Source organism: Martinezella sp. CNPSo 3890, from assembly GCF_057784455.1.
On record NZ_JBXSOR010000020.1, the window covers coordinates 1 to 55,816 of the forward strand.

At 59.6% G+C, this 55,816-nt stretch carries 56 protein-coding genes and 1 pseudogene (1 of these 57 cut by a window edge); 34 read left to right on the forward strand and 23 right to left on the reverse strand.

The genetic code is table 11. The features are described 5' to 3' along the window. Positions 1–249: pseudogene (locus AC13RC_RS29610) on the forward strand (transcriptional regulator); the annotation flags it as partial. Between the two features lie 57 nt (positions 250–306). On the opposite strand, the gene AC13RC_RS29615 reads toward AC13RC_RS29610, so the two are convergent. The 4 genes from AC13RC_RS29615 to iolG form a co-directional block, all read right to left on the reverse strand. Continuing rightward, on the reverse strand, positions 307–930 hold the full coding sequence (locus AC13RC_RS29615; RefSeq protein ID WP_488559415.1) for an ATP-dependent Clp protease proteolytic subunit: 624 nt from the start codon (positions 928–930) through the stop codon (positions 307–309). Positions 931–975: 45 nt separating this feature from the next. After that, positions 976–1,335: an SRPBCC family protein gene (locus AC13RC_RS29620; protein ID WP_113351776.1), complete on the reverse strand. Its 360-nt coding sequence runs from the start codon at positions 1,333–1,335 to the stop codon at positions 976–978. Further along, a complete protein-coding gene (locus AC13RC_RS29625; protein ID WP_113395413.1) occupies positions 1,332–1,646 on the reverse strand; it encodes a metalloregulator ArsR/SmtB family transcription factor in 315 nt (104 codons plus the stop codon). The genes AC13RC_RS29620 and AC13RC_RS29625 overlap by 4 nt, the downstream gene beginning before the upstream one ends. A 152-nt stretch (positions 1,647–1,798) precedes the next feature. Continuing rightward, a complete protein-coding gene (gene iolG / locus AC13RC_RS29630) occupies positions 1,799–2,791 on the reverse strand; it encodes an inositol 2-dehydrogenase (RefSeq protein ID WP_488559416.1) in 993 nt (330 codons plus the stop codon). Between the two features lie 231 nt (positions 2,792–3,022). Here iolG and AC13RC_RS29635 point away from each other — a divergent pair, with 231 nt between their 5' ends. After that, positions 3,023–3,283, forward strand: coding sequence for a hypothetical protein (locus AC13RC_RS29635; RefSeq protein ID WP_113389009.1), 261 nt, complete (start codon positions 3,023–3,025; stop codon positions 3,281–3,283). Here AC13RC_RS29635 and AC13RC_RS29640 read toward each other — a convergent pair whose 3' ends face one another. Together AC13RC_RS29640 and AC13RC_RS29645 are read right to left on the reverse strand one after the other, a co-directional pair. Beyond that, positions 3,284–3,757: a hypothetical protein gene (locus AC13RC_RS29640; RefSeq protein WP_113351777.1), complete on the reverse strand. Its 474-nt coding sequence runs from the start codon at positions 3,755–3,757 to the stop codon at positions 3,284–3,286. A 61-nt stretch (positions 3,758–3,818) separates the two neighbouring features. Further along, positions 3,819–4,826 carry a LysR family transcriptional regulator gene (locus tag AC13RC_RS29645; protein WP_113332147.1) on the reverse strand — a complete coding sequence of 336 codons (1,008 nt, stop codon included), beginning with the start codon at positions 4,824–4,826 and terminating at the stop codon, positions 3,819–3,821. A gap of 274 nt (positions 4,827–5,100) precedes the next feature. Between AC13RC_RS29645 and chvE the strand changes: the two genes are divergently transcribed. From chvE to AC13RC_RS29685, 8 genes are all read left to right on the forward strand, one after another. Then, positions 5,101–6,165 (forward strand): multiple monosaccharide ABC transporter substrate-binding protein, encoded by a 1,065-nt coding sequence (gene chvE, locus AC13RC_RS29650; protein ID WP_069612777.1) that lies wholly within the window; start codon positions 5,101–5,103, stop codon positions 6,163–6,165. A gap of 105 nt (positions 6,166–6,270) precedes the next feature. Beyond that, positions 6,271–7,809 carry a multiple monosaccharide ABC transporter ATP-binding protein gene (gene mmsA, locus AC13RC_RS29655; protein WP_113332148.1) on the forward strand — a complete coding sequence of 513 codons (1,539 nt, stop codon included), beginning with the start codon at positions 6,271–6,273 and terminating at the stop codon, positions 7,807–7,809. Continuing rightward, a complete protein-coding gene (mmsB, locus tag AC13RC_RS29660; protein ID WP_113332149.1) occupies positions 7,806–9,014 on the forward strand; it encodes a multiple monosaccharide ABC transporter permease in 1,209 nt (402 codons plus the stop codon). The genes mmsA and mmsB overlap by 4 nt, the downstream gene beginning before the upstream one ends. Positions 9,015–9,131: 117 nt before the next feature. Next, on the forward strand, positions 9,132–10,130 hold the full coding sequence (araD1, locus tag AC13RC_RS29665) for an AraD1 family protein (RefSeq protein ID WP_488559454.1): 999 nt from the start codon (positions 9,132–9,134) through the stop codon (positions 10,128–10,130). Between the two features lie 66 nt (positions 10,131–10,196). Further along, on the forward strand, positions 10,197–11,630 hold the full coding sequence (locus AC13RC_RS29670) for an aldehyde dehydrogenase family protein (RefSeq protein WP_183813830.1): 1,434 nt from the start codon (positions 10,197–10,199) through the stop codon (positions 11,628–11,630). Positions 11,631–11,692: 62 nt separating this feature from the next. Further along, a complete protein-coding gene (araD, locus tag AC13RC_RS29675; protein ID WP_113351781.1) occupies positions 11,693–13,438 on the forward strand; it encodes an L-arabinonate dehydratase in 1,746 nt (581 codons plus the stop codon). Positions 13,439–13,575: 137 nt separating this feature from the next. Next, positions 13,576–13,821: a type II toxin-antitoxin system Phd/YefM family antitoxin gene (locus AC13RC_RS29680; RefSeq protein WP_113332151.1), complete on the forward strand. Its 246-nt coding sequence runs from the start codon at positions 13,576–13,578 to the stop codon at positions 13,819–13,821. Next, positions 13,818–14,228, forward strand: a complete 411-nt coding sequence (locus AC13RC_RS29685; RefSeq protein WP_269244980.1) for a type II toxin-antitoxin system VapC family toxin — start codon at positions 13,818–13,820, stop codon at positions 14,226–14,228. Before AC13RC_RS29680 ends, AC13RC_RS29685 begins: the two co-directional genes overlap by 4 nt. Positions 14,229–14,237: 9 nt before the next feature. On the opposite strand, the gene AC13RC_RS29690 is transcribed toward AC13RC_RS29685, so the two are convergent. Genes AC13RC_RS29690 through AC13RC_RS29700 form a run of 3 tightly spaced genes read right to left on the reverse strand, consistent with a single transcriptional unit; the run spans position 14,238 to position 17,432 of the window. Further along, a complete protein-coding gene (locus tag AC13RC_RS29690; RefSeq protein ID WP_113332152.1) occupies positions 14,238–15,062 on the reverse strand; it encodes a transglutaminase-like domain-containing protein in 825 nt (274 codons plus the stop codon). A gap of 12 nt (positions 15,063–15,074) precedes the next feature. Next, entirely contained in the window at positions 15,075–16,016 is a 942-nt protein-coding gene (locus AC13RC_RS29695; RefSeq protein WP_113332153.1) for an alpha-E domain-containing protein, read from the reverse strand. 6 nt (positions 16,017–16,022) lie between these two features. Beyond that, the gene (locus AC13RC_RS29700) at positions 16,023–17,432 is read right to left on the reverse strand and encodes a circularly permuted type 2 ATP-grasp protein (RefSeq protein WP_113332154.1); all 1,410 of its coding nucleotides are present in this window, start codon (positions 17,430–17,432) and stop codon (positions 16,023–16,025) included. A gap of 397 nt (positions 17,433–17,829) precedes the next feature. On the opposite strand from AC13RC_RS29700, the gene AC13RC_RS29705 reads away from it, so the two are divergent. Beyond that, complete coding sequence (locus AC13RC_RS29705; RefSeq protein ID WP_113351784.1) at positions 17,830–18,723, forward strand: DMT family transporter; 894 nt, start codon at positions 17,830–17,832, stop codon at positions 18,721–18,723. A 3-nt stretch (positions 18,724–18,726) separates the two neighbouring features. Here AC13RC_RS29705 and AC13RC_RS29710 read toward each other — a convergent pair whose 3' ends face one another. After that, positions 18,727–19,635: a DMT family transporter gene (locus AC13RC_RS29710; RefSeq protein WP_488559455.1), complete on the reverse strand. Its 909-nt coding sequence runs from the start codon at positions 19,633–19,635 to the stop codon at positions 18,727–18,729. A 209-nt stretch (positions 19,636–19,844) separates the two neighbouring features. Here AC13RC_RS29710 and AC13RC_RS29715 point away from each other — a divergent pair, with 209 nt between their 5' ends. After that, positions 19,845–20,387, forward strand: coding sequence for a GNAT family N-acetyltransferase (locus AC13RC_RS29715; RefSeq protein ID WP_488559417.1), 543 nt, complete (start codon positions 19,845–19,847; stop codon positions 20,385–20,387). A 37-nt stretch (positions 20,388–20,424) separates the two neighbouring features. Here the strand turns inward: AC13RC_RS29715 and AC13RC_RS29720 are convergent, their stop codons facing one another. The 3 genes from AC13RC_RS29720 to AC13RC_RS29730 form a co-directional block, all read right to left on the reverse strand. Next, positions 20,425–22,086 carry a DEAD/DEAH box helicase gene (locus tag AC13RC_RS29720; RefSeq protein ID WP_488559418.1) on the reverse strand — a complete coding sequence of 554 codons (1,662 nt, stop codon included), beginning with the start codon at positions 22,084–22,086 and terminating at the stop codon, positions 20,425–20,427. Positions 22,087–22,461: 375 nt separating this feature from the next. Beyond that, on the reverse strand, positions 22,462–22,776 hold the full coding sequence (locus AC13RC_RS29725) for a hypothetical protein (protein ID WP_488559419.1): 315 nt from the start codon (positions 22,774–22,776) through the stop codon (positions 22,462–22,464). A gap of 147 nt (positions 22,777–22,923) precedes the next feature. Further along, the gene (locus AC13RC_RS29730) at positions 22,924–24,510 is read right to left on the reverse strand and encodes a trimethylamine methyltransferase family protein (protein WP_488559420.1); all 1,587 of its coding nucleotides are present in this window, start codon (positions 24,508–24,510) and stop codon (positions 22,924–22,926) included. A gap of 216 nt (positions 24,511–24,726) precedes the next feature. On the opposite strand from AC13RC_RS29730, the gene AC13RC_RS29735 reads away from it, so the two are divergent. After that, positions 24,727–27,540: a response regulator gene (locus tag AC13RC_RS29735; RefSeq protein WP_488559421.1), complete on the forward strand. Its 2,814-nt coding sequence runs from the start codon at positions 24,727–24,729 to the stop codon at positions 27,538–27,540. A gap of 66 nt (positions 27,541–27,606) precedes the next feature. Here the strand turns inward: AC13RC_RS29735 and AC13RC_RS29740 are convergent, their stop codons facing one another. Beyond that, the gene (locus AC13RC_RS29740; protein ID WP_488559422.1) at positions 27,607–28,434 is read right to left on the reverse strand and encodes an oxidoreductase; all 828 of its coding nucleotides are present in this window, start codon (positions 28,432–28,434) and stop codon (positions 27,607–27,609) included. An 83-nt stretch (positions 28,435–28,517) separates the two neighbouring features. On the opposite strand from AC13RC_RS29740, the gene AC13RC_RS29745 reads away from it, so the two are divergent. Continuing rightward, a complete protein-coding gene (locus AC13RC_RS29745) occupies positions 28,518–29,447 on the forward strand; it encodes an AraC family transcriptional regulator (RefSeq protein WP_488559456.1) in 930 nt (309 codons plus the stop codon). Between the two features lie 43 nt (positions 29,448–29,490). Here AC13RC_RS29745 and mnmC2 read toward each other — a convergent pair whose 3' ends face one another. Beyond that, positions 29,491–30,225, reverse strand: coding sequence for a tRNA (5-methylaminomethyl-2-thiouridine)(34)-methyltransferase MnmC2 (gene mnmC2 / locus AC13RC_RS29750; RefSeq protein WP_488559423.1), 735 nt, complete (start codon positions 30,223–30,225; stop codon positions 29,491–29,493). On the opposite strand from mnmC2, the gene AC13RC_RS29755 reads away from it, so the two are divergent. The 8 genes from AC13RC_RS29755 (at position 30,224) to AC13RC_RS29790 (ending at position 35,952) form a co-directional block, all read left to right on the forward strand. After that, positions 30,224–31,408, forward strand: a complete 1,185-nt coding sequence (locus AC13RC_RS29755; RefSeq protein WP_488559424.1) for an NAD(P)/FAD-dependent oxidoreductase — start codon at positions 30,224–30,226, stop codon at positions 31,406–31,408. The two genes, mnmC2 and AC13RC_RS29755, sit on opposite strands and share 2 nt — an antisense overlap. Before the next feature lie 103 nt (positions 31,409–31,511). Next, a complete protein-coding gene (locus AC13RC_RS29760; RefSeq protein ID WP_112334229.1) occupies positions 31,512–32,219 on the forward strand; it encodes a DUF1045 domain-containing protein in 708 nt (235 codons plus the stop codon). Between the two features lie 115 nt (positions 32,220–32,334). Continuing rightward, on the forward strand, positions 32,335–33,258 hold the full coding sequence (puuE, locus tag AC13RC_RS29765) for an allantoinase PuuE (protein WP_488559425.1): 924 nt from the start codon (positions 32,335–32,337) through the stop codon (positions 33,256–33,258). 1 nt (position 33,259) lies between these two features. Next, positions 33,260–33,757: a 2-oxo-4-hydroxy-4-carboxy-5-ureidoimidazoline decarboxylase gene (gene uraD / locus AC13RC_RS29770; protein WP_183813857.1), complete on the forward strand. Its 498-nt coding sequence runs from the start codon at positions 33,260–33,262 to the stop codon at positions 33,755–33,757. 264 nt (positions 33,758–34,021) lie between these two features. Continuing rightward, positions 34,022–34,348: a HepT-like ribonuclease domain-containing protein gene (locus AC13RC_RS29775; RefSeq protein WP_233789746.1), complete on the forward strand. Its 327-nt coding sequence runs from the start codon at positions 34,022–34,024 to the stop codon at positions 34,346–34,348. Positions 34,349–34,355: 7 nt separating this feature from the next. Next, complete coding sequence (locus tag AC13RC_RS29780) at positions 34,356–34,856, forward strand: ureidoglycolate lyase (RefSeq protein ID WP_113332168.1); 501 nt, start codon at positions 34,356–34,358, stop codon at positions 34,854–34,856. Continuing rightward, positions 34,853–35,209, forward strand: a complete 357-nt coding sequence (gene uraH / locus AC13RC_RS29785) for a hydroxyisourate hydrolase (RefSeq protein ID WP_113332169.1) — start codon at positions 34,853–34,855, stop codon at positions 35,207–35,209. The genes AC13RC_RS29780 and uraH overlap by 4 nt, the downstream gene beginning before the upstream one ends. 2 nt (positions 35,210–35,211) lie before the next feature. Next, complete coding sequence (locus AC13RC_RS29790) at positions 35,212–35,952, forward strand: metallophosphoesterase family protein (RefSeq protein WP_488559426.1); 741 nt, start codon at positions 35,212–35,214, stop codon at positions 35,950–35,952. A 50-nt stretch (positions 35,953–36,002) separates the two neighbouring features. Here the strand turns inward: AC13RC_RS29790 and AC13RC_RS29795 are convergent, their stop codons facing one another. Genes AC13RC_RS29795 through AC13RC_RS29805 form a run of 3 tightly spaced genes read right to left on the reverse strand, consistent with a single transcriptional unit; the run spans position 36,003 to position 39,732 of the window. Continuing rightward, positions 36,003–37,142, reverse strand: coding sequence for an alpha-hydroxy acid oxidase (locus tag AC13RC_RS29795; RefSeq protein WP_488559427.1), 1,140 nt, complete (start codon positions 37,140–37,142; stop codon positions 36,003–36,005). A 47-nt stretch (positions 37,143–37,189) separates the two neighbouring features. Beyond that, complete coding sequence (gene guaD, locus AC13RC_RS29800; protein ID WP_488559428.1) at positions 37,190–38,497, reverse strand: guanine deaminase; 1,308 nt, start codon at positions 38,495–38,497, stop codon at positions 37,190–37,192. Continuing rightward, on the reverse strand, positions 38,494–39,732 hold the full coding sequence (locus AC13RC_RS29805) for a urate hydroxylase PuuD (protein ID WP_488559429.1): 1,239 nt from the start codon (positions 39,730–39,732) through the stop codon (positions 38,494–38,496). Before AC13RC_RS29805 ends, guaD begins: the two co-directional genes overlap by 4 nt. A 215-nt stretch (positions 39,733–39,947) precedes the next feature. Here AC13RC_RS29805 and AC13RC_RS29810 point away from each other — a divergent pair, with 215 nt between their 5' ends. Continuing rightward, positions 39,948–40,283 carry a hypothetical protein gene (locus AC13RC_RS29810; RefSeq protein ID WP_113332307.1) on the forward strand — a complete coding sequence of 112 codons (336 nt, stop codon included), beginning with the start codon at positions 39,948–39,950 and terminating at the stop codon, positions 40,281–40,283. Between the two features lie 3 nt (positions 40,284–40,286). Here the strand turns inward: AC13RC_RS29810 and AC13RC_RS29815 are convergent, their stop codons facing one another. Further along, positions 40,287–41,183 (reverse strand): LysR substrate-binding domain-containing protein, encoded by an 897-nt coding sequence (locus AC13RC_RS29815; protein WP_488559430.1) that lies wholly within the window; start codon positions 41,181–41,183, stop codon positions 40,287–40,289. A 102-nt stretch (positions 41,184–41,285) separates the two neighbouring features. On the opposite strand from AC13RC_RS29815, the gene AC13RC_RS29820 reads away from it, so the two are divergent. Next, positions 41,286–41,489, forward strand: coding sequence for a hypothetical protein (locus AC13RC_RS29820; protein WP_069612746.1), 204 nt, complete (start codon positions 41,286–41,288; stop codon positions 41,487–41,489). 286 nt (positions 41,490–41,775) lie between these two features. On the opposite strand, the gene xdhB is transcribed toward AC13RC_RS29820, so the two are convergent. The 3 genes from xdhB to AC13RC_RS29835 all read right to left on the reverse strand — a co-directional run bounded on the left by xdhB (position 41,776) and on the right by AC13RC_RS29835 (position 46,554). Further along, a complete protein-coding gene (gene xdhB, locus AC13RC_RS29825) occupies positions 41,776–44,115 on the reverse strand; it encodes a xanthine dehydrogenase molybdopterin binding subunit (protein ID WP_488559431.1) in 2,340 nt (779 codons plus the stop codon). 126 nt (positions 44,116–44,241) lie between these two features. Further along, positions 44,242–45,708, reverse strand: coding sequence for a xanthine dehydrogenase small subunit (gene xdhA, locus AC13RC_RS29830; RefSeq protein ID WP_488559432.1), 1,467 nt, complete (start codon positions 45,706–45,708; stop codon positions 44,242–44,244). 69 nt (positions 45,709–45,777) lie between these two features. Next, positions 45,778–46,554 (reverse strand): 3-hydroxybutyrate dehydrogenase, encoded by a 777-nt coding sequence (locus AC13RC_RS29835; protein ID WP_113351804.1) that lies wholly within the window; start codon positions 46,552–46,554, stop codon positions 45,778–45,780. Positions 46,555–46,776: 222 nt separating this feature from the next. On the opposite strand from AC13RC_RS29835, the gene glpK reads away from it, so the two are divergent. The 9 genes from glpK to map all read left to right on the forward strand — a co-directional run bounded on the left by glpK (position 46,777) and on the right by map (position 54,466). Beyond that, positions 46,777–48,279 carry a glycerol kinase GlpK gene (glpK, locus tag AC13RC_RS29840; RefSeq protein ID WP_488559433.1) on the forward strand — a complete coding sequence of 501 codons (1,503 nt, stop codon included), beginning with the start codon at positions 46,777–46,779 and terminating at the stop codon, positions 48,277–48,279. Positions 48,280–48,457: 178 nt separating this feature from the next. Then, positions 48,458–49,261 (forward strand): membrane-anchored protein, encoded by an 804-nt coding sequence (locus AC13RC_RS29845; RefSeq protein WP_488559434.1) that lies wholly within the window; start codon positions 48,458–48,460, stop codon positions 49,259–49,261. A 99-nt stretch (positions 49,262–49,360) separates the two neighbouring features. Beyond that, positions 49,361–50,275 (forward strand): S66 peptidase family protein, encoded by a 915-nt coding sequence (locus tag AC13RC_RS29850; protein ID WP_488559435.1) that lies wholly within the window; start codon positions 49,361–49,363, stop codon positions 50,273–50,275. A gap of 79 nt (positions 50,276–50,354) precedes the next feature. Continuing rightward, complete coding sequence (locus AC13RC_RS29855; RefSeq protein ID WP_113351807.1) at positions 50,355–50,729, forward strand: YciI family protein; 375 nt, start codon at positions 50,355–50,357, stop codon at positions 50,727–50,729. Beyond that, complete coding sequence (locus AC13RC_RS29860) at positions 50,726–51,982, forward strand: RNA polymerase sigma factor (RefSeq protein ID WP_113351808.1); 1,257 nt, start codon at positions 50,726–50,728, stop codon at positions 51,980–51,982. Before AC13RC_RS29855 ends, AC13RC_RS29860 begins: the two co-directional genes overlap by 4 nt. A gap of 99 nt (positions 51,983–52,081) precedes the next feature. Continuing rightward, positions 52,082–52,552 carry an SRPBCC family protein gene (locus tag AC13RC_RS29865; RefSeq protein WP_113352031.1) on the forward strand — a complete coding sequence of 157 codons (471 nt, stop codon included), beginning with the start codon at positions 52,082–52,084 and terminating at the stop codon, positions 52,550–52,552. 30 nt (positions 52,553–52,582) lie between these two features. Next, entirely contained in the window at positions 52,583–53,011 is a 429-nt protein-coding gene (locus tag AC13RC_RS29870) for a DoxX family protein (protein ID WP_113332180.1), read from the forward strand. 51 nt (positions 53,012–53,062) lie between these two features. Beyond that, positions 53,063–53,575, forward strand: coding sequence for a GNAT family N-acetyltransferase (locus AC13RC_RS29875; protein WP_113332181.1), 513 nt, complete (start codon positions 53,063–53,065; stop codon positions 53,573–53,575). A 138-nt stretch (positions 53,576–53,713) separates the two neighbouring features. After that, entirely contained in the window at positions 53,714–54,466 is a 753-nt protein-coding gene (map, locus tag AC13RC_RS29880; protein WP_112720880.1) for a type I methionyl aminopeptidase, read from the forward strand. 52 nt (positions 54,467–54,518) lie between these two features. On the opposite strand, the gene AC13RC_RS29885 is transcribed toward map, so the two are convergent. After that, on the reverse strand, positions 54,519–55,103 hold the full coding sequence (locus tag AC13RC_RS29885) for a PadR family transcriptional regulator (protein ID WP_113388982.1): 585 nt from the start codon (positions 55,101–55,103) through the stop codon (positions 54,519–54,521). A gap of 432 nt (positions 55,104–55,535) precedes the next feature. Here AC13RC_RS29885 and sbmA point away from each other — a divergent pair, with 432 nt between their 5' ends. Next, positions 55,536–55,816, forward strand: partial view of a peptide antibiotic transporter SbmA gene (gene sbmA / locus AC13RC_RS29890; RefSeq protein ID WP_113388981.1) — the start only. 985 nt of this gene lie beyond the right edge of the window; 281 of the gene's 1,266 nt are visible here — the first part of the coding sequence; the start codon lies at positions 55,536–55,538; its stop codon lies off the right edge, out of view.

Consider the following 55,816-nt stretch of genomic DNA (forward strand, 5'->3'; position numbering starts at 1 on the left):
CACGAAAGAATGCCGATCGTCATCACAGGGCCGGGCGTACGCTACTATGATCTGCTGATCGAGGGCATAACCGAGGGCTTGGCGGAATCGCACGTCGTGCGCATGGAGGGCATGCCGGAGCTGCGTGTTATCGCCGACGAGCCGACGCTTGTCTTCGAAGGGCATCTGAACCGCGCATTTTCGATCATCGACAATGATATCGTGAAGAGGGGAGCTGCGATCGTGGAGCTGCGCGATCAGGCGGGTTGAGAGGTGAGGGCGGCGCAAGGCTTGGCAATGCGCTTGGCCGCAGGGTCGTCATCCCGATCAATCTGTCAGGCCCAAAGGCTGTTCGTCTTCGCGGACCTGAAGAATACGGTCGATCAGCCCCCATTCCAGAGCCTCTTCCGCCGTCATGAAGTGGTCGCGGTCCATGGCGCGTTCGAACTCTTCATAGGAGCGGCCGCAATGTTCGGCATAGAGCCGCGTCATGCGATGCTTCGTTCGCCTCATTTCTTCCGCGTGGATAAAGATGTCCGATGCCTGTCCCTGGAAACCGCCCAATGGCTGGTGAATATGGATGCTGGCATTTGGAAGCGCGGAGCGCTCACCCGGCTGGCCCGACATCAAGAGGAAGGAGCCCATCGAACGAGCGGTTCCCATGCATAGCGTATGCACCGGCGCACGAACATAACGCATGGTGTCGTACATTGCCAGACCGCTGGTCACGACACCGCCGGGCGAATTGATGTAGAGATGGATCGGTCTCTTGGGATTTTCGGCTTCGAGAAACAGCAGTTGCGCGCAGACGAGGGCGGAGACGTCATCGTTCACCTCGCCATTCAGGAAGATGATTCTCTCGCGCAACAGGCGGGAATAGATGTCGAAAGACCGCTCCCCTCTGCTGGACTGCTCGACGACCATAGGGACGAGTTGCATCGCTTCGCGCATCGGCGAACTCCAATGTTATTGAAAATTGTTGATCTATTCAGAACGTCAGGCGGCGCGCATGACGGTCAGGCTGTTATTGTTTGCCGCAGCCTTTTCAGTCTCACGAAGCCGAACGTCATCGAGCTCGTGGATGATCCGCAGGCAGGTGCCGCCGTTTGCGTTCGAAGATATCTTGAAAGTCACGATGCTTTCGAGGAAGGGCGGTGTGTCGTCCCGCAGCCTGTAGCTGACTTCTTTGCCCGGCGTGACTGATATCGACTCGGGACTGGCCAAGGCCTCCTGCGGCAGCCAGTTTTGGCGAAGCTCAGGGGTGCTGATTGCACGCCAGACTTTTTGCGGCGGTTCGCTGAGCTGGTATTCCAGCGCGATGCCGTTCTTTCGCTCAGGGATCTTGAGATTGTTCATTGATCCATATCCTTCAGCAACAGCTTGAGAGCTTCGATGCGGGCGGGCCAGTATGCGCGGTATTTCGCCAGCCACTGGGCGATGAGGGCAAGTCCCTCCGGATCGACCTCGTAATTCACGAAACGCCCCTGTCGTTCTTCCCTGACCAGCCCGGCACTCCGCAGAACCGCTAAGTGCTGCGACATCGCCGGCTGGCTGATGTCGATACCTTCGCGCAGAGTGCTGGCATTCATGCCGCCCGTCGCCAGCTTTTCGAAGATGGCGCGGCGGGTCGGATCGGCCAAAGCCCGGAATATCTCATTCTCTATCATGGCAACAGATAAGCATAGACTTATCTGATTCGCAAGAGATTTCCATCGAAGCCTCTCGGGAGCTCCAGATCGCGCCAAAGAAAAAGTCCGCCGCGAATGGAGATCGCGGCGGACTTTTGGGAGGATCACATTCCTTGAGGAATGGAGGCGGCTTAGTCGATCTTTACCAGGCGGCCTTCCTTGACGGACTGCAGCGCGGCATCCGCCAGCTTCAGTGCGGCAAGGCCATCGGCGCCCGATGGTGTGATGGCCGCGCCCTTTTCGACAGCGGCGATGAAGCTCGCGATCTCGTTGGCATAGGCTTCGGTGTAGCGTGTCATGAAGAAATCATGCAGCGGCGGGCGGGTGTAGCCATCGCCGTTGGCGACTTCGATGGAGAAGGGGCGCTGGTTTTCAGCGGAAACCAAGCCCTTCGAGCCATGGATCTCGATCCGCTGGTCGTAGCCGTAGGTGGCCCGGCGCGAGTTGGAGATAACAGCCTGCTTGCCCGACGCCGTCTGAAGAATGACGGAAACGCTGTCGTAATCGCCGGCTTCGCCGATTGCCTTGTCAACCAGAACGGCGGCAGTTGCAGTGACGGCAACCGGTTCTTCGCCGAGCAGGAAGCGGGCCATGTCGAAATCGTGGATGGTCATGTCGCGGAAAATGCCGCCGGAGCGCTTGATGTAATCGACAGGCGGGGCGCCCGGATCGCGCGAGGTGATCGTCACCATCTCCACGGTGCCGATGCGGCCTTCGTCGATCGCCTTTTTCACAGCCATGAAATGCGGGTCGAAGCGGCGGTTGAAGCCGACCATCAGCTTGCCCTTGGTTTCCTCGACAACCTTGATGCAAGCCTTGACGCGTGCGACGTCGAGATCGATCGGCTTTTCGCAGAAGACGGCCTTGCCGGCACGTGAAAAGCGCTCGATCAGGTCGGCGTGGGTATCGGTCGGCGTGCAGATGACGACGGCATCGATATCCTTGGCGGCTTCGATCGCCTGGATGGTGCGGACTTCGCAGCCATAGGCGGCGGAGATGGCTTCCGCAGCCACCGGAAACGCATCCGCAACGGCGACGAGCTTGGCGTTGGCATCGCCGCTGACGGCTTTCGCATGCACCTTGCCAATGCGTCCTGCACCGAGCAGACCAAATCTGACAGTCATTTCTACCTCCCTGAATTCGGAATAAATGGACCGAATATAAATCTCTATGGAATTTTCATTCCATTTTCCGGTGGCGGCGTCAAGCCGCCTGAACTTCACAATTCTCAAAATCACCGTTCGATGCCGGCTTAGCCGAAATCCGCTCAAGGAGCCTTATTTTATCCGGACGGCTTCACAATTTTCCCGATGATGCGCTAAAGACATGTCTTCTTGAATAGGCAAAAGAGACCCATGCAACTGATCGATCCCAGCCATCCGCTCTACAAGCCGCTTTGGGTGCGCATCCTCATCGTGGCCGTCTGCTTTGGCTGGGCAGCCGTCGAAACGCTCGGCTCGCAGCCGTTTTGGGCGATGCTGTCGGGTGCGCTCGGCGCCTATTCGGCCTGGATGTTGCTTCTGAATTTCAAACCACAACCACCCGAAGCGACCAGTGCTGCGCCCGCGCAAGACGAGCCCGCCGAGGATGACGAACCGGCAGACGACAAGAAATAATCACCGCCTGAGGCGGCGTATGGCTTCGTCGATCAGCTGATTGGCGAGTGTCATGCGGGTCGTCGCCTGTTCGCGGAAGAGGGTGGCGACGCTGTCTGGATGATTGGCCTTGGCGAAGTTACGGCGCTTTTCCTGCAGAGTTTCGCGTGTGAGGTCGGAGGTGATTGCGAGTTCGGCTGCAACCTCTTCCCGTGACGTTCGGCTGAGATGCTCGGGCATGACCGGCGGCTCCGGTTCTTGCGGCGCGGGTTCGGGCTTTGGTTCCAATTCAGGCAGGATGACGGGATCGCCAAGATTGTCGCGATAGGCTTCATCGGGCCGTTGCGCCCCGGGGGTCTCGCCGCCCAGAACCGTTGCTGCAAAGCTGACGTTCAGGCCGCGGACGCGATGCGCGGCCTCTTCCTTTTCTGAGCCGTCCTCTTCGCTGTCGAGACGGTCGAGCACGGATTGAAACAATGATTGCTTGAACAGCATGTGTGATCTCCACGCCAAGCTTCATAGGAGTGGAAGTTGGCGCGGAGCTTATGGCTTGCACTTATGTCAGCGAGAGATGCCGGCTCTCTTCCAGGATCATGTCATGCAGCAGACGTGCGCTCGGTGGCATGGCGCGTTCGCGCGCGGTGATAAGGCTATAGGGCCTGACGTCGATATCGAAATCGATCGGCAGGATAGAGGATTCGCCGGCCTGAGATGTCTGCCCGCAGATGAATTGCGCCATGTCGAGCGCGATCGGCGCAATCGCATCCGTCTTGCAGACGACCGCAAGCGTCAGAAGCAGAGACGAAGTGTTGACGACGTTTTCCGGCAAGGGCACGCCTGCGGCAAGGAAGATGTCCTCCACCTTGCGGCGAAGCAACGTGCCCGGAGGCTGGAATACCCAATCGTAACCGGCCAGATCATGCAGGCCGGCAACGCCCTTCTCAAGCAGCGGATGCCCATTGCGGACCACCAGGCAGGCTTTCTCGACGCCGATCTCATGGGCGGTGAACAGACGCGGATCGAGATCATCCGGGATGCGGCTGATAATGAAGTCGTGGCGGGCGGCGAGCAGCTCGCGCGCGAGCACATTACTGTTCTCGACCTCGATATTGATCTCTATGCCAGGATAGGTGCGTGTCACGCGCTGGATCGCCGGGACGACAAGGCTGATCGCCGGCGCGGTCACAGCCCCCAGAAAGACCGAGCCGCCCTTGCCGGTCCGTAAGGCACCAAGCTCCCGGCCTGCCTCGCGCAGCTCCAGCAGGATCTTGCGCGCCCGCTTGGCGAGAGCGAGGCCGAAAGGGGTCAACACGACGCCTCTGGCGACACGCTCGTAAAGCGGGCTTTTGACAATCGACTCCATTTCTGAGAGCATGCGTGAAGCTGCAGGTTGTGACATATTCATGGACTCAGCGGCCGCAGAAATTTGCCCGTGATCCTCGATCGTGACGATCATGCGCAGGTGATTGAGCTTCAAACCGGCTTTCAACAACGCATCGTCGCGAAAATTGTCGGAATGAATCTCAATGCCATCGCTCACATAATCGTTATATATTTTCTCCATAACGGCCAATTTTCCCCTTCATCGGCAAAAAAGTACTATTTTTTAACATTATACCAAACTTGGTATATGTTGAGCCAGTTATTCTATTTGACAGTTATACGAAATCGTACGAGTTTGCCGATTGTGCGCTGGGTACAGCTCATAAACCGTGAGAGCGTGGAGGAGACCTACTTCGTTTCTCACAATTAGAAGTAAATCATTCCTTCTACGGAACCTGCCGCAGTTTCGGGCGGGCATTTTTTGTCCGCCGCATTTATCAACAAGGGAGAGAGTAATGAAATCCATTATCTCATTGATGGCCGGCGCTGCGTTCGGCGTCGCTACGCTGGTGGTACCTGCCTTCGCGGCGGACAAGGGCACGGTAGGCATCGCCATGCCGACCAAGGCTTCGGCTCGCTGGATCGATGACGGCAACAACATCGTCAAGCAGCTCCAGGCTGCCGGTTATGGCACCGACCTGCAGTATGGCGACGACGACATTCCGAACCAGCTCTCGCAGATCGAGAATATGGTCACCAAGGGCGACAAGGTCCTCGTCATCGCTTCGATCGACGGCACCACGCTGTCCGACGTTCTGCAGAAGGCTCACGATGCCGGCATCAAGGTCATCGCCTATGACCGTCTGATCCGCAACAGCCCGAATGTCGACTATTATGCGACCTTCGACAACTTCAAGGTCGGCGTCCTGCAGGCAAACTCGATCGTCGACGCTCTCGGCCTCAAGGATGGCAAGGGCCCGTTCAACATCGAGCTGTTCGGCGGTTCTCCGGACGACAACAACGCCTTCTTCTTCTACGACGGCGCAATGTCGGTCCTGAAGCCGTACATCGACAGCGGCAAGCTGGTCGTAAAGTCCGGCCAGATGGGCATGGACAAGGTCGGTACGCTGCGTTGGGACCCGGCAACGGCCCAGGCCCGCATGGACAACCTGCTGTCGGCCTACTACACCGACGCTCATGTCGATGCGGTTCTGTCTCCGTATGACGGCCTGTCGATCGGTATTCTCTCCGCGCTCAAGGGCGTCGGCTACGGTTCCGGCGGCGTGAAGCTTCCGATCGTCACCGGTCAGGACTCCGAAATCCCGTCGGTCAAGTCGATCATTGCCGGCGAGCAGCACTCCACGATCTTCAAGGACACCCGTGACCTCGCCAAGGTTACCGTCAACATGGTCAACGCCCTGATGGAAGGCAAGACGCCTGAAGTCAACGACACGAAGACCTACGACAATGGTGTCAAGGTTGTTCCGTCCTACCTGCTGACCCCGGTCGCAGTCGACAAGACCAACTACGAGAAGGTCCTCGTTGAGGGCGGTTACTACAAGGCTGACCAGCTGAAGTAATTTTTCAATAGACCGGTCAGGGCTCGCTGAAAGGCGGGCCCTGGCTTTCATATTTAAGACGATCGCGCGGTCTGCTATGTTCAGTCGCGGCGTTGGATTTGGACAATGGACAATACCATTCTCGAAATGCGGAACATCACCAAGTCGTTCCCCGGTGTGAACGCCTTGGAAAATGTCAATCTGAAAGTCCGTCAGGGCGAGATCCATGCCTTAGTTGGCGAAAACGGAGCCGGCAAATCCACCCTGATGAAGGTGCTTTCAGGCGTTTATCCGGCCGGCACCTATGAAGGCGACATCTACTACGATGGCGGGGTCCGCCAATTCAAGACGATCAGGGATTCCGAAGACATCGGCATCATCATCATCCATCAGGAGCTGGCGCTCGTTCCGCTTCTGTCGATCGCCGAGAACATTTTCCTGGGCAATGAGGTCGTCGCCAATGGCATGATCAATTGGCAGGAGACTTTCAGCCGGACCAAACAGCTTCTTTCCAAAGTGGGCCTCAAGGAATCTCCGAACACGCTCGTGACCGACATCGGCGTCGGCAAGCAGCAGCTCGTCGAGATCGCCAAGGCCCTGTCGAAGAGCGTCAAGCTGCTCATTCTCGACGAGCCGACGGCATCGCTGAACGAAAACGATTCCGATGCGCTGCTCAATCTCCTCATGGAGTTCCGCAAGCAAGGCATCACCTCGATCATCATCACGCACAAGCTCAACGAAGTGCGCAAGGTGGCCGACCAGATCACTGTGTTGCGCGACGGCATGACGGTGAAGGCGCTGGACTGTCACGAAGAAGAGATCAGCGAAGACATCATCATTCGCAACATGGTGGGGCGCGAGCTTGCCGACCGCTATCCGCCGCGTTCGGTGCCGATCGGCGAAACGATCTTCGAAGTGAAGAACTGGAATGCCTTCCACCAGCAGCATCGCGATCGCCAGGTTCTGCACAATATCAACATCAATGTGCGCAAGGGCGAAGTGGTCGGCATTGCCGGTCTGATGGGCGCGGGCCGTACCGAATTCGCCATGAGCGTCTTCGGCAAGTCCTATGGCCACAAGATCAGCGGCGAGGTCTTCCTGGACGGCAAACTGGTCGATACCAGCACGGTGCGCAAGGCGATCGATGCCGGTCTTGCCTATGTGACCGAAGACCGCAAGCAGCTCGGCTTGGTTCTGACCAACAGCATCCTGCACAACACGACGCTTGCCAATCTGCTTGGCGTTTCCAAGGCGACCGTCATTGACGACGTGCGCGAGTTGCAGGTGGCGACGAACTATCGCTCCAAGCTGCGTATCCGTTCGGCCGGCGTCTTCCAGGAAGCGGGCAACCTCTCCGGCGGCAACCAGCAGAAAGTGGTGCTGTCGAAATGGCTGTTCTCGGACCCGGACGTCCTGATCCTCGATGAGCCCACACGCGGCATCGACGTCGGCGCCAAATACGAAATCTATTCCATCATCAACCAGCTTGCCGCCGACGGAAAGGGTGTTCTGATGATTTCATCGGAAATGCCCGAGCTTCTCGGTACCTGCGACCGCATCTACGTCATGAACGAGGGTCGAATTGTTGCCGAACTGCCGAAGGCAGAGGCAAGCCAGGAGAGTATCATGCGCGCTATTATGCGCTCAGGGGAGAAGCATCAATGAGTTCGGCCAACCCAGCCACGGAAAGCAGCCACGTCGTTTCAATCGGCGACCATATCCGCAACAACATCCGCGAATACGGTATGTTGATCGCGCTCGTCGTCATCATGCTGCTGTTTCAGTACTTGACGAACGGCGTTCTCTTCAGGCCGCAGAACCTGACCAACATCGTCCTGCAGAATTCGTTCATCGTCATCATGGCGCTCGGCATGCTGTTGGTTATCGTGGCCGGCCATATCGACCTTTCGGTCGGTTCCGTCGTCGGCTTCGTCGGGGCGGTTGCGGGCGTTCTGGTCGTGCAGATGCATATGAATCTTGCGCTCGCGACGGTCATTTGTCTGCTGATGGGGGCCGCGGTCGGCGCCTGGCATGGGTATTTCATTGCCTACCACCGCATTCCATCATTCATCGTGACGCTGTCAGGCATGCTGGTTTTCCGTGGCCTGACCTACACGATCATCAACACAACCGGTAACGGCAGCAGCATCGGTCCGTTCCCGCCGGCATTCCAGATCGTTGCGACGGGCTTCATTCCGGATTTCGCCGATATGGGCGGTATCCACTCGACGTCGATCTTACTGACCGTCGCCATCCCGATCGTCATGTTCCTGCTGTCATGGCGGCGCCGTACCGTTAACGAGAAGCACGGTATCGATGTCGAGCCGTTCAGCTTCTTCCTTGCCCAGAATCTGGTGGTTGCCGCTGCGACCATCTTCATCGGCTATCAGATCTCTTCCTACAGAGGCCTGCCGAACGTTCTGGTTCTCATGCTGCTTTTGATCGCGCTCTACAGCTTTGCCACGCAGCGCACGACGATCGGTCGCCGCATCTATGCGATGGGCGGCAATGAAAAGGCGACGAAGCTCTCGGGTATCGATACCCGCCGCCTGACCTTCTACACCTTCATCAACATGGGCATCCTGGCGAGCATCGCCGGCATCATCATCGCGACACGCCTGAATTCGGCAACCGCAAAGGGCGGCGACGGCCTCGAACTTGACGTCATCGCGGCCTGCTTCATCGGCGGTGCGTCGGCCTCCGGCGGCGTCGGCAAGGTGACGGGTGCCGTTATCGGCGCTTTGATCATGGGCGTACTGAACCAGGGCATGTCGATCCTCGGATACCAGACGGACTCCCAGAAGATGATCAAGGGTGCGGTCCTGCTCGCTGCCGTGTTCATCGACGTCTACAACAAGAACAAGGGCTGATCGCTTAAGCGACCAGCCGAGACTTTAAAACCAAATCCATGACAGAGTCCGGCTCTCGCTGAGAGCCGGAACGGGAAACTGCATCCAATCTCTGTCTGTTAGGAAAGGATGAAAGACATGCTCATCTCGCAGATCAAGGGTTCGAACGGCGAGATCGTCGTTGCGGTCCGCAACGGATCCGGCGAAGCTGCCAAGGTCGTCGTCAATGGCGGTAGCGTCTACAAGCTTGCGATGGAGGCCGCCGATAGCGGCAAGTCGCTGGCATCGGTGATCGAGGCACATGGTCTCGGTGAGGCGATCGATCTCGAAAAAGCCTATGCAGAGGGCCGTTTCCTGCCGCCGATCACGCATCCGGACGCTGCGCACCTGCACCTGACCGGCACCGGTCTGACGCATCTCGGCTCTGCCGCGACGCGTGATTCCATGCACAAGAAGACGACGGAAGCCGCTGAGGAGACGCTGACCGACTCCATGAAGATGTTCAAGATGGGCATCGAGGGTGGCAAGCCGAAGGCGGGCGAGAAGGGCGTTCAGCCCGAGTGGTTCTACAAGGGCAATGGCTATGGCGCTGCGGCCCCGGGTGCGGCACTCGTATCTCCATCCTTCGCGCTCGATGGCGGCGAAGAGCCGGAAATGGCCGGTATCTATGTCATCGCCAAGGACGGCACGCCGTTCCGTATCGGATTTGCGCTGTCGAACGAATTTTCCGATCACGTCACCGAGCGGATCAACTATCTCTATCTCGCCCATTCCAAGCTGCGTCCGGCAAGTTTCGGCCCGGAAATCCGCATCGGAGTGGCGCCGGAAGATATTCGCGGCACGTCCCGCATTAAGCGCGGCGACAAGGTGATTTTCGAGAAGCCTTTCCTCTCCGGCGAAGCGAACATGTCGCATACCTTCGCGAATCTTGAATATCACCACTTCAAATACGGCATCTTCCGCGTTCCAGGCGATGTGCATGTGCATATGTTCGGCACTGCGACGCTTTCGTTTGCGGAAGGCATCAAACCGGAAGTCGGCGATGTCTTCGAAATCGAAGTTGGCGAGTTCGGCCTGCCGCTGCGCAATCCGCTGGCGATCGATGCCGAGGAGAATGTGGCTGTTCGCCAGTTGTAATGCATCGAGCCCGGCCGCAAGGGATCGGCCGGGCGTCTTCAATACGATCCAGGAAGGCATGACGCCATGACCATTCATCAGAACTTGATCGCCGGGGAGTGGACGGGGACGAACGGCACCGAGAACATCAACCCGTCGGATACGAACGAGGTCGTCGGCCTCTATGCGAGCGCAAGCGCGCAGGACGTCACGGATGCGATCGCTGCTGCGAAGGCTGCTTTTCCGGCCTGGTCGCGCTCCGGCATTCTAGAGCGCCACACGATCCTGAAGAAGGCCGGCGAGGAGATCCTGGCGCGCAAGGACGAACTCGGCGCGCTGCTTGCTCGCGAAGAAGGCAAGACGTTGCCCGAGGCGATCGGCGAAACGATCCGCGCCGCCCAGATCTTCGAATTCTTCGCCGGCGAGGCGCTGCGCCTGGCAGGCGAGGTGCTTCCTTCGGTGCGTCCGAACATCGGCGTCGAGATCACCCGCGAGCCGCTCGGCGTCATCGGCATCATCACGCCCTGGAACTTCCCGATCGCTATTCCCGCCTGGAAGATCGCGCCGGCGCTCTGCTACGGCAACACCGTCGTCTTCAAGCCGGCCGATCTAGTGCCCGGCTGCTCATGGGCGATCGTTGATATCCTGAACCGCGCCGGTCTGCCGAAGGGTGTGCTGAACCTCGTTATGGGCAAGGGTTCGGTCGTCGGCCAGGCAATGCTCGACAGCCCGGTTCTTTCCGGTATCACCTTCACCGGCTCGGTCGGCACCGGCAAGCGCGTGGCGCTGTCTTCGGTCGAGCATGGCCGCAAGTATCAGCTTGAGATGGGCGGCAAGAACCCGATGGTGGTGCTTGACGATGCCGATCTGACGGTTGCCGTCGAGGCGGCCGCCAATTCTGCCTTCTTCTCGACCGGCCAGCGCTGCACGGCTTCGTCGCGTCTCATCGTCACCGAAGGCATTCACGACAGGTTCGTGGCGGCGCTGACGGAGAAGCTGAAGACGCTCAACGTCGACAATGCCATGAAGTCGGGCACGCATATCGGCCCGGTCGTCGATGCCAAGCAGCTGAAGACGGATACGGACTATATTGAGATCGGTAAACAGGAAGGCGCCAAGCTTGCCTTCGGCGGCGAGCTCGTCAGCCGCGACACGCCCGGCTTCTATCTGCAGCCGACGCTCTTCACGGAAGCGACGAACCAGATGCGCATCAGCCGCGAAGAGATTTTCGGGCCGGTCGCTTCCGTCATCCGGGTGAAGGATTACGAAGAGGCGCTGGCCACGGCCAACGACACGCCGTTCGGCCTGTCCTCGGGCATTGCCACGACGAGCCTGAAGCATGCGACGCATTTCAAGCGCAATGCGGAAGCGGGCATGGTGATGGTCAACCTGCCGACGGCGGGCGTCGATTTCCACGTGCCGTTCGGAGGCCGCAAGGGCTCGTCCTTCGGCCCGCGCGAGCAGGGAAAATATGCCGCCGAATTCTTCACCACCGTCAAGACGGCTTACACGCTCGCCTGATCATCGATTTTAAAGCCCAGGCGCGAACGAGGCTGTCTGGGCGACGCAAAGGGTACTGAGACATGAAAAAGAAAGCTGAATGGCCGCGCAAGCTGCGCTCTTACGACTGGTTTGGCGGCACCGGCAAAAATGCGATCATGCATCGCTCCTGGATGAAGAACCAAGGCCTGCCGGCCGATACATTCGACGGTCGTCCGATCATCGGCATCTGTAACACCTGGTCGGAGCTGACGCCTTGCAACGCGCATCTGCGCGATCTCGCAGAGCGCGTGAAGCGCGGTGTCTACGAGGCGGGCGGTTTCCCCGTGGAATTCCCGGTCTTCTCCGTCGGCGAAAGCACGCTGCGCCCGACGGCCATGATGTTCCGCAACCTCGCTGCCATGGACGTGGAAGAAGCGATCCGCGGCAATCCGGTCGATGGCGTCGTGCTGCTCGGCGGCTGCGACAAGACTACGCCGAGCCTGCTGATGGGCGCGGCTTCGGTCGACATCCCGGTCATCCTCGTTTCCGGCGGTCCGATGCTGAACGGCAAGTGGCGCGGCAAGGATGTCGGTTCCGGCACGGCGATCTGGCAGTTCTCGGAAATGGTGAAGTCCGGCGAGATGTCGCTGGATGAATTCATGGATGCGGAGCAGGGCATGGCCCGCTCGGCCGGCAGCTGCATGACCATGGGCACGGCCTCGACGATGGCGTCGATGGCCGAAGCGCTCGGCATGACCTTGCCCGGCAATGCCGCGATCCCGGCTGTCGATGCGCGCCGCCGCGTCATCTCGCAGCTTTCAGGCCGCCGCATCGTCGACATGGTCAAGGAAGACCTGAAACCATCGGACATCCTGACCAAGGAAGCCTTTGAGAACGCGATCCGCGTCAACGGCGCCGTCGGCGGCTCGACCAACGCCGTTCTGCACCTCCTCGCGCTTGCCGGCCGCGTTGGCGTCGATCTGTCGCTGGATGATTGGGATCGTCTCGGCCGCGAAGTGCCGACGATCGTCAACCTGCAGCCGTCGGGCAAGCACCTGATGGAAGAGTTCTACTATGCCGGCGGTCTGCCCGTCGTCATCAAGGCGGTTGGCGAGATGGGCCTGCTGCACAAGGACGCGATCACCGTGACCGGCGATACGATCTGGGCCGGCGTCAAGGATGTGGTCAACTACAATGACGACGTCATCGTCCCGAAGGAAAAGGCGCTGACGCAGTCGGGCGGTATCGCCGTTCTGCGCGGCAATCTTGCGCCGAAGGGTGCTGTCCTGAAGCCGTCGGCTGCATCGCCGCATCTGATGCAGCACAAGGGTCGCGCTGTCGTCTTCGAAAGCATCGAGGACTATCACGCCCGTATCAACCGCGATGATCTCGATATCGACGAGAACTGTATCATGGTGCTGAAGTATTGCGGCCCGAAGGGTTATCCGGGCATGGCCGAAGTCGGTAACATGGGCCTGCCGCCGAAAGTGCTGAAGAAGGGCATCACCGACATGATCCGCATTTCCGATGCGCGCATGTCCGGTACGGCCTACGGCACCGTCATCCTGCACACCGCTCCGGAAGCTGCCGACGGCGGCCCGCTGGCGCTGGTGCAGAACGGCGACATCATCGCCGTTGACGTTCCCGCCCGCACCATCCAGCTCGAAGTATCGGATGATGAACTGGCCAAGCGCCGCGCTGCATGGGTTTCTCCGGTCAAGCCGCTCACCGGCGGTTACGGCGGTCTCTATGTCAAGTCGGTCATGCAGGCAGACACCGGCGCCGACCTCGACTTCCTCGTTGGCCCGCGCGGCTCGGAAATCCCGAACAATCGCGATAGCCATTAAAGGCTTATCTTCTGGAATTGGAAAAAGGGGCGGGACGAGGGTTCGGCCCCTTTTTCGTTACTGGGACTTCGAGGCGGCATTGACTATTTTGCACGAAATGACCATGTTTTATGTACATCTGTACGGGAATAGTGTCCATGTCTGTCAAATCTGTCGGTGCAGCCGAATTCAAGGCAAAATGTCTTCATCTGATCGATCAAATGGGCGATGATGGAGAGCCTATTATCATTACGAAGCGTGGAAAGCCGGTCGCTCTGCTGACTCCTGCGTCGGAGAAAACAGATCGCCCCAGCATTATCGGCGCGATGAAGGGTACTGTCCTCCATTATGACGATCCGTTCCTGCCCGCTATCGATGCTGAAGAATGGGACGCGACGCGTTGATCGTCATCGATACGCATATTCTGATCTGGGCTATGCACGACGATCCTAGGCTGAGTGCTCGGGCTCGTAAGCTTATCGATGAAACGACGGCGCGCAGTCGCATTTTGGTCTCCGCGATCACTCCTTGGGAAGTCGCTATGCTTGCAGAGAAAGGGCGTATCGCACTTGGTGATGACGTTGGCCGTTGGCTCGCCACGGCACTGGCTTTGCCTGGTTTGGAGCTAGCTCCCATAGAGCCACAGATCGCGGTGGACAGCGTTCGGCTGCCGGGTGAATTCCATGCCGATCCGGCAGACCGAATTATCGTGGCGACAGCACGCTTTCACCGTATTCCGCTGCTGACAGCCGATGATGCAATCCTTCGCTATGGCGGCAAAGGCCATGTCGAGGTTTTTTCGGCAGAATGAATTTGCCTATCAGCTCTGGCTTTGGCTCTGACTTTGCCCCTGGCTCGCGACCGTCACCTTGACCATAAGGGTTTCGCCCGGCGTGCCGATGCGCATGCCCGAGACAGGTGCCGCATCCCGATAGCATAGGCCGGTCGCGATGCGGACATAACGGGCATCGGGGCAGACGTTGTTGGCCGGGTCGAAGCCGACCCAGCCGAGGCCGGGAACGTGTGCTTCGGCCCAGGCATGCGTCGCAGCCTGCTCGTTCTTGCCTTCCATCATCAGGTAGCCGGAGACGTAACGGGCCGGGATCTGCAACGCACGGGCGCCAGCTAGGAAGATATGGGCGTGGTCTTGGCAGACGCCGCTCTTTGCCTCCAGTGCCTGCTCCGCCGTTGTCTCCGTATTGCTGGTGCCCGGCTTGTATTCCACGGTCTCGTGGATCGCTTTCATCAGCGCATGCATCTTACCGAGCTCGTTGTCGCCTGAAACGCTACGCAACAGCTCCCTCGTCAGCTTGCCTGCCTTGGTGCGTGGTGATTCCCGCAGAAAGAGCCAGAGGGGGCTGAAGCCCACATGTGGGCCAATCACGCCGTTCAGATCCTGTGTCTCGACTTCGCCTGAGGCAATGATCTTCGTTGCGTCCTGCTGCCCATCGAGCGACACCAGCGTGGCGCGATTGCCGAACTGGTCGTCGTATTCCACCTCGGGCTTGGCGCCTTCAACCGAGAGCTTCCAGTCGATGACCGTCTGTCCCACGCCGGTCAGCGGCGTCAGGTGCAGTCGCTGCAGCGAGAATTGCGCCGGCTCGTCGTAGCGATATTCTGTGATGTGGCTGATCGTCAGTCTCATGATATCGCCCGCCTATTCGTAGAACCGGTAGCCGTCGGAAATTTCGGCGCCCAACTGGTTGTTGCGTGCGACGAAATCCTCAAGGAACTCATGCAGGCCCTGGTCCATGATGCGCTTGATCGTCAGCTTTTGCAGCGACTGGCGGATGGCTTCCGCCGTATTGTGCGCTGGCAGCTTTTTTTCATATTCGGCGCTGAGATAGCCGATATTGCTGACGATCTTTTCATAGCAATAGGCGAGCGAACGCGGCATTTGACCATTGAGGATCAGGAAGTCGGCAATGTTCGCCGGCTTGTATTCCGGATCATAGGCCCATTTATAGGCCCGGTGCGCGGAGACTGATCTGAGGATCGATTCCCATTGCGCGTTGTCGAGCGAGGAGCCGACATGCGAGACGGATGGTAGCAGCACGTAATATTTGACATCGAGGATGCGTGCCGTGTTGTCTGCGCGCTCGATGAAGGTGCCGATGCGGGCGAAGTTATAGAGCTCGTTGCGCAGCATCGAGCCGTGGAAGGCGCCGCGGATGAGGCCCGCTCGCTGCTTGATGACGTCGATCGTCTCAGGCAGCTCGGCCGTCTTCAGCTTCTTGCCGAGCAGCGACTTCAGCTCGATCCAGCATTCGTTGGTCGCCTCCCACGTGTCGCGGGTCAGCGCCGTGCGCACCATGCGGGCATTGTTGCGGCCATATTCGATGCAGGACATGACGCTCGACGGATTGGAGCGGTCGCGCATCAGATAATCGATCGCGTCGGCGCCGGTCAGTTTGTTATGCACCTCATCGTAGGCTTCGCGCACGCCGGCGCTTTGCAGGACTCCATCCCAGTCGTCATCGACGGCATCGCTGCGGGTCAGCGACATGCGCTGGCCGGCGTCGACAAGGCGGGCTATGTTTTCGGCGCGCTCGATGTAACGGAACATCCAGTAGAGGCCATTCGCGGTTCTTCCCAGCATGTCCGATCAGTCCTCCAGAACCCAGGTATCTTTGGTGCCGCCGCCCTGGCTGGAATTGACCACCAGCGAGCCTTCCTTCAGCGCCACGCGGGTCAGACCGCCGGGGATGATCCGCACCTTGTCGGAGACGAGGACGTAGGGCCGCAGATCGACGTGCCGCGGCGCAATACCCTTGTTGACGAGGATAGGCACGGTCGAGAGCGAAAGGGTTGGCTGCGCGATGTAGTTGTTCGGCTTGCTCTTGAGCTTTTCGGCAAAGGCCGCCCGCTCCTTTTTCGTGGCCGTCGGTCCCACAAGCATGCCGTAGCCGCCGGACCCGTGGACTTCCTTGACGACGAGATCGGCGAGGTTATCGAGCACATATTGCAAGCTGCTGGGTTCCGAACAGCGCCAGGTCGGCACGTTTTCAAGGATCGGCTTGCGGCCGGTATAGAATTCGACGATCTCAGGCATGTAGGAATAGATCGCCTTGTCGTCGGATATGCCGGTGCCGGGTGCATTGGCGATGGTGATATTGCCGGCGCGATAGACATCCATGATGCCGGGAATGCCGAGTGCGGAATCCGGGCGGAAGGTGAGGGGATCGAGGAAATCGTCGTCGACGCGGCGGTAGAGCACGTCGATCGCCTCATAGCCGCGCGTCGTACGCATCTTCACCTTGCCGTCGATGACGCGCAGATCCGAGCCTTCCACCAGTTCCACGCCCATCATGTCGGCCAGGAAAGAATGTTCGTAATAGGCCGAGTTGTAGATGCCGGGCGTGAGCACTGCGACGCGCGGCTTGCCGGTGCAGCCGGGAGGCGCGAGCGATGCCAGGCTCTGGCGCAGCAGCAGTGGATAGTCCTCGACGCGCTGCACCTTGTTCTGGTGAAACAGCTCGGGGAACATCTGCATCATCGTTTCGCGGTTTTCCAGCATGTAGCTGACGCCGGAAGGGGTGCGGGCATTGTCCTCGAGCACATAGAACTGGTCTTCGCCGGTGCGCACGATATCGGTGCCGACGATATGGGTGTAGACGCCGCCCGGCGGGCGGAAGCCGATCATTTCAGGCAGGAAGGCGTCGTTCTTTTCGATCAGTTCGCGCGGGATGCGGCCGGCGCGGATGATTTCCTGCTTGTGGTAGATGTCGTCGAGGAAGGCGTTGAGGGCGACGACCCGTTGTTCGATGCCCTGGGCGAGTTTGCGCCATTCGCGGCCTGATATGATGCGGGGGATGATGTCGAAGGGAATGAGCTTTTCGGAGGAGTCTGCGTGTCCGTAGACCGCGAAGGTAATGCCCGTTTTTCGGAAGATGGTTTCCGCATCGCGGGATTTGGCAATGAGGTGGCCCCTGTCCTGGCCTGAGTACCACTCGAAGTATTTCTCGTAAGGCGCGCGCGGACTTTCATCCGCAGTAATCATTTCATCAAATGCCAAAGGTGCGGTCCCCGTGTTTTTACCCATTTGAATACAACGGTTTTTACAATGCAAGAACTATGCGCAGTTGCCATCGCGAATTTCTGAATATCGAAAAATGCCGGATTTACAGGCATTTAAGAGTAATCAGGTTGTTGCCTGCCAGCTCTTGTCGCAATGTTTGGATCAAAATTTGAGCATCTGCTTCTTTTGCGGACTGAGTGCCTGGGTGGTGGCTAAGGTTTCTGAAACCACGGCGGTGGTTGGCCGGACGTGAAGAAAAATTGATCGCTGTTTTCAGCAGATCGATTTTGACCGCACAGCCGCTATCGGCTATCAGCCTTCAACCCCTCCGCGCGACACCCCGAGTCGACCAGGATTCCGGATCCCAAGCGCCACATATATCGGTCCGATTCCCATGTCCCTCGATAGGCTTGCGCCCGCGATTTTTGTCCTTCTCTGGTCCACCGGCTGGATCGTCGCCAAATATGCTTCGCTGCATGCGGGTCCCTTTACCTTCCTGATGATCCGCTACAGCCTTTCGGCGCTTGCTTTCGTGCTGCTCTGTTCGATCGTCCGCGCCCGATGGCCACGCGACTGGACGAGCGTGTTTCGGGCTGTCTATTCAGGGATTTTCCTGCACGGCATCTATCTCGCGGGCCTTTGGTGGGCGATTGCCGAGGGCGTGCCGGCCGGCATTTCCGGCATCATTGCGGCACTGCAGCCGCTGATGACCGCCATGGCTGCGCCGCTTCTTGTCGGCGAGCGGCTGCGGCCGATCCAGAAGGTCGGTCTGCTTCTCGGTTTCCTCGGCATTGCAATCGCGATCTCGCCCAAACTCCTGGCGACGGATACGGCCAACCTCTGGCAATCGGCGGTGCCGCTTGTTGTCAATCTGCTGGCTATGGTCTCGGTGACTTATGGCACGCTCTATCAGAAGCGGCACCTTCAGACAGGCGACCTCAGAACCATTGCGACCCTGCAATATGTCGGCGCGCTGATCGTGACCGTTCCCTTGACCTTCATCTTCGAAGATTTGCACTTTGACGGCACGCAGACAGCGATTTTGTCGCTGCTCTGGTCGGTCTTCGGCCTGTCCATGGGCGCCGTCGGCCTGCTGCTCTATCTCATCCGCCGCGGGCAGGTGTCGCGCGCCGCATCGCTGATCTACCTGATGCCGCCGGCCGTCGCCATCGAGGCCGCTATCGCATTCGGCGAGCCGCTGACGCTGCCGATTATCGTCGGCACGGTGATTGTGGTGATCGGTGTCTACCTCACCAATCGGCGTCAGGCGGAAGTCGTGCCGGAATAGGCTCTACGACTTCTTCAGGGCATCGCTCCGTTGCCGCCATCGTAAGAGCCTGCCATCGACAACTACCAGGCTGGAGACGATCAGAGCCAATCCGAGGAATTCGTAAGGTTCCAGACGTTCTCCAAGGAATGCGGCGCTCAAGATGATCGCGCTCGCCGGCACGAGCAGCGTCACCAGCGACGCATTTGTCGCCCCGGCGGAGGCGATGAGATTGAAATAGAGAATGAAGGCGAAGGCAGTCGTTACGATTGCAAGAGTCCCAATGGCCAGCCAGATCGAGATATTCGTACTTATGATTTCGCCCGGATCGTAGAGAAGAAGGACGATCGGTATCATAACGATGGTGGAGGCGGTCAACTGGCCGGCGGCAACAACGACCGGCTTGATATCCCGAAATCGCTTCGCGAAAACGGCCGCGAATGCATAGGAAATTGCCGCTCCGATGACCGCAAGCTTTGCCCATGTCGGTCCGCCCAAATTGGCGAAGAGCCATGGACCGATCATAATGGCAGCGCCGCCAATCCCCAGAGCCACGCCGGCGAGCTTGCTGGCGGAGAGCTTTTCGTCAGCCGTCAGCAGATTTGCGACCAGGACTGTCCAGAGGGGCGTTGTCGCGTAGAGCACCGAGGCAAGGCCTGCTCCGATCTCCGTTTGGCCGCTGAATATCAGAGAAAACGGGATGACGTTGTTGAGCAGTGCGAGACCCAGGAACGAAGCTGATCTGGCAATAGCGGGAGCAAAGGAAATGTTACGCAGGCGCAACCAGACATGCAGAACAAGCGCGGCAATCGAAACCCGATAGAGCACCAGCGCCAGCGGCGGGATTTCTGCCACCGCTATACGGGCAAAGAAAAATGATCCGCCCCACAACGCGCCGAGAAGCAGGAGCTGCCCCCAGTCGTTTGCCGACATCGGCCGCGTTGCCGTCTTTTGCAATGCACCGCCTCCCAATCCTCCAAACATGCTCTAGACTATGCCGGGAAGCGTCTGCAGGCAGGAAACAGTCATCCAAACATTGTTCGCCAAGAGAAATGAGAAAGCCGGGTTGCTTCGAAGTTTCGAATTTACTCTCATGACTGCGTCCGCAGTCTTCATGCAGGCCGTCAACGGAGGAACTATTGATGGCGATTGAGATTCGGCCTGCTGTCGACGGCGATTTGTCGGGCATTGCCCGTGTCGTGGTCGATGTCTGGAGGGCGACTTTTGCCGGGCTGTTGCCGGAGGATTTCCTAAAGGGCATGTCCTATAGACATCAGGAGCAGCGCCATCGCCGCTATCTTGGTCATGCCGGCATTGCTTATTACGTGGCGGAAGACGAGAAAGGCGAGGTTGTCGGATTTGCGAGCGGAGGGTCAAGCCGGCATTCGGGCTTCCCGCAGGAAGCTGAAGTTTACGCGCTTTATCTTCTGCCTCGCTATCAGCGCCGCAAGATCGGTTCGGCTCTCTTTACTGAAGTGGCGCGAGCTCTCAAAGATATGGAACATAAAGGATTGCTGGCGTTGGCATTGGAGAACAATCCAAACAGGGGTTTCTACGAGCGCCTGCGCGGTCGACCAGTGGCGACGGGGTCGCTTACATTCGGCGAAACCGCAATCGGTCAGATCGCATATGTTTGGGATGATCTCCCGGCTTTAATCGAAAGCCTGCAAAGCCAGGCGGAATAACCAAAGAAAAAGGGGCCAATCGGCCCCCTTAACTCCATCAGGCACGTTCGCGGCGCTGGCCGCCATTGCCGCGGCGGCGCATGCGGCCGTTGCCGCCATTGCGCTGTTCGCCCTGGGCGCCGCGCTCTTCGTTGTGGCGACCTGCGGGACGGCCATGGGCGTGGCGTTGGCCGCGATGGGCACCGCCCTCATGCGCGGCACCGTTGCCATTGGACTGACCATTGTGCTGCTTGCGAGCGGGACGGAAATCCGAGGTGGAGGCGAGATCGTTGTCGATCTCTGGGCGCGGCGTCGGTTCGTTGCGGCGCTGGCCACGGAAATCGGCATTGCGATTGTTTTCGCGATGCGGGCGATCGTCGCGCGGGCGGCGTTCCTGGCGCTCGCCAGCCTCACCACGAGCCTCGCCGTTTTCCTTGTCGAAGAACGGACGGCGGGCCGGACGTTGCGGGCGGCCTTCGCCGCGCTCGCGTCCCTGGCCATTCTGGCCTCTGCCCTGGCCGCCATTGCCGTGATTACCATTACCCTGGCCGCCACGGCCCTTGCCGCGAACGGGACGGCCGCGATCGGCCGGAGCTTCGCCGCTCGCAATGGCGATCTCGATACCCATCAGGCGCTCGATGTCACGCAACAGGCGGATTTCGTCGGGTGAGCAGAAGGCGATAGCGATGCCATCGCGGCCGGCGCGCGCGGTGCGGCCGATGCGGTGGACGTAAGCATCCGGTACTTCCGGCAGGTCGTAATTATAGACATGCGAAACGCCGGGAATGTCGATACCGCGTGCGGCGACGTCAGTTGCGACGAGAACGCGGACGTCGCCATCACGGAAGCCCTTCAGAGCGCGCTCGCGCTGGCCCTGGCTCTTGTTGCCATGAATGGAGGCGGCGGCATAGCCGACGTGGTCGAGATGCTTCGTCAGCTTCTCGGCGCCGTGCTTGGTACGCAGGAAGACGATCGAGCGGCCATCCGGGTTGGCGTTCAGCGTTTCCTTGAGGATTTCGGTCTTGTGGTTCTGGCCGGCGACGAAATGCACATACTGTTCCACCTTGTCGGCAGCCTTACCGGGCGGGGTGACTTCCACCTTGACCGGATTGGTCAGGTAATCGGAAGCGAGGTCGGCAATCGCCTTCGGCATGGTCGCCGAGAAGAGCAGGGTCTGGCGCTTGGCCGGGACGAGCTTGGCGATCTTGCGGAGATCGTGGATGAAGCCGAGATCGAGCATCTGGTCGGCTTCGTCGAGGACGAGGTGCGTGACGTGGCCGAGGGAGATGGCGCGACGGTTGATGAGGTCTAGCAGGCGGCCCGGCGTCGCGACGAGAATGTCGGTGCCGCGCTCCAGCTGAAGCTGCTGCTTGTTGATCGAAACACCACCGACGACGATGTTAATGCGCAGCGGCGTCTTGCGAACGAAGAGCTTCAGATTGTCGGCGATCTGGTTGACGAGTTCGCGGGTGGGGGCAAGGATTAGGGTGCGCGTCGTGCGGTTATCCGGGCGCTTGCCTTCCTTGGTCAGCATTTCGATGATCGGCAGGCCGAATGCGGCCGTCTTGCCGGTGCCGGTCTGGGCGAGGCCGATAAGATCGCGGCCCTGGAGAACGAGCGGGATGGCCTGAGCCTGGATCGGCGTCGGCGTAGCGAAGTTGTTCTGCGACAGCGTATCTACGATCTGCTTGGAGAGACCAAGCGAGTGAAAATCGGTCAATTCAATACCTTTCGGGGCGCCACAGAAAATAGGCCGGGTCGCACCATGCGGTCCGGTCTGTCTCTGGCGTCAAGAACCCCGCGTGAAGTGGGAACTTGTAAGTTGGAAATAGCTTTCCCAGCGCATTGGCCGCAGCGCTTGGCGCGGCCTCACTCATAAAAGCGCTTTTATCCTTCTCTTGCGTACAGATTGTCCCGCAGGGCACGCTCACGCGGCGGCCGGAAGGTGAAAGCTGAGGCGCATTTGGTCTTAAATCCGGGGAATGTCAAGAGCTGTAAGCGAAAGCTTTTCATCACGCATACAAAAATGCCGCCGAAATCCGGCGGCATCCCAAATCTGACAAGGGCGCATGCGCTCAATCAACGATTGCTGATCCTAGCGGCAGACCTCGACACGATAGGGCCGACCCCACCCGTCGTGGCGCCACGCCCAATAGCAGCTGGGATAGGGGCGCACATAGACGCGCTCGTAGATCGGGCCGTCATAGTAGGCCGGATAGGCCGGATAATAAGCCGGATAGGCGGGTCGCGCAGCCCCGGCTACCAAGGCGCCGCCGACGACACCCGCGGCAAGACCGCCGAAGAAGGCGCCGCGGTCGGAGGCGCTGGCAGTGGTGGTGGTTACGGCCGTGGCGCTGCCAAGCGTCAGCGCGATCAAACCGGCCGTCGTTAAAGTGCGAAGCACAGACATTGACATCCCTTTCCCAAAACACAGGCTGGCTCCTAGCCAAAGCCGAGTTTGACGTTGCGCAGAAAAGGGGGCGAAGTCGCGGCCGAAAAGTGGGGCGCGAGATTAAATTTCGTTCATGATTTCAGGCATAAAGCCTCTGATTTTAAATCAAAAATCGGTAGGGACGCCACCCTCTGCCTTGCGCTTAGCGACAAAGGCATCGAGCTCTTCCTCGATTGCCGGATCGAGCGGGGGCCGTTCATAATGCTCGAGCGTTTCCTTATAGACGCGATTGGCGTGATCGTAAGTCGTGGGCCTCCCGGCTTCCGTCCAGGTTTCATTGTTTCGCCAGTCGGACAGGATCGGCGAATAGAAGGCGGTTTCGTAGCGGGCGAGCGTGTGCGCCGTGCCGAAATAATGGCCGCCAGGGCCAACGTCGCGTACGGCATCCAGCGCCAGGGCATCGGCGCTGACATCAAGCGGCTTGAGGAATTCCGCGACCATCTGCAGCATGTCGACATCCAGGATGAATTTCTCGAAGGAGGCGGTTAGCCCGCCTTCGCTCCAGCCGGCTGCATGCAGGACGAAATTGCCGCCGCCCTGGGTCAGCGCCCAGAGCGACAGCGCTGATTCGTAGGCCGCCTGCGCATCGAGCGTATTGGAAGCGTTCGTGTTGGAGGTGCGGTAGGGGATGCCGTATCGGCGGGCGAGCTGGCCGCCCGCAATGACCGCCTTCATATATTCCGGTGTGCCGAAGGCGGGCGCGCCCGTCTTCATGTCCACGTTCGAGGTGAAGCCGCCATACATGACCGGCGCGCCCTTGCGCACCATCTGGGTGAAGGCGAGGCCGCAGAGCGCTTCCGCATTTTGCTGCACCAGCGCGCCGGCGATCGTCACCGGCGCCATGGCACCTGCCAGCGTGAACGGCGTCACCACGACTACCTGGCCGCGCGAGGACATTTCTATGATTCCCTGCAGCATCGGTCCGTCGAGGCGCAGCGGCGAGGAGGAATTGATGATGGTGAAGAGTGAGGGCTCGCGCTCCATCTGCTCCATGCTGATGCCGCGGCCGATACGGGCGATTTCGATCGCGTCGAGATTGCGCTGCTTGCCGAGCGAATAGCAATGGAAGGCCTTGTCGGTGAGCTTCACGATGTCGGAGAGGCAATCGAGATGGCGCACCGAGGCATGGATGTCGATGGGTTCGACCGGATAGCCGCCGGTCATATGGATGACGTCGAAGGACTGCGCGAGCTTGATGAGCTTGCGGAAGTCCTCCTGGTTGCCGGCTCTCCTGCCGCCGTCTCGGTCGGCGACGAAGGGGGCGGAGGCAACCTGGGCGAAGACAAGATTGCGGCCGCCGATCTCGACGTTTCTAAGGGGATTGCGGGCATGCAGCGTGAAGTTCGAGGGGATCGAAGCGATCAGCTCCATGATCATGTTGCGATCGAAGCGGACGCGTTCCTTGCCCGGCGTGACGTCCGCGCCGGCAGCCTTCATGCGCTCGCGCGCTTCCGGCAGGATGATATCCATGCCGATCTCTTCGAGGATGGTCAGCGACGCCTCATGAATATTGTCAAGCGCTTCCGGCGACAGGAGTTCCGTGTGCGCGAGATTGTTGACGAGGTTGAGATATTTCGTGCCGCTCGGCTTGCGGCTGCGCTCGGCGCCGCGCCCTCCGACCCGCCGCCGCCGTTCGCCCGTCGCCGTTGCGATCTGTGCTTCGTTCAAGGTCAGGCTTTCTTCATCGCTCATGGCGCTCGCTCCCAATAATCCGTTGACGGATTCTTGGCAGAGTTTCCCCCGGCGTGCCGCCGTTGTTTGCGACCAAGGCATGACCGTTATAGAACAGTGCGTAGTCTGAACGCGACGTCGGCGCGATGGTTAAACATGGTTAACGCCTTGTTAAAGGCATTCATGTTAGAGCGTCGTTTCATGAACTATCATGCGCGGTGAAAAGAGAGGCTCCGTTTGACCTTGGACGGTGAACTGCTCGACATAGCGTGCCGTCGGATCGCCAGTCTGGACCGGCCCGCCTACATCAAGAACAGCGAGCTTCGTTACGTCGCCGTCAATGATGCCTATGCGCGGTTTTTCGGGCGCGATATTTCCGATTTCATAGGCAATCGCAGTCACGATCTTCTCGATGCGAGCGAGAGCGCCGACAGAGAAGACAGGGAGCGCCGTGCGCTGGTCTTCGGCTCCGAAGAAGTGGCGCTGTGCTTCGATGGATCGGGTCGAGAGCGCTCGCGCATCCAGATCGAAAGTTTTTCCCCTGCGGAAGACCGCCTCTATATTTTCGGTGTATTTCTGGAAGCGCCTGCCAGGGGACTGCATCAGGATCTCGACAATATTCTTCGCTCGATGCCGATCGGTGTCTTGATCCACGACAGCGACTACGTCGTCGAATACGTGAATGATGCCTTCTACGACATTTTCGAATTCTCGAAGGATGAGCGCTTCGAAGGCCGCCCCTATCGGGATCTCATCGCCAAACATTACGAACTCGCGCGCTTCGACACCGACGGCCGCAGCATCGACGACATTTATCAGGCGCGTCTGGCAGCACTGCGCAAGGCAGGCGAGCATCTGCAAACAGAAGTGAATTTTGCCGACGGCAAATCCGTCATCATCGATGCGCGCCGCATTGCCAACGGGCGGACGCTGATGTCCTACACGGATATTTCCGCCGTCAAGCAGCAATTCCGCGAGATCACCGAGGCTCGGCTGGCGCTGGAACGCCTCGGCGAGCTGATGGCCGATGCCATGCAAGCCATGTCCCAAGGCCTGCTGATCGTTCAAGACGGTACGATCATACTAGCCAACGACCGGCTGAAGGATATGCTGAAGCTGCCGCCCGAGCTCCTCGAGGTCGGTAAAAACTGGTCTGCGGCGTTCGATTATTGTGCGCAACGCGGAGACTTCGGCGAGGACGCCGAGGCTATGCGGGCATCTTGGGGAGAAAACGTCGCTGCCGGCAAGCCGATCTCTTGTGTGTTCCAGATTGAAGGCGATCGCTGGATGCAGCTCGAAGCCGCGCTCGGCGAGCATCGCCGCTGGACGGTGGTGCTGACCGACGTTACCGAGATGAAGGAGCGCGAGGCGGATTTGCAGCTGCTCCTGGCGCGCAGCAATGCCGCGGATCGGGCGAAATCCGAATTCCTCACTCATATGAGTCATGAAATCCGCACACCGATGAATGGCGTTCTCGGTATGGCGGAACTGCTTGGCAAGACCGATCTCGATGCGCGCCAGAAGACCTTCGTCGACATCATCGTCAAATCGGGCAACGCGCTGCTGACCATCATCAACGACATTCTCGATTTTTCCCGCATCGATACCGGCGAGATGCATCTGCGCAAGATGGCATTCGATCCCGCCGAGGCCGTCGAGGATATCGCGACCCTGTTGGCTGCCGCCGCATCGGAAAAGAATATAGAGCTGATGGTGCGCATCGCTCCCGGCGTACCGGCGGCGATCCTCGGCGATGCCGGTCGTTTTCGGCAGATCGTGACCAATCTTGTCGGCAATGCGATCAAGTTCACCGAGCGCGGTCATGTGCTGGTGGAGTTGGACAGCCAGCCGGCACCGGGCGACACCATATTGCTTGTCCTCCGTATCGAAGATACAGGCATCGGCATTCCCGAAGAAAAGCTCGATACGATCTTCGACAAATTCTCACTGGCGGATTCATCCTTTGCGCGGCGGCTCGAGGGATCGGGCCTTGGTCTTACCATTACTGCCGGCCTTGTCGATCTTTTCGGCGGTTCGCTGTCGGTGGAGAGCGAATGGGGCAAGGGATCGGTCTTCACGGTCCATCTGCCGATGCCGCTGGTTGCCGCTCGGGGCAAAATCGCGGAGCTGCCGGCCAATGTCAGGGATGCCCGCGTCCTGATCGTGGAAGACGACGCGATCCATCGGCGCATCTTGACCGAACAGCTGGCGCAATGGGGTTTTGATGGGCATGTCGCCGAGGATGGCAGGACCGCGCTCACTATTCTGGATGCTGCCTTCGATATGGGCGTATCGGTCGATGCTGTTATCGTCGATTACAGCATGCCCGGCATGAATGGCTATCAGGTCGCGACCGCCTTGCGCGCCGATCCGCGTTTCGACACGCTGCCGATCGTGTTCCTGACGTCGATGGGTGTCGCCGGTTGCGACAGGGAATTCGCCGCCGTCAACGGCCAGGCGCATCTGATGAAGCCTGTGCGCGCCAATGTGCTGCGCAGTACGATCATCGATGTCGTGCGTGCTTCGCGGCGGAAAAAGCTGGGTGAGCGATTGGCCTCCGTTGAACGTCGGCTGCCGATAGAGATGGAAGCCGCAGCCGCGATCGAGGCCACGGACGGGATGACGTCGGCCAAATCAGGCAATGCCATCGACGTCCTCGTGGCGGAGGACAACGAGGTGAACCAGATCGTCTTCACGCAGATCCTGCAGGCGACCGGCCTGCGGTTTCTCGTCGTGGAGAACGGCCAGGCTGCCGTGGACGCATGGCGCCAGCTGCGGCCGTCGGTGATTCTCATGGATGTGTCCATGCCGGTCATGAATGGTCATCAGGCGACCCGCATGATCCGGCAGTTCGAGACACAGGCCGGGCAGGGATGGCATGTGCCCATCGTCGGGGTGACGGCGCAGGCACTGGATGTCGATCGCATCATGTGCATGCAGTCTGGCATGGATGATTGCATGTCCAAGCCGATCAGCCCCGAACTTCTCGAGACGAAGATCCGGCGCTATCTTGGCGATACCGCTCTCATGGCCGATCGCTCGAACAACTAGGGTTCGGATCCAGACTTGCTCGCAGGGCTGGATGGCGGCTTCCCGCCATCGCAACCGTCGCGGCCATCAGCCATCGGTGGAAACGGTAACGGCTTTCCAGGCTTCGATCTCCTGTTTGAGGCGCTCAATCCTATCCGACACAAGTGCAAGGGCATCGCTGCCGAGCAGGAGCTGCGGCGGAGGGGCGTCGGATTCGATCAGGTCTAGGACGGCTGTGGCGAGCTTGTCGGGATCGCCGAGCTGCTTGCCGCTTTTGGATTGCCGCGCCTGCCGGATCGGATCGAACAGCGTGTCATAATCCGCGATTGATCGTTCGGTCCGGACCATCGAGCGTCCGGCCCAGTCTGTCCGGAAGGAGCCGGGGCAGAGGGCGGTGACCCGAACGCCGAAGGGCGCCATCTCTGCTCGCATGACCTCCGAGATGCCCTGAAGCGCAAATTTGCTTCCGCAATAATAGGCGATGCCGGGCATGGTGATCATGCCGCCCATGGAAGTGACGTTGACGATGAAGCCGCGGCGCCTTTCGCGGAAGCGCGGCAGGAAGGCCTTGGCGACCGCAACTGCGCCGAAGACATTCACGTCGAACTGGCGGCGCATTTCTTCAAGAGGCGACTCTTCAAGAATTCCCTCGTGACCGTAGCCAGCATTGTTGATCAGCACGTCGACTGGTCCATGGTCTTCTTCCGCCTGTCGAACAACGTCGCCTATGCGGTCAAATTCCGTCACGTCGCATAGGATGGGCCGCACTGCCGGCAAGCGTTCTGTCAGGGCCGTCCGCGATTGTTCCGAGCGGATGGTGCCGATAACCTTGTGGCCGTTCCGGATCGCGGCGGCTGCGATTGCGAAACCGAAGCCGGAATTCGCTCCGGTGATGAAGAAGGTCTTCTGTGACATGATAGATGTTCTCTTCTTGATTGGTCGATGCTCATGACTGATAATCTTCCAAACTGTTGTCTGCGATCGCGAAAACTATGAACATCTTGCCAAATCCTATGAATACGAAGAGCCAATGGTCGAAGCGTCGGGAATTGGTGGAGCTGGCAGGTCTTCTTGCTCCCAGCCCGGGATACAATCCAACCGCACTTGCCGGTGTTCGGATTCTCAGGACTGAGGCGGTCCTTCACGATGTCCCGGTGCTCTACAAGCCGGGTGCGGTATTCGTCCTGCAAGGCCGAAAGCAGGGTATGCTGGAAGGCGAGGTCTATCTCTACGATGAGGAGCATTATCTGGCCGTGTCGGTGCCCGTTCCGTTTCGGATGGAATCGTCAGCCAGCGCAGAACGCCCCTTGCTTGCTGTCTATGTCGAGTTTGACATGCTTCTGGCTGCCGAAATCGCCTCGGAGGTGGGGGCGAGACGGTCCGTAACAACGATAGGCAAAGTGAGAAGCCTGATATCGAGCAGGATGGAGCCGATGATCGAGGATGTCGTGCTGCGCCTGCTGCGGGCATTGCGTGATCCCATCGAGCTTGCGGTTCTGGGAGCAGGCATACTGCGCGAGCTGCACTACCGAGTTCTCGTCGGCCCGCAGGGCGGAGCGATGATCTCAGCGCTTCAGCAGCAGGGCATTTCCGGTAAGATCGTGCGAAGCCTGGCCCGATTGCGTGAAACCTACAATTCCGAGATTTCGGTTGCCGCGCTGGCGCGTGAGGTGGGGATGAGCGTTCCCTCCTATCACGTCCATTTCAAAGCCCTGACGGGAAGCAGTCCGATACAATATGTGAAGGCAATGCGGCTCCACGAGGCGCGGTTGATGATCGCGCGTCAAAGTGGGACGATTGCGGAGGTGGCGGCATCGGTCGGCTATGCCAGTGCTGCGCAGTTCAGCCGGGATTTCAAACGGCACTTCCGGCGGACGGCCTCGGAAGAGGCCAAGTGGGTTCGCCAGCATCTTGGCGAACTCATCTGAGCCCTCGATATGGTTGCCGCCTGACCTGGCATCGGCCCCGGCCTCAGGCCGGCTTGATGCCGCAGAGCATTTCGCGCTTGCCGGCGAAGCCCTTGCGCCGTTCCACGATAAATCCGGCCGCCTGTAGGTTTCGCCTCACGAAGCCGGCAGCCGCATAGGTGGCGAAGGTGCCGTTCGGAACCGTCTTGTCATGAAGCGCCTGCATCAATTCTGGCGACCACATGTCGGCATTGCGCGAGGGTGCGAAACCGTCGAGATACCAGGCATCAAAACCCGGTTCGGCACGGCTGACGCCTTCGAGAGCTGGGGCGCAGACGACGCTGAGGCGCGTATTTGCATCTAGCCTCAGCGACACGAAACCCTGCGGGTTGTCCGGCCACGCTGCGGCAAGAGCCTGGCGCTCCCCATCGATTTCCGGCCAGTGCGAAAGCGCGCGGTCGATCTCCTCCGCTCTCATGGGATAGAGTTCGAAGGATATGAAGTGCAGGTTCGAACCGGGGATGGCCTGCTGCCGCCATTGGCGCCAGGTCTCGCAGAAGTTCAAGCCGGTGCCGAAGCCGAGTTCGCCGACGCGGAAGTCCTGTCGTCCCTGCCAGCGGTCGGGAAGGCCATTGCCGGCCAGGAAGACATGGCCGCATTCCAGCCTGCCGTCGGTCTGGCAATAAAAATGGTCGCCAAATGCCGTCGAATAGGGCATATCGCCGTCGCGCCATTCGAGCTCCGGGCTTGCCGCATTGGTTTCGGACGCCTTGGTCCGATCGGAAACTGGATCTGTCATGGAAAGAGCCGATAATCCTCCAAGACCTGCGGGTCAATCGTCCGTCGATCTGCTGATCGTGGGTGGTGGGATCATGGGGTTATGGGCCGCCGTTCATGCCGAGCGTCTTGGTATCCGGACATTGCTTGTCGAAGCTGGCCGTTTAGGGCAGGGGGCAAGCGGCGGTCTGCTTGGCGCGCTGATGCCGCACATGCCGGACAAATGGTCCGAGAAGAAGCAGTTTCAGTTCGATGCGCTTGTCGCGCTGGAAGAGGAAATTGCAGCCCTGGAAGCGGAGACCGGGCTTTCGGCTGGTTATCGCCGCGCCGGCCGCTTGATCCCGCTGCCGAAGCCTCATTTGAGGCAGATCGCGCTAGGCCATTCTCGAGACGCGGAGGTGCATTGGCGCCATGGGGAGCGCCGGTTTCACTGGAATGTGCTGGATGCCGCACCCGTCGAAGACTGGATCGAACCTTCAGCCGGCGAGAGCGGCTTTGTCCACGATACACTAGCGGCCCGCGTCGCACCGCGCGCGTTTCTGGAGGTCCTGCAGAGGTTCCTGGCGACGGCACGACATGTCCGGCTTTGCGAGGGCGTTACCGTCGAGAGTATCGATCCAGAGCGGGGCCTTGCGCGTTCAAGCGATGGCGACATTCGCTTCGGTCGCTGTATCCTTTCTGCCGGTTACTGCTCGTTTCCGATCCTTGATGAATTGACGAAGAGATGCAAAGCCTCGCTGGGTCAACCGGTCAAGGGGCAGGCGGCGATGCTGAAGGCCGATGTTGACGGCGGCTTGCCCGTTATCTTCCGCGACGGGCTCTATATCGTTCCGCATGAGAATGGATTGGTCGCGGTCGGCAGCACGAGCGAGAATCGATTCGATAATCCCTTATCGACGGACGGGCAGCTCGATGACCTCCTCAATTTGGCGCGTGCCATGGCGCCGGTGCTCGCCGCCGCGGAAGTCGTCGAGCGTTGGGCGGGCTTGCGCCCGAAGGCTGTGGATCGTGATCCGATGGTGGGTGCCCATCCAGATCACCCCGCGTTGATTGCGCTCACAGGCGGCTTTAAGGTGAGCTTCGGGCTGGCGCATAGGCTGGCGGAGGCGGCGGTACGTGAGGCGGTGGGCGCGCCTGGTCGCTTCAACTTGCCGCAGGGTTTCACTTTAGCGAGTCATATTTCAGTCATATCACATAAAACGTGAATTCAGGCCGCTTTCGGGTCGTCAATCTGTCACGCAAATCACCTATCTCCTTGGCCATCGGTGCCGGTTCGGTCTGCCTGACGTTACGCCCTGGAGGAATTTTATGCGGTATGCCATTTGCTTCACACCGTCTGCGAGCGATCCGCTGACGCTTGTGGCGGCGAATTGGCTCGGCCGCAATGTCTATTCCGGCGAGATGGTTGATCCGCCCGCAGTCCGTGGGCTCGGCATTCACGAGATCGCTTTCTACACCGCCGTTCCGCGCCGCTATGGTTTCATGGGAATTCTGAAGGCGCCGTTCCGGTTGGCCGAAGACATGTCCGAAGCCGGGTTGCTGCGCGATCTGATGCGGTTCTCCGGCACGGTGGCGCCCTTCGAAATCCCGAGGCTCGAGGTCGCGCGGCTCGGCGGTGCGTTGGGCCTCGTTCCCTCCGCACCAAGCCAGCAGATGCATTTCCTCGCAGCATCGCTGGTACAGACCTTCGATCAATATCGGGCTCCTTTGAGCGAAGCCGAGATCGAACGGATCGATCCGGATGGGCTTTCTGCGACGCAGTTCGCCAATCTGCATCGCTGGGGGCATCCGCACGTCATGGACGAGTTTCGCTTCCAGATGATGCTGACGGGCACCGTGAGCCCTGCCGATATGGCGCGCATCGAGCGTGCGCTGCGCGATTTCTTCGAGCCTGCCTTGGCTGCGCCCATCCCCGTTTCCAACATTGCGCTTATGATGGAAGAAGGCGCTGGCGGTCCCTTCCGTGTGCACTCGCTGCATCCGATGGGAAAGGTCAGCGCCCGCAAGATCGCCTAGATTAGCGGCTGGCGTTCACGCAATACCTCGCTTTGAAGCGAAAGTGATTTTCCACTTTCCGTCTCGACTTTCGCGGCGTGGATGTTACCGTTCCGCGATCAGAGAAGGTGCTTCAATGTCGGAAATCTATCCCCGTAATCTCATCGGCTACGGCCGCAACACACCGGATCCGAAATGGCCGGGTGACGCCCGCATCGCGGTGCAGTTTGTGATCAACTATGAAGAGGGCGGAGAAAGCTGCATTCTCGACGGTGATCCGGGGTCGGAAAACCTGCTTTCGGAGATCGTCGGCGCGGCCTCTTGGCCGAATCAGCGCAACCTCAATATGGAATCGATCTATGAATATGGTTCGCGCGCCGGCTTCTGGCGGCTGTGGCGCATGTTCACCGAACTCAAGGTTCAAGCGACGGTCTATGGGGTTACGCTTGCCATGGCGCGCAACCCGGAAGCGGTTGCCGCCATGAAGGAAGCGGGCTGGGAAATCGCCAGCCACGGCTACCGCTGGCTGGAATATAAGGATTTCTCCGAGGATCTGGAGCGCAAGCACATTCTCGAAGCCGTGCGGCTGCATACCGAACTCACCGGCGAGCGGCCCTACGGCATGTATCAGGGCAAGCCCTCGGACAATACGCTGCGTCTCGTCATGGAGGAGGGCGGCTTCCTCTATTCCTCTGATTCCTATGCCGACGATCTGCCCTTCTGGGTCGATGGTCTGAACGGCAAGCCGTTCCTGATCATTCCCTATACGCTCGAAACCAATGACATGCGCTTTGCGACACCACAGGGCTTCAATTCCGGCGACCAGTTTTTCACCTATTTGAAGGATGCTTTCGACACGCTCTATGAAGAGGGCAAGGACGGCAGCCCGAAGATGATGTCTGTCGGTCTGCATTGCCGCCTCGTCGGCCGCCCCGGCCGCGCTGCCGCGTTGCGGCGGTTCATCGAATATGTGCAGAAGCACGATAAGGTCTGGATCCCGAAACGAATCGAAATCGCCAAACACTGGTATGAAAATCACCTTCCCGGGGGCGCGCGCTGATATGATCTCGCGGGATGATTTTGTCGGCCGCTTCGGCGGCGTCTTCGAACATTCGCCTTTCGTTGCCGAGCGTGCTTACGATCAGGGCGCCATTGCCGAGCCGTTGACCTCCGGCGGCGTGCATGCCGCGCTGGTGCGGGTCTTCCGCTCTGCCAGCGAGGCGGAGCGACTTGGCGTGCTGCGGGCACATCCGGATCTCGCCGGCCGGCTGGCGATTGCCGGCCAGCTGACCGAGGATAGCCGCAAGGAGCAGGCCGGTGCAGGGCTCGATCGGCTAAGCCCCGAGGAGCATGCTCGGTTTACCGAGCTCAATGCCGCCTATGTGACGAAATTTGGCTTTCCTTTTATCATCGCGGTGAAGGGGCTCGGCAAGGACGATATCCTTGCCGCCTTCGAAACCCGGATTGGCAACGGCCGGGACACGGAATTTGCGACGGCTGCCGTTCAGGTCGAGAAGATCGCGCTGCTGCGTCTGCAATCCATGCTGCCTGAAGCCTGAGGTTTGGCCTCAGGGCTGTGATCCTCCAACCCATGCCCCTGGGTTGATTTCTCGTTGAGGTACGCGCTATTTTTCGGTCTACTCATGGCTTAGTATCCGCTTGGCAGGATACTGAGCCATGGGGCCACGGAAAGCATTGAACAGAGATAGAAGCGGATGGATGATTGGCGACGCCAGGAGGCGCGTCATCGCACCGGAATCAGGCATTGCCGGCGGAGGAAAGCCGGCATGAGCCTGGATCGACTGATTACCTACCTCGAACGCATGCAGCAGGCTGCATCCGAAATCGGTCAATTCCTCCGTGACGTCGATCAAGCCGCCTTTTTCAAGAGTGTCGAGAAACAGCGCGCCGTCGGCATGAATCTTCTGCTGATCGGCGAGGCTACCATACGCATTGCCGAGGAATATCCGGAGTTTGTCGTTGACCATCCGGAGCTGCCTTGGCATGTGATGCAGGACTTTCGGAATCGGATTGCGCAAGGATATGTCAACATCGAGTTGGCGGCCCTGTGGGACATCGCGCGCAAATCTCTTCCGGAGTTGCTCCTGCAACTGGACTCCATTCGCCATTGGCGAGCGGAAGGCGAATAATCAGTCAATGACACAGCATCTAGACATCAATCCTTTGACAAAGGCCGCGTTTGAGCCATTCGGCGATGTGATCGAGGCCGATCCTGCGACTATGCGGTACATCAACGGTGGCACAACCGAACGTTTCCATGCGTTGTCGAATGCCGAAGCTCTCGGTGACGGGGCGCGGGTTATCCTGAACCTCTTTCGCGGCCAGCCGCGTGCCTTTCCCTTCTCGATCGACATGATGGAGCGCCACCCCTTCGGCAGCCAGTGTTTCGTGCCGCTGAATGGTCGGCCGTTCCTCGTCGTCGTTGCAGAAGATGAGGGCGGCAAGCCGGGCCGGCCGCAAGTCTTCCTTGCGCGCGGCGACCAGGGCGTGAACTATCGGATCAATGTCTGGCATTATCCCCTGATGGCCCTCGACGAGCAGAGCGATTTCCTTATCGTGGATCGTGACGGGTCGGAGAACAACCTCGAGGAATATTTCTTCGACACGCCCTTCATCATCGGAGCCCCGACGCTATGACCGGACTGACGACCCATGTGCTCGATACCGCCTTCGGCAAGCCTGCCGAAGGCCTGGTGATCGATCTCTTCAGGATCGAGGGTGATGCTCGCACACATCTGAAGACGGTAACGACCAATGCCGACGGGCGCGTGGATGGCGGTCCCATCCTGATCGGCGACAGCTTCGTTGCCGGCACCTATGAATTGCTGTTTCGCGCCGGAGACTATCTGCGTGCCAGTGGAACCAAGCTGCCGGAGCCGGCTTTCCTCGATCTGGTGCCGATCCGTTTCGGCATTGCCGATACCACGGCGCATTATCATGTGCCGCTGCTGATCTCACCCTACGGCTATTCCACCTATCGCGGGAGCTGAGATTGCGTTTTGCAGCCATAGCGGACATCCACGGCAATCATCTGGCGCTTGAAGCCGTGCTTGCGGATATCCGCAGGCAGGGCATTAGCGACATCATCAATCTCGGCGATTGCTTCAGCGGGCCACTGACGGCGGGAAGGACGGCTGACCTGCTGCTGGAACTGAATGCGCCGACGGTGCGCGGTAATCACGACCGCTATCTGATCGAACAGGCGCCCGAGACGATGCATGTTTCAGATCGGGCCGCGCATTCTGAACTGACGGAACGCCATCTCGAATGGCTGCACACCTTGCCGGTCAGTGCGGTCCATCTGGATGAGGCCTATCTCTGCCACGCGACGCCAGCCGATGATAATGTCTATTGGCTCGAATCCGTCTCGCCCGAGGGTCATGTCTATCTAAAGCCGCTGGAAGAGATCGAGGCGCTGGCTGCCGGCATCGATTTTCCGCTGATCCTGTGCGGGCATAGCCATATTCCGCGCGCCGTTCGCCTTTCCGACGGGCGCCTGATCGTCAATCCCGGGAGCGTCGGCTGCCCCGCCTACGACGATGACCTGCCCTATTATCACAAGGTGGAGGCGGGCCATCCCTTTGCTTCTTACGCCATTCTGGAAAAGATCGGCGATACTTGGTTGCCAGTCTTCCGGCAGGTGGCCTATGACCACATTGCAATGGCCGCGCTCGCGGCGCAGAACGGCCGCGAGGAGTGGGCGAGCGGTCTGGCGACAGGCTGGCTGCGCTAGAGCATGCCGCGCAAATGTGTGCAGCGGTTTTGCGGTAACGACATGCGCTATTAAAGGTCAGCGAGTATCGACCGATCTACCGCCTTGATATCGCGCTTGCCGCAGAGTGCCATGGAAATATCCAGCTCCTTGCGGATGATTTCGAGCGCCAGCGTGACACCTTCCTTGCCCATGGCGCCGAGGCCATAGAGGAAGGGCCGGCCGATGAAGGTGCCCTTGGCACCGAAGGCTATGGCTTTCAGTACGTCCTGGCCGGAGCGGATGCCTCCGTCCATATGCACCTCGATCCTGTCGCCGACGGCATCGACGATTCTCGGTAGCATGCTGATGGAAGAATGGGCGCCGTCGAGTTGCCGGCCGCCATGATTGGAGACGATGATGGCGTCGGCGCCGACATCGACGGCCGCTTTTGCATCCTCGACGTCGAGAATGCCTTTGATGATCAACGGGCCGCCCCATTGCTCCTTGATCCAGGCGACATCGCTCCAGGAGAGTTTGGGGTCGAACTGTGAATGCGTCCAGTGTGACAGCGTCGTCATGTCGGAAATATCCTTGGCATGACCGATGATGTTGCCGAAGGAGCGGCGCTTGGTCTTCAGCATACCCATGCACCAGCCTGGCCGCGTCGCCATCTGCCAGAGATTTTTCGCCGTCATTTTCGGCGGTGCCGACAATCCGTTGCGGATGTCGTTATGGCGCTGCCCGAGGATCTGCAGGTCAGCTGTCAGCACCAGCGCCGAGCATTTTGCTGCCTTGGCGCGCTGGATCAGATTCAGGACGAAATCGCGGTCCTTCATGACGTAGAGCTGAAACCAGAAGGGCTGCTTCGTCACCGAGGCGATGTCCTCGATCGAGCAGATGCTCATGGTCGAGAGTGTGAAGGGGATACCGAATTCTTCCGCCGCCCGCGCCGCCAGCATCTCGCCATCGGCGTGCTGCATGCCGGTGAGGCCCGTGGGTGCCAGCGCCACCGGCATCGAGGCTTTCTGGCCGACCATGGTGGTTGCCAGCGACCGGTCGGACATGTCGACGAGCACGCGCTGACGCAGCTTGATCTTGGCGAAATCAGCCTCGTTTGCCCGGTAGGTCGACTCCGTCCACGATCCGGAATCGGCGTACTGGAAGAACATTTTCGGCACGCGCCGCTGCGCAAGCGTTTTCAGTTCGGCGATGGTCAGCGGCGCGGTCATGGCTCTTTGCCTTCTGGATGGTTACATGGAGGTGGGTTGGGATTGCCTCATTGCAGGATCGATTTCATCGGCTTTCCAGCAACATAGGTTTCGACGATCGCCCGGTCGTCGCCCATGGTCTGAAGCAGGAACAGCTCTTCGGTGAGGCTCTTCGTCACCTCCATCTTCAGTGCCATGGCTGGCGTTGCCGCTGCATTCAGGACGATGAGGTCGGCTTCCGTGCCAGCATCGAGCGTGCCGATCTTGTCGACGAGGGAGAGGGACTCGGCATTGCCGCGCGTCATGTAAAAGAAGCTTTCCAGCGGGTTCAGGCGTTCGCCGAGCAGCTGCTGGATCTTGTAGGCCTCGTCCATCGTGCGCAGCATGGAGTAGCTGGAGCCGCCGCCGATATCGGTGGCGACACCGATGCGAACGGGTTTCTCGCGGCGGGCCAGCGCCTTCAGCGGGAAGAGGCCGGAGCCGAGGAACAGGTTCGATGTCGGACAATGCACCGCAACCGCGCCGGCTTCGCTCATCGCGCCGGCTTCGCGCTCGGAAAGGTGGATCGCATGGCCGAACAGGCTCTTTGGCCCAAGCAGCCCGTAACGCGCATAGATATCGGTATAATCGATCGCTTCCGGATAGAGCTCGCAGGTAAACGCGATCTCCTCGTGGTTTTCGGAAAGATGCGTCTGAATGTGCAGATCCGGAAACTCGCGGGCAAGCGCCGCGGTCGCTTCCATCTGCGCCGGTGTCGAGGTGATGGCGAAGCGCGGCGTTATGGCGACGTGGTTGCGGCCCTTGCCGTGCCAGTCTGCGATCACCTGGCGCGTCTCGTCATAGCCCATTTCGGGCGTATCGAGCAGGCCCTGCGGGGCGTGGCGATCCATCATCACCTTGCCGCCGACCATGCGCATGTTGCGGCGCATGGCTTCGGCAAAATAGGCGTCGGCGGAGGTCTTGTGCACAGAACAGTAGGCGACGGCCGTCGTTGTGCCGTGGCGGATCATCTCGTCGTAGAAATGCGTGGCGATGCGCTCGGCATGCGCGCTTTCGACGAAGCGGCATTCCTCGGGGAATGTATAGGTGTTCAGCCATTCCAAGAGGTTGGCGGCATAGGAGGCGATCACCTGCATCTGCGGGAAATGCAGGTGCATGTCGATGAAACCCGGCAGGATCAGATGCGGGCGGTGGTCGACTTCGGCGACATCTTCCGGTGCCTGCGCCTTGATATCGGCATAAGGCCCGGTCGCGACGATCATGCCGTTCTCGATCAGCAGGCCGCCGTCGCTTTCGTAAGCGTAGCTGCCCGTATCATCGAGGTTTTGCGGCAGGTGCTTGAAGGAAAGCAGTCGGCCGCGCAGAAGGGTGGTCATTGGCTTTTTTCTCCGATGGAGCTTTCGAACCAGGCGACCAGCAATTTGCGTTCCTCGGGCGTCACTTCGGTGACATTGCCCGGAGGCATGGCATGGCTGCGGCCGGCCTGAATATAGATCTCCCGGGCATGCATAGCGATTTGCTCGTCATTTTCCAGCATTACGCCCTTTGGCGGTCGAACAATCCCCTCATAGACGGGTTCGGCCGAATGACACATGGTGCAGCGCGTCGAAACTATCTCTTTGACGGACGAGAAATGTATATCCGAGGCATATTGCTGGAATGCGGGAGGAATCGCATTGGCCTCCTTCTCCTCGGTCAGCACCTTCGGAACGGTCGAAAGCCACATGATGATAATGAAGAGGACGACGGTAACGATCCAGGTCCAGGTTGGATGACCTTTGCGGGCATGTGTCGTGTTGAACCAGTGACGGATGGTGACCCCCATGAGGAAAACCAGCGCCGCGATCACCCAATTATAGGCCGTGCCGAAAGCCAGCGGATAGTGGTTGGACAGCATGAAGAAGATGACAGGCAGCGTCAGGTAGTTGTTGTGCAGCGAGCGCTGCTTGGCGATACGGCCATATTTAGGGTCGGGCGTGCGGCCGGCAATGAGGTCGGCGACAACGATCTTCTGATTGGGAATGATGATCATGAAGACGTTCGCCGACATGATCGTCGCGGTGAAGGCGCCGAGATGCAGGAAGGCGGCACGGCCGGTGAAGAGATGCGTGTAGCCCCAGGCCATGAGGACCAGGACGGCATAAAGCACGATCATCAGGCCCCAGGTGTTGTTGCCGAGCGGGGACTTGCAAAGCAGGTCGTAGACGATCCAGCCGCCGGCAAGCGAAGCGAGTGAAATCAGGATTGCGACGGGGACGCTGACATCGAGCACATGCCGGTCGATGAGGAAGAGGTTGGCGCCGCCGTAATAGACGATGCACAGCATCAGGAAGCCGGAAATCCAGGTGAAATAGCTTTCGTATTTGAACCAGGTCAGATGCTCCGGCATCTGCGCGGGAGCCACGAGATATTTCTGGATATGATAAAAGCCGCCGCCGTGGACCTGCCATTCTTCGCCATAGGCGCCGGGCGGAAGATGCGGGCGCTTCACCAGCCCGAGATCGAGCGCGATGAAGTAGAAAGACGAACCGATCCAGGCAATGGCGGTTATGACGTGGAACCAGCGGGCGGCAAAGGCCAGCCATTCCCACGCTATGGCGTATTCATACATTCAGTTCCCCTTTTCTTCCTCCGACTCCGCACCTTGCAAAATGTTGGCGACGGAGGGAAGGGGAGAGTTTGCCGCGTTAGCAAAAAGCCACGCTCTTGTCTGGCGTCCGGGGCGCATTAGATCAGATTATGGCAGTTTTTTAATAAAATGCCCTTGGCTGCTTGGAGCGGGCCGTGTCCGCGGTAGCCGTCTATTTTTTCGACGGAGAATTGCCCATGCGAGGTATTCTGGCGTTCGTATTTTTTCTTCTCTCCACAGCCTTCGCCTTTGGGCATGAGGCGCCCTCCGGTTGGTCCTACGACCCCTATTGCTGCAATGGTGACAGCAAGACGGGCGATTGCGAGATGATCCCCTCGCGTACCGTCACCATTGTCCCCGGTGGCTATCGGGTGACGCTCAATCCGGGCGATCATCGCTACATAACCCACGCGCATATCTTCAATCTGCCGCAGCAGAAAACGATGCGTTCTCCCGACGGAGCCTATCATCTCTGCTTGTTTCCGGACGAGAATACGCCGCGCTGTTTTTATGCGCCCGACATGGATTATTGAGCGCTATTCCAGCGGCATGCCGAATTCGCGGAGGAGCCAATCCCTGAAGGCACGGATACGCGGCGTATAACGCCTGTTTTCGGGATAAGCGATCCAGTAGTCCGTATTGTCGGACGAAAGAATATCAAAGGGCTGGATCAGCCGGCCGGAAGCCAGATCGTCCGCATAGAACTCCGGGGTCAGGATGGCGACGCCCTGGCCGGCCAATGCTGCGCTCGCCTCGAAGGACTGGGCACCGAGCCTGCTGCGTGGCCGGCCCTGAAGGCCGGGATCGGGAACGCCGGCCTCTTTGAACCATTGCGCCCACCACGGGTCGCCTGCGTCGATGATGCGGAGCTTCAGCAGATCGGCCGGTTCATGTATGCCGCCGATAGATTCGGCAAGTGCCGGGCTCAGCATCGGCGTAAAATAGACCTTCATCAAAAGATGGGCGCGCAGTCCCGGCCACTGGCCACGCCCGGCGCGGATGGCGATATCGGAGGGCTCCCGGGCGAAGTCGATGATCGAGCCGGAGGTATCCAGCCGGACCGCGATATTGGGATGCTTGAGCTGAAACGACCCGACATGACGAGCCAGCCATTGCGAGGCGAAGGTGGGCGTCGAGTGAATGCGCAGCGTCGTTTCGGCATCGTCACTGATCGAGGCCATGGCCTCCTGCAACAGGGCAAAGGCTTCAGCCACTTTCGGCGCGAGCTGTTCTCCGGCTTCGGTCAATAGGATCTGCCGCGGACGACGCAGGAATAGCGGCTCCCCCACCGTCTCCTCCAGTAGCTTGATCTGATAGCTGACCGCCGTCTGCGTCATGCCAAGCTCTTCGCCGGCGCGGGTGAAACTGCCGAGCCGGGCGGCGGCTTCGAAAACGCGCAAGGCATTCAGCGGGAAGCGCTTGGACTGCTTCATGGATAAGTTCTCTTTATGTATGCAGACGATAGTTCGATTGGAATTTCAGCATTTTTCGCGCCAGACTGCAATTCACATCGTTGATTGAATTGAGGTGTTGTCATGGACTGTTATGTGATCGAGCCGGTGGAGGCAGCCAAGCCCGCGCTTGTGGCGCGTCTTCTGGAGCCGCTGATGCAGGTCTTCCTGAAGCACGGCGAACCGTCACCGCATCTAGACCTCGATGAGATGCCGGACCGGCTGAAGCGCGACCTTGGATTTCTGGATGGGCGTGAGCCGCGTTATGACGATAGGTCGCTGCTGTAGGTGGTGAGAACCGTCGAGGGGTTGGGTCATGAATTGAGACCCTTCATGTATGTGGAGAATGAGTGCTCCCCTCTGTCCTTGTCGGGACATCTCCCTCACAAGGGAGAGATGGGTAACCCGCAGCTTTCTTCGGATATCAAACGAAGATAGTATCTGTGGAAACGACAGTGGCATGTTCTGTTAGGTGGAGCGACACCCCCAACAATCTCCCCCCTTGTGGGAGAGATGTCAGCGAAGCTGACAGGGGGCTGCTCAAATGCAGTCCTCTCGTTTGGCAGGACGACAATCACATCCCCTTCAGCCGCTCCACCGCCATCAGAACGCGCTCCGGTGTCGCCGGGGCGTCGAGGCGGGGGCAGACGCGGTAATCCGCGACGCTGGCGACCGCCATCGATAGGGCCTCGAGCACGGATATGCTGAGCATGAAGGGCGGCTCGCCCACGGCCTTCGAGCGGCCGATCGTCGCCTCCGTGTTTTCCGACCATTCCGCCAGCCGGACGTTGAAGATTTTCGGGCGGTCGGAGGCGAGGGGGATCTTGTAGGTGGAGGGCGCATGGGTGCGCAGTCGGCCCTTGGCATCCCACCAGAGCTCCTCGGTGGTCAGCCAGCCCATGCCTTGCACGAAGGCACCTTCGACCTGGCCGATATCGATCGCCGGATTAAGTGAGCGACCCACGTCGTGAAGGATGTCGGTGCGGTCGATCAGATATTCGCCCGTCAGCGTATCGATCGACACTTCCGAGCAGGCGGCGCCATAGGAGAAGTAGTAGAATGGCGTGCCGCGGCCGGCCTTACGGTCCCAATGGATCTTCGGCGTCTTGTAGAAGCCGGCGGCCGAGAGCTGCACGCGGGCGAAATAGGCCTGCTTGACGAAATCGGGGAAGGGGATTTCCGTTTCTCCGACGCGTACGCGATTGGGGAGGAATTGCACCTCTTCCGCGCCCACTCCCCATTTCTCGGCTGCGAAGGCGATGAGCCTTTCCTTGATTTGGCGAGCAGCGTCATAGGCTGCCATGCCGTTCAGGTCGGAGCCGGATGAGGCGGCCGTCGCCGATGTATTTGGCACCTTGCCTGTTGTTGTCGCTGTGATCTTCACCCGGTCGATATCGACCTGGAAACTGTCGGCCAGAACCTGCGCCACCTTCGTATAGAGGCCTTGGCCCATTTCGGTGCCGCCATGGTTCAGGTGAATGGAGCCATCCTGATAGATGTGCACCAGCGCGCCGGCCTGATTGAAGGCGGTCATGGTAAAGGAGATGCCGAATTTCACCGGCGTCAGCGCGATGCCCTTGCGGATGAACCGGCTGGAGCGGTTGAATTCGATGATCGCCTTGCGCCGCGCCTGGTAGTCGGAACTCTGTTCGAGCTCGTCGACGACGCGGTTGATGATGTTGTCTGTGACCTCCTGATGATAAGGGGTCAGTGTCCGGCCGGAGCCCGGCTGGCCGTAGAAATTGGCGCGGCGGATTTCGAGTGGATCCTTGCCGAGCGCGTAGGCGATCTCCTCGATCATGCGCTCGCCACCAACCATGCCCTGCGGGCCTCCAAAGCCACGGAAGGCGGTGTTGGAGACGGTATGCGTCTTCAGCGGCTTCGAGACCAGATGCACATGCGGGTAGAAATAGCTGGAATCCGCATGGAACAGCGCGCGGTCGGTCACCGGGCCGGAAAGATCAGAGGAGAAGCCGCAGCGTGCGGCATAGGTGGCGTCGACGGCGTGGATGCGGCCTTCGTCGTCGAAGCCGACCTCGTAATCCACGAGGAAGTCGTGCCGCTTGCCCGTGGCGCTCATGTCTTCGTCGCGGTCGGGCCGGAATTTAACGGCGCGGCCGAGCTTCTTGGCGGCGACGGCGGCAAGAGCCGCAAATTGGTTGCCCTGCGTTTCCTTGCCCCCGAAGCCGCCGCCCATGCGGCGCACATTGACGGTGACGGCGTTGGACGGGATGCCGAGAACATGGCCGACGATATGCTGGATTTCGCTCGGATGCTGCGTCGAGGACCAGACAGCGACTTCGTCGTCCTCGCCGGGGATCGCCATAGCGATGTGGCTTTCGAGATAGAAGTGCTCCTGTCCGCCGATGCGCATCTGCGCCTTGATGCGGTGCTTGGCGTTGGCCATTTCGGTTTCCGGTTCGCCGCGCTTCAGCGTCATCGGTTCGTAGACGAGCGGTGCGCCATTGGCGAGCGCGCCGTCGATATCGCTCCAATGCGGCAGGTCGCGATAGTCGATCTTGGCAAGGCGGGCAGCACGGCGGGCGGCATCGCGGGTTTCGGCGATGACGGCGAAGATCGGCTGCCCGTGGAATTCGACTTTCGTCTCGGCAAGCAGCGGTTCGTCATGCATGCCGTTGGAGCTGGTGTCGTTGACGCCGGGGATATCCGAGCCAGTGAAGACCCAGACGACACCTGGATAGGCTTTAACGGCCGAGAGATCGATGCCGGTGATCTCGGCATGCGCGCGATCGGAAAGGCCCAGCGCGCCATGCAGCAGCCCGGCCGGTTCGGGAATATCATCAATATAATCGGCGGCTCCGGTGACGTGCTTATGTGCGGAATCATGGCGTAACGAGCCGTGCATCGAGCCGTTGATGAGGACCTTGGCTTCTTCGAACGTAGACTTGTCCATAGCTCAGACCTCCGCGTTTTCCCTTCTCCCCGAGGGGAGAAGGGGAAAGGAAGCGGCTGCAGTCATCCCCCGAAAGATACCGTGCCATGCTCAAGGAATACGGTTGAATAAATCTGAAATCCGTCATCATGCGAGCACCTCGAAGCGCTTCAATTCCTGCGGTGCGCCTGATGTCTCAAGATAGAAGCGGATGAGAAGATTCTTGGCGGTCAGCTGGCGGTATTCGGCGGAAGCACGCCAATCGGTGAGCGGCGTGTAGTCGCTGTCGAAGGCATCGCGTGCGGCCATGACGGTTGCCTCACTCCAGGGTTTGCCGATCAATTCCGCCTCGACCGTGCGAGCGCGCTTCGGCGTACCGGCCATGCCGCCGAAGGCGATACGGATATCTTCGACATTGCCGGCGGCGTCCAGTGACAGATGGAAGGCGCCGCAGGCAGCCGAAATATCCTCGTCGCGGCGCTTGGAGATCTTGTAGATGGCGAAATGCGTACCCTTGGCGGGATAGGGTACGAAGATGCTCTCGACGAACTCACCGGGATGCCGGTCCTGCTTGCCGTAATCGATGAAGAAATCTTCGAGCGGCAGGCTGCGTGTGCCTGCTGTCGAGCGGAGTTTCACCGTTGCGCCGAGCGCGATCAGCGGCGGCGGCGTGTCGCCGATCGGCGAGCCGTTGGCGATATTGCCGCCGATGGTGCCCATGTTGCGCACCTGCTCGCCGCCGATGCGGTTGATGAGGTTGGCAAAGGCCGGGATTTTTTCGCCGATCACAGCAAAAGCGCGGCTGTAGGTGACGCCGGCGCCGATACCAAGCCCATCGTCTTCGACGACGATTTTCTGCAGATCGGTCAGATGATTGATAAAGACGACCGGATTCAGCCGGCGCATCTGCTTGGTGACCCATAGGCCGACATCGGTTGAGCCGGCGACGACGGTCGCCGTCGGCTCGTCGGCAAGCACCTGTGCCAGCGCCGAGACGGAGCCGGGCACGATGAGGCGATCCTCACCATCGGCAATCTCGATGGTATCGCCACCCTGCATCGCCCAGAGGCGGGCGATGATATCGGCCCTGGTCTTTTCGAGTGGATCGAAGAGAGCGCTCGGCCGCTTCTGGCTGACCTGCTCGGCCGCCTTGACGATCGGCTCGTAGCCCGTGCAACGACAGAGATTTCCCTGCAGCGATTTTTCGATCTGCTCCCGGCTGGGCTTTTCGGTTGTCAGCCAGAGACCATAGAGCGACATGACGAAACCCGGCGTGCAAAAGCCGCATTGCGAGCCGTGGCAGTCGACCAGAGCTTGCTGCACCGGGTGAAGCGCACCGTTCCGGGCGGCGAGATGTTCGACGGTGACGACGTGGGTCGCATGCAGCGAGCCGACAAAGCGGATGCAGGCATTGACGGATTCATAGTGCAGCCCGCCATCGATCAAACGTCCCACAAGCACCGTGCAGGCGCCGCAGTCGCCTTCCGCACATCCTTCCTTCGTGCCCGTCAGTCTCCGGTTGAGACGCAGGAAGTCGAGCAGCGTCTCGGTAGGGCGCAGGCTGGATAGAATGATATCCTCGCCGTTGAGGATAAAGCGGATGCTGTCGCTCATGTCGTTCCCGTTTATGATGTCTTGGCCGGGGCCGGATGCGCGAACGAATCCGGCCCTAACCGCAAATGGTTATTCCGCGGTCCAGCCACCGTCAATCGAGACGTGTGTGCCGGTGACCTGACGTGCCTCGTCGCTGGCAAGGTAGAGCGACAGGGCGCCGATCTCCTCGGCCTTGACGAATTCGTGCGTCGGCTGGGCCTTGAGGATGACTTCGTTCTTGACCTGCTCCTCGGTCATGCCGCGGGCCTTGGCGGTGTCCGGGATCTGCTTCTCGACAAGCGGGGTCAGGACGTAGCCGGGGCAAATGGCGTTCACCGTCACGCCGAACTCGGCAAGCTCGAGCGCTGCCGTCTTGGTCAAGCCCAATATACCATGTTTTGCCGCGACATAGGCGGATTTGAAGGGCGAGGCGACAAGGCCGTGCGCCGAGGCGATGTTGATGATGCGCCCGTATTTCCTAGCCTTCATCAGCGGAATGGCGGCGCGGATGGTGTGGAAAGAGCTGGAGAGATTGATCGCGATGATCTGATCCCATTTCTCGATCGGGAAATCCTCGATCTTCTCGACATGCTGGATGCCGGCATTATTGACGAGAACATCGACGCTGCCGAAGGTGGAGTTGGCAGTCGCGATCAAATCGGCGATCTCGGCAGGCTTCGTCATATCGGCCGGATGATAGATCACCTTGCCGCCGCCGGAGGCTTCGAGCTTCGTCTTGATCGCATCGATTTCCTCGGGCTTTCCGAAGCCGTTGATGACGACGTTATCGCCCTTGGCGGCGAAGGCGGCCGCGATGGCGAGGCCGATACCGCTTGTGGAACCGGTGACGACAACTGTTCTTGCCATGATCATCTCCTTGGACAGCGCAGCTTCCTGCTGCAGTGCAAAACGATCTCAGCCTAGTCCCAAACCTCCGGATATGGCAATCGCAATGCTGGTGGCCCTTCGGCCATGATGCTGTGAATCGAAAAGTATATCCTTTAGCGAAAAAATTTCGTTTTGCTTTCTTTTCACATTCGTTTTGCTCGCGTATCTGTTGTTTCGGGACGCAACAGGCGGGAGGAGTGCATGAGCGGTTATGTCTTGGCGATCGATCAGGGAACGACGTCGACACGGGCTATCGTTTTCGACGGCAAGATGAAGGTTGCCGGTGTCGGGCAGAAGGAATTCACTCAGCATTATCCGAAGCCGGGCTGGGTAGAGCACGATCCGGAGGAAATCTGGTCCTCTGTCCTCGTCACCGTCCGCAAGGCGATCGAGGCTGCCGGCATCACCGCCAAGGATATTGCAGCCCTCGGCATCACAAATCAGCGCGAGACGGTCGTCGTGTGGGATCGCGAGACCGGCAAGCCGATCCACAATGCCATTGTCTGGCAGGATCGTCGCACGGCGAGCTATTGCGAGAAACTGAAGCGGCAGGACCTGGAAAAGCTCTTCACGCGTCGCACCGGCCTGCTGCTCGATCCCTATTTTTCCGGCACCAAACTCTCCTGGCTGCTATCCAACGTGAAAGATGCGCGTGCCCTTGCCGCCAAAGGCAAGCTGTGCTTCGGCACCATCGATACTTTCCTGATCTGGCGGCTGACCGGGGGTAAGAGCTTCGTCACCGATGCGACCAATGCCTCGCGGACGCTGATGTACAATATCGGCGCGAACCAATGGGACGAGGAGCTGCTGGATATCCTGCGCGTTCCCGCTGCCATGCTGCCTGAAGTGAAGGACTGTGCCGCCGATTTCGGCGTCACGGATGCCACGCATTTCGGCACGGAAATCCCGATTCTCGGCGTTGCCGGCGACCAGCAGGCGGCGACGATCGGTCAGGCTTGCTTTGAACGCGGCATGATGAAATCCACCTACGGCACTGGCTGCTTCGCACTGCTCAACACCGGCGCTGATATGGTGCGCTCGAAGAATCGCCTGCTGACCACCATCGCCTATCGGCTGAATGGCGAGACGACCTATGCGCTCGAAGGCTCGATCTTCATCGCGGGCGCCGCGGTACAATGGCTGCGCGATGGCCTGAAAGCGATCCAGCGCGCATCGGATTCCGGTGAGCTGGCGGCCAAGGCCGATCCGCTGCAGGAGGTTTATCTGGTGCCGGCCTTCACCGGCCTCGGGGCACCGCATTGGGATCCGGATGCACGCGGCGCGATTTTCGGGCTGACGCGCAATACTGGACCCGAGGAGATCGTCCGGGCGGCACTGGAGGCGGTCTGCTACCAGTCTCGCGACCTACTGGATGCTATGCATAAGGATTGGCGCAATGGCAACGGGCAGGAGACGGTGCTGCGCGTCGATGGCGGCATGGTCGCTTCCGACTGGACGATGCAGCGGCTTGCCGATCTCCTGAATGCACCGGTCGACCGCCCGACGATCCTTGAAACGACCGCGCTGGGTGCCGCCTGGCTTGCTGGCAGCCGCGCCGGCGTCTGGCCGGATCGCGCCGGTTTTGCCAAAGCCTGGGCGCGAGACCAGCGTTTCGAGCCCAGCATGGATGACAAGACTCGAAACGCGAAGCTCAAAGGCTGGAAGAACGCGGTCTCGCGCACCTTGAGTACACGGCAGGGGTGATCGGCCCTCATCGGCTGCTCACCCCAGGTTATGTCGTGTAAGATTTCTTTATTTTGCTTATATAAGTGCGCGCAGCGATACTCGCCTTGTTCGTGGCTCCGGGAGGATTCCGTGCCACATTTCGCCGGACCGCACCTTTTGAGGGCGGACGCCTTCTCAAGAGACGATAAAGCGAATAATGGCTGCTCAATTTTCTGAACTGAAAAAACATTACTACCGGCAGATCAAATATCATCTGACCCGGCCGAAGCCGCCAATGTTGGCCGAGCGGTTCGATGGGCCTGTTCTCGTCGTCGGCTCGGCGCCGGTTTCGAACAGGCCGGTGGATTTCGATGAGAGTTTCAAGGTCATCACCATCAACGGTTCGCAGACTGTGACGAAGGGCTGGGGGATCGAGGCGCCCGATGTGACGCTCGTCCAGTTCAACCAGATCGAAGGCACCAACACCAATGCCGTCGAGGTGCGACGGGTTCTGAACGGCGAACGGACCAAGATGCTCTACGTTCTGCTCTGGCGGAAAGAGCGCGAGCGGCTGGAAGAGGGTCTGCGGAGGTTCAACTATAGCTACGACAAGCTGGAGATCGTCGATCGCTACAAGCGCATGGCACTGCTCGACCGGGTCGGCGGGGTAAAGTGCAGCGAACTCGGCGCCGACGACAAATGCTCGAACGGCATCAATGCCGTGCTTTTCGCGCTCTATAACGGCGCCACCGAAGTGATCATCACCGGCATCAATCCCGATTCAGGCGGGCATGTCTATAATCAGGAAAATCTCGCCCGGCTGCATGTGCGCAAGGACCGCGAGGTTCTCGAACGGCTTTTGGAACGCGGCTATCCGGTGTTCACAAGCGATCCGGCCGTGTCGCAATCCATCGGCCTGCCGTTATGGGCAGGCAAGGCGAAGGCCGGCCGGACAGTTGAAGCCGATGCCAAGGGCAAGCGACCGGCACCGATAACGGCTGAGGCCGTCATCAATTCTTGAGCTAAGGATCCGCCAACGGTCAATCTGCGGCTGACGCTGGTCGTGATTCCGTGCCAAGATCGCAGCTTAGAATCACTCGATTGCGCAGAGGTCAGTCCAATGCTGATGCCGCCGCCACTACGGCCGGGCGACAGGGTGCGCTTTGTGTCGCCCGCAAGCTCACCCGACAGGGATATGGTTCTGAGAAACGCCGAAATCCTGAAGGGTTGGGGGCTCACCGTCGATTTCGGTGAGTATGCCTTCCGCAAGTGGAATTATCTTGCTGGCACGGACGAAGAGCGGCTGTCGGATCTTAACGCCGCACTTCGCGATCCCAATGTGCGGGCGATCTTCACCACTCGCGGCGGCAAGGGATCTTATCGCATCGCCGATCAACTGGATTTTGCCGCGGCGCGGCGTGATCCGAAATTTCTTATCGGCTTCAGTGACATCACCGCATTGCATTTGAGCCTGCTGAGACATTGCCACCAGGTCGGTATTCACGGCGCATTTTCCATCGGGCCGAGCGAAGATGGTGTCAGCTCTTATACGCGCGAATCGATGCGTCGAGCGCTGATGACAACCGAGGACATCGTTATCGGCTCGCGCCCGGAAGAGCCGACCTCGAGACTGACAACAGACGGTATGGCTAAGGGCCGGCTGATCGGCGGCAACCTCGATATGGTGGCGGCATCGGCCGGCTGGGCGCTGCCGGATATGCACGGTGCCATCCTGCTGCTTGAGGCCATCGGTCTGTATCCTGGTCAGGTGGACCGGCAGATGACCATGCTGCGCAAGGCGGGGCATCTGGATGGTTTGGCAGGGGTCGCTATTGGCCAGTTTACTGACTTCGAGTTCGACCGCCCTTATTCGGTGATCGACATCCTGCGTGAACATCTGACCGAACTGAAAGTGCCGATCCTCGGCGGCTTGCCGCTCGGGCACGGCGATAGCCCGGCAAGCGTTTTTATCGGCGCTGTGGCGGAGTTTGATGCGAAAGCCGGTATGCTGGCGATCCGGCGTGGGAACATCTGAGATCCTCTTCGATATTTTTTGACGTAGCCTGTCGGTACGGGTGATATTCCTTCGTCTTTAAAGGGAGAAGGGAATCTCAATGCTTTACGCGATCCTATGCTACAACGACGAAGACACGGTGTTTGCCTGGTCCAAGGAACAGGAAGACGCGACGATGGCACGGTTGATTGCCGTGCAGGAGCCGCTGGCAAAGGCTGGAAAGCTCGGCCCCGTAGCACGGCTGATGCCAACGACGGCGGCAACGACCCTGCGCAAGGGTAAGAACGAACCGATCGTGATCGACGGTCCCTTCGCGGAAACGAAGGAGCAGTTGCTCGGCTTCTACGTCGTCGATTTCGAAACTTTAGACGAAGCCATCGGTTTTTCGAAGGAGCTTGCCGTCGCCAATCCCGGCGTCGGCTCCTATGAAATCCGCCCGCTTTATGTCTTCCGGCCAGGAGCCGTTGCAACATGACCGACATTGCCTGGATCGACATTGCGCTTACCAACGCCCGACCCCAGGTGATGGGCGCGCTTTTGCGCTATTTCCGCAATCTCGACATTGCCGAGGAGGCCTTTCAGGAGGCCTGCCTCAGGGCCCTGAAGACCTGGCCCGACAAGGGGCCGCCACGCGATCCCATTGCCTGGCTGATCTTCGTCGGCCGCAACAGCGGCATCGATACGGTGCGCAAGCAGGCCAAGTTGCAGAGCCTGCCGGATGAAGAGGCGATCTCCGATACGAGTGATGTGGAGAGTGATCTGGCCGAACGGCTTGATGGCTCCGGATATCGCGACGATATTCTTCGGCTGCTGTTCATCTGCTGCCATCCGGATCTGCCGGCGACGCAGCAGATTGCACTCGCATTGCGCATCGTTTCCGGCCTTTCGGTGCAGCAGATCGCTCGCGCCTTCCTCGTCAGCGAAAGCGCGATGGAGCAGCGCATTACAAGAGCCAAGGCGCGTGTCGCTGCAGCTGGCGTTCCCTTCGAAACACCGGGTGCGGTAGAGCGGAGCGAAAGGCTGGCGCTCGTCAGTGCCATGATCTACCTGATCTACAACGAAGGCTATTCGGCCGGCGGAACGCATCGTGAGGCGGCCGCTTTCGCCGACGAGGCGATCCGGCTTGGCCGGTTGCTGTTGCGAATCTTTCCCTCCGAGCCGGAAACCATGGCGCTGCTGGCACTGATGCTTCTGCAGCAATCGCGCAAAGACGCCAGGTTCGATGCCAATCGACAGATCATCCTTCTGGAAGATCAGGATCGTTCGCTCTGGGATCGGACATTGATCGACGAGGCACTGGCGCTGCTCGACAAGGCGATCCGTCACCGCAAGCCTGGTCCCTATCAGGTGCAGGCGGCGATTGCGGCGCTGCATTCAAGGGCGAAGCGCGCCGCCGATACGGATTGGGAAGAGATCGATCTTCTCTACCAGATGCTGGAGCGGCTGACGCCGTCACCGGTCGTCACACTCAACCGCTCGGTCGCGCTCTCGAAGCTCAAGGGGCCGGAGGCGGCTCTGGCGTTGATTGCGCCGCTGGAAGCGCAGCTCGACAGCTATTTCTATTTTCATGGGGTGAGGGGCGGCCTGCTTGCACAGCTCGGCCGCGCTCAGGAAGCGCGCGTCGCCTTCGACAGAGCGATCGCGCTCGCCCGTTCGCCTGCCGAGGCAGCCCATATCCGTTATCAGCTCGATCGTCTGAGCGCGGATGCTGTTGCCGCGGCAAAATAATCGAAAAATCTGCGTCTTCGCTGTCGGGAAATGACCGTCTCGAACGTCATTCGTGTATGGACCGAGCAGGCCGCGTCAAACAATAAAGAGGAGCAAGATATGACTGAACAGAGCCAACGCCACGAGCTTTCCCTGACCCGCGTCATCGACGCACCACGAGACAAGATCTTCCGTTGCTGGACCGAAGTGGAGCTCTTGAAACAATGGTTCGCACCGCTGCCATGGACGATATCGGCAGCCAGCGTCGACGCTCGATCCGGAGGCTCAAGCTCGATCACCATGCGCAGCCCAGAAGGCGAGGATTATCCGGGCAACGGCGTCTATCTGGAAGTAGTGCCGAATGAGCGGATCGTCTTCACCGATGCCTTCACCAGCGCCTGGGTGCCGTCGGCCAAGCCCTTCATGGTGGTGACGATCCAGCTCGACGAGCTCGACGGTGGCAAGACCCGTTATACCGCCACGGTGCTGCATTGGTCCGCGGAGGATCGCGAGGCGCATGAGAAGATGGGCTTTCATCAGGGATGGGGTCAGTGCGCCGAGCAGCTCGCAGCACTGGCAGCCAAGATCTGAATTTCTGATTCAATTCCGGGGGATGTGACAATGTCTTATGCTGCTGATTCATCTTTGCCTTCGGTCACGCGCGCGCAGCGCGTGACCGGTATGATCCTGAGCGGACTGGTCATCGCCTTCCTGCTGTTCGATGGCGCGATCAAGCTTGTTCCACTTTCGGTCGTCACCGAGACGATGGCGGGGCTTGGTTATTCTGCCGATCCGGCACTTGCGCGGCTGCTCGGCATCATCACGCTCGGCTGCGCCATTCTCTATGCGATCCCGAGAACGTCGGTTCTCGGCGCCATCCTGCTGACGGGCCTGCTCGGTGGGGCGATTGCGACACACTTACGGGTCGGCAGCCCGATCTTCTCGCATCTGCTGTTCGGCGTTTATCTCGGGGTGATCGCCTGGGGCGGACTTTATCTTCGTTATGAAGCGGTTCGGAAAATGATTCCGTTCTTTCAGCGAAGCTTTTGATTTTGGATTCGATTTGGTAAGGCTCGCTCCTTAATAAGGACGGAGCGAGCCATGCCGCAAGTGATCATCGCGCCGGTCAGGCAATCGGATGCGGACGAGCTGATCGCCGCCAATATTGCCAGTCGCGCCTATCATGTGCCCTGGGCCTATCCTTTTCTCGATCGTGACGGTTTCGACGCGTGGTTCGGTCAGACGGTGACGGGGCCGAACATCGGGCTGGTGGCGCGCGACCCCGGTTCGGGCGGCATTGTCGGCGTCGTCAATATCAGTCAGATGGTCTGGGGAGGCTTTCGCAGCGCCTTTCTCGGCTATCACGGCATGGTGGGTTTCGCCGGTCAGGGGTTCATGACTGAAGCGGTTCGTCTGGCCGTCGCGCACGCCTTCGATGCGGTGGGCCTGCATCGCGTGGAGGCCAATATCCAGCCGGGCAACCATGCGTCCATTGCGCTGGTCAAACGGCTCGGCTTCCGCAAGGAAGGGTTCTCGCCCAAATATTTGAAAATCGGCGGCGTCTGGTGCGATCATGAACGCTGGGCATTGCTCGCGGACGATCCTCGTTCCTGACCCCTTTCGGATTTCGAAAGCTGCGCTATCTGGCGGAAAACCTCACAAAGACATTGACTGTGCGGAGGGAAGGGGCGAAAGCGACCTTGACCTCTCGCCGCACGTTGCCGAGAGTGCGAGGGGTGCCGGAAGCCGTAGATGATCGTTTCGACCGAAGAAGAACTGACCAAACTAAAAGATATCGGCCGCATCTGCGCCAACGCGCTGCAGGCCATGGCCGCGGCACTGGAGCCGGGTATTACGACGCTGGAACTCGACGCGATCGGCCGCAAGGTGCTGGAAGATGCCGGCGCGCAATCGGCGCCGGAACTGGTCTACAAGTTCCCCGGCGCGACCTGCATCAGCGTCAACGAGGAAGTGGCGCATGGCATTCCAGGCCCACGTGTTATCAAGGCGGGCGATCTGGTCAATCTCGATGTATCGGCCGAGAAGGATGGCTTCTTCTCCGATACCGGCGCGTCCTTTACCGTGCCGCCGGTCAAGCCGAAGATCGAGCGCCTTTGCCGCGACGGTAAGAGGGCGCTCTGGGTCGGCCTCAATCAGGTGAAGAGCGGTGCGCCGCTTGCGAAGATCGGGCAGGCGGTCGGCGCCTTCGCGCAGAAGAACCGCTATACTTTGATTGCCAATCTCGCCAGTCATGGCATCGGTCGCTCGCTGCACGAAGAGCCCGCCGAGGTTTCCACCTGGGCGGACCCTTCCGAGACCCGGATCATGGAGGATGGCCTGGTTTTTACGGTCGAGCCATTTCTGTCGCTCGGTGCAACCTGGGCAGAGGGCGGCGACGACGCCTGGACGCTCTATGCCGATCCCCAGGCTCCCACCGTCCAGTACGAACACACGATCATCGCTACCCGCAACGGGCCGGTCATCCTGACATTGCCGGACGCATGAAGCATGTCGTTATCGCAAAACCGCTACGCAGTTTTGCGCGACATGCCGTAGCTCAATCGCCAGCCTTTGGGCTGTCCTCGTCCTTCGTTTCGCCGCGGATGATATCGGCGGCGGCGCGCTCGAGGATTGCCGCGATGCGTGCGCCTTCGGCCTTGCTCCATGGGAACTTCGAGCGAAGCGCGGAACGCAGTAGGTGGCGGGCGCGATGCACATCGCCGCTGCCATGGCGGTCGAACGGATTGTCACGGCCATCCTCATCTTCACCGCCGAAAACCTCGCGGACGCGGGCCATTTTCTCGCCGATGGACGTGAGCTTGGCGAGCGTCACTTCGACCAGATCACGGTTGTCGTCGACGCGCTTCTGGCCGCTTTCGGTGATGCGGTAGAGCTTTTTCGTGCCGCTCACCTCGACTTCGGCCTGGCCGGTCTCTTCGAGATAAGTCAGCGCCGGGTAGATGACGCCCGGGCTCGGTACATAAAAGCCTCCGGAGCGCTCCTCGAAGGTCTTGATCAGCTCATAGCCGTGACGCGGCTGCTCGGAGAGCAAAGCGAGGATGATGAGCTGCAGGTCGGCCGCATCGAACTTGCGGCCGGTGCGAAACCCGCCGCCGAACATGCCGCCCTTGAAGCCTCTCATGAAGTCTCTCCTGTGCTCGCCGCGCGATTCACGGCCTCGACCGTGTCGTAGGATATATGCCTCGACGATGTCAAAGCCATCTCCGAACATGTGACGATCTCTAAAACCTCTCATATCGTTTCTCCTTGAAGGGTGAGAGTTTATATCGTTAGTCATGTCGTAAGATATATATCGTAAGATAGTTTTCTGCAAGAGGCGAGCTGCGAGATGGGACGATCGCTTGCTGGTTATCATTCAAAAGCGGGAGAGAGTTCATCCAATGGGTGAAAATCCGTTGCTGAACAACTGCATCACGATCGTGGGATAAGCGATTACATCTATGTAAGAATATGTCTTGGCCGGTTGCCGCTCTTGGCGAACTGTCCTAGGCTCGCCACAAATTAACGTCATTTGCGGTTCCAGTCTGAACCCGATCAAGGAAGCCTATCCACCGTGTTCCACTCCTTCTTTCCGCAGCCGAAACCTTTCTTCACGTCAATGGTGGTCTGGACGCTTGCCTGCATTGCGGCCTGGTATCTGTTCTTTTCGGACCTGGGGACACGGCTAGGTTTCGTGTTGCCTGGTGAAGGAAAGGAGCCATACGATCTCAGCTATTTTCTGCTGTGGGGAAATCTCTGGTTTTACGGATTCTTTCTTGCCTGCATCGTTATCTTCTGTGGTGCTTGGCACATTCGCGCCTGGAGCCACCCCTGGAAGATTTGGTCGCTTTGGGG

Bases quoted from the DNA above. Each gene is read 5' to 3' on its own strand.
- AC13RC_RS29615 (WP_488559415.1), bottom strand. From the start codon at position 930: ATGCGCGAAGCGATGCAACTCGTCCCTATGGTCGTCGAGCAGTCCAGC.
- AC13RC_RS29620 (WP_113351776.1), bottom strand. From the start codon at position 1,335: ATGAACAATCTCAAGATCCCTGAGCGAAAGAACGGCATCGCGCTGGAA.
- AC13RC_RS29625 (WP_113395413.1), bottom strand. From the start codon at position 1,646: ATGATAGAGAATGAGATATTCCGGGCTTTGGCCGATCCGACCCGCCGC.
- iolG (WP_488559416.1), bottom strand. From the start codon at position 2,791: ATGACTGTCAGATTTGGTCTGCTCGGTGCAGGACGCATTGGCAAGGTG.
- AC13RC_RS29635 (WP_113389009.1), top strand. From the start codon at position 3,023: ATGCAACTGATCGATCCCAGCCATCCGCTCTACAAGCCGCTTTGGGTG.
- AC13RC_RS29640 (WP_113351777.1), bottom strand. From the start codon at position 3,757: ATGCTGTTCAAGCAATCATTGTTTCAATCCGTGCTCGACCGTCTCGAC.
- AC13RC_RS29645 (WP_113332147.1), bottom strand. From the start codon at position 4,826: ATGGAGAAAATATATAACGATTATGTGAGCGATGGCATTGAGATTCAT.
- chvE (WP_069612777.1), top strand. From the start codon at position 5,101: ATGAAATCCATTATCTCATTGATGGCCGGCGCTGCGTTCGGCGTCGCT.
- mmsA (WP_113332148.1), top strand. From the start codon at position 6,271: ATGGACAATACCATTCTCGAAATGCGGAACATCACCAAGTCGTTCCCC.
- mmsB (WP_113332149.1), top strand. From the start codon at position 7,806: ATGAGTTCGGCCAACCCAGCCACGGAAAGCAGCCACGTCGTTTCAATC.
- araD1 (WP_488559454.1), top strand. From the start codon at position 9,132: ATGCTCATCTCGCAGATCAAGGGTTCGAACGGCGAGATCGTCGTTGCG.
- AC13RC_RS29670 (WP_183813830.1), top strand. From the start codon at position 10,197: ATGACCATTCATCAGAACTTGATCGCCGGGGAGTGGACGGGGACGAAC.
- araD (WP_113351781.1), top strand. From the start codon at position 11,693: ATGAAAAAGAAAGCTGAATGGCCGCGCAAGCTGCGCTCTTACGACTGG.
- AC13RC_RS29680 (WP_113332151.1), top strand. From the start codon at position 13,576: ATGTCTGTCAAATCTGTCGGTGCAGCCGAATTCAAGGCAAAATGTCTT.
- AC13RC_RS29690 (WP_113332152.1), bottom strand. From the start codon at position 15,062: ATGAGACTGACGATCAGCCACATCACAGAATATCGCTACGACGAGCCG.
- AC13RC_RS29695 (WP_113332153.1), bottom strand. From the start codon at position 16,016: ATGCTGGGAAGAACCGCGAATGGCCTCTACTGGATGTTCCGTTACATC.
- AC13RC_RS29705 (WP_113351784.1), top strand. From the start codon at position 17,830: ATGTCCCTCGATAGGCTTGCGCCCGCGATTTTTGTCCTTCTCTGGTCC.
- AC13RC_RS29710 (WP_488559455.1), bottom strand. From the start codon at position 19,635: ATGTCGGCAAACGACTGGGGGCAGCTCCTGCTTCTCGGCGCGTTGTGG.
- AC13RC_RS29715 (WP_488559417.1), top strand. From the start codon at position 19,845: ATGGCGATTGAGATTCGGCCTGCTGTCGACGGCGATTTGTCGGGCATT.
- AC13RC_RS29725 (WP_488559419.1), bottom strand. From the start codon at position 22,776: ATGTCTGTGCTTCGCACTTTAACGACGGCCGGTTTGATCGCGCTGACG.
- AC13RC_RS29730 (WP_488559420.1), bottom strand. From the start codon at position 24,510: ATGAGCGATGAAGAAAGCCTGACCTTGAACGAAGCACAGATCGCAACG.
- AC13RC_RS29740 (WP_488559422.1), bottom strand. From the start codon at position 28,434: ATGTCACAGAAGACCTTCTTCATCACCGGAGCGAATTCCGGCTTCGGT.
- AC13RC_RS29755 (WP_488559424.1), top strand. From the start codon at position 30,224: ATGGAAAGAGCCGATAATCCTCCAAGACCTGCGGGTCAATCGTCCGTC.
- mnmC2 (WP_488559423.1), bottom strand. From the start codon at position 30,225: ATGACAGATCCAGTTTCCGATCGGACCAAGGCGTCCGAAACCAATGCG.
- AC13RC_RS29760 (WP_112334229.1), top strand. From the start codon at position 31,512: ATGCGGTATGCCATTTGCTTCACACCGTCTGCGAGCGATCCGCTGACG.
- puuE (WP_488559425.1), top strand. From the start codon at position 32,335: ATGTCGGAAATCTATCCCCGTAATCTCATCGGCTACGGCCGCAACACA.
- uraD (WP_183813857.1), top strand. From the start codon at position 33,260: ATGATCTCGCGGGATGATTTTGTCGGCCGCTTCGGCGGCGTCTTCGAA.
- AC13RC_RS29775 (WP_233789746.1), top strand. From the start codon at position 34,022: ATGCAGCAGGCTGCATCCGAAATCGGTCAATTCCTCCGTGACGTCGAT.
- AC13RC_RS29780 (WP_113332168.1), top strand. From the start codon at position 34,356: ATGACACAGCATCTAGACATCAATCCTTTGACAAAGGCCGCGTTTGAG.
- uraH (WP_113332169.1), top strand. From the start codon at position 34,853: ATGACCGGACTGACGACCCATGTGCTCGATACCGCCTTCGGCAAGCCT.
- AC13RC_RS29795 (WP_488559427.1), bottom strand. From the start codon at position 37,142: ATGACCGCGCCGCTGACCATCGCCGAACTGAAAACGCTTGCGCAGCGG.
- guaD (WP_488559428.1), bottom strand. From the start codon at position 38,497: ATGACCACCCTTCTGCGCGGCCGACTGCTTTCCTTCAAGCACCTGCCG.
- AC13RC_RS29805 (WP_488559429.1), bottom strand. From the start codon at position 39,732: ATGTATGAATACGCCATAGCGTGGGAATGGCTGGCCTTTGCCGCCCGC.
- AC13RC_RS29810 (WP_113332307.1), top strand. From the start codon at position 39,948: ATGCGAGGTATTCTGGCGTTCGTATTTTTTCTTCTCTCCACAGCCTTC.
- AC13RC_RS29815 (WP_488559430.1), bottom strand. From the start codon at position 41,183: ATGAAGCAGTCCAAGCGCTTCCCGCTGAATGCCTTGCGCGTTTTCGAA.
- AC13RC_RS29820 (WP_069612746.1), top strand. From the start codon at position 41,286: ATGGACTGTTATGTGATCGAGCCGGTGGAGGCAGCCAAGCCCGCGCTT.
- xdhB (WP_488559431.1), bottom strand. From the start codon at position 44,115: ATGGACAAGTCTACGTTCGAAGAAGCCAAGGTCCTCATCAACGGCTCG.
- xdhA (WP_488559432.1), bottom strand. From the start codon at position 45,708: ATGAGCGACAGCATCCGCTTTATCCTCAACGGCGAGGATATCATTCTA.
- AC13RC_RS29835 (WP_113351804.1), bottom strand. From the start codon at position 46,554: ATGGCAAGAACAGTTGTCGTCACCGGTTCCACAAGCGGTATCGGCCTC.
- glpK (WP_488559433.1), top strand. From the start codon at position 46,777: ATGAGCGGTTATGTCTTGGCGATCGATCAGGGAACGACGTCGACACGG.
- AC13RC_RS29845 (WP_488559434.1), top strand. From the start codon at position 48,458: ATGGCTGCTCAATTTTCTGAACTGAAAAAACATTACTACCGGCAGATC.
- AC13RC_RS29850 (WP_488559435.1), top strand. From the start codon at position 49,361: ATGCTGATGCCGCCGCCACTACGGCCGGGCGACAGGGTGCGCTTTGTG.
- AC13RC_RS29855 (WP_113351807.1), top strand. From the start codon at position 50,355: ATGCTTTACGCGATCCTATGCTACAACGACGAAGACACGGTGTTTGCC.
- AC13RC_RS29860 (WP_113351808.1), top strand. From the start codon at position 50,726: ATGACCGACATTGCCTGGATCGACATTGCGCTTACCAACGCCCGACCC.
- AC13RC_RS29865 (WP_113352031.1), top strand. From the start codon at position 52,082: ATGACTGAACAGAGCCAACGCCACGAGCTTTCCCTGACCCGCGTCATC.
- AC13RC_RS29870 (WP_113332180.1), top strand. From the start codon at position 52,583: ATGTCTTATGCTGCTGATTCATCTTTGCCTTCGGTCACGCGCGCGCAG.
- AC13RC_RS29875 (WP_113332181.1), top strand. From the start codon at position 53,063: ATGCCGCAAGTGATCATCGCGCCGGTCAGGCAATCGGATGCGGACGAG.
- map (WP_112720880.1), top strand. From the start codon at position 53,714: ATGATCGTTTCGACCGAAGAAGAACTGACCAAACTAAAAGATATCGGC.
- AC13RC_RS29885 (WP_113388982.1), bottom strand. From the start codon at position 55,103: ATGAGAGGCTTCAAGGGCGGCATGTTCGGCGGCGGGTTTCGCACCGGC.